Annotated in this window: 46 protein-coding genes and 2 pseudogenes (1 of these 48 cut by a window edge); 25 read left to right on the plus strand and 23 right to left on the minus strand. The window is 73.8% G+C overall.

Annotation, left to right across the window (positions count from 1 at the left end; genetic code table 11):
• Positions 1-100: 100 nt before the first annotated feature.
• Complete coding sequence (locus AB0E19_RS00515) at positions 101-1,297, plus strand: hypothetical protein (protein WP_362170835.1); 1,197 nt, start codon at positions 101-103, stop codon at positions 1,295-1,297.
• A 215-nt stretch (positions 1,298-1,512) separates the two neighbouring features.
• On the opposite strand, the gene AB0E19_RS00520 is transcribed toward AB0E19_RS00515, so the two are convergent.
• The 3 genes from AB0E19_RS00520 to AB0E19_RS00530 form a co-directional block, all read right to left on the minus strand.
• Complete coding sequence (locus AB0E19_RS00520) at positions 1,513-1,923, minus strand: Fur family transcriptional regulator (RefSeq protein WP_362170838.1); 411 nt, start codon at positions 1,921-1,923, stop codon at positions 1,513-1,515.
• A 105-nt stretch (positions 1,924-2,028) separates the two neighbouring features.
• Positions 2,029-2,940 carry a TIGR03943 family protein gene (locus AB0E19_RS00525; RefSeq protein ID WP_362170840.1) on the minus strand — a complete coding sequence of 304 codons (912 nt, stop codon included), beginning with the start codon at positions 2,938-2,940 and terminating at the stop codon, positions 2,029-2,031.
• On the minus strand, positions 2,937-4,019 hold the full coding sequence (locus AB0E19_RS00530; protein ID WP_362170843.1) for a permease: 1,083 nt from the start codon (positions 4,017-4,019) through the stop codon (positions 2,937-2,939). The genes AB0E19_RS00525 and AB0E19_RS00530 overlap by 4 nt, the downstream gene beginning before the upstream one ends.
• Before the next feature lie 217 nt (positions 4,020-4,236).
• Between AB0E19_RS00530 and AB0E19_RS00535 the strand changes: the two genes are divergently transcribed.
• Positions 4,237-5,115 (plus strand): alpha/beta hydrolase, encoded by an 879-nt coding sequence (locus AB0E19_RS00535; RefSeq protein WP_362170846.1) that lies wholly within the window; start codon positions 4,237-4,239, stop codon positions 5,113-5,115.
• Positions 5,116-5,204: 89 nt separating this feature from the next.
• Here the strand turns inward: AB0E19_RS00535 and AB0E19_RS00540 are convergent, their stop codons facing one another.
• Positions 5,205-6,026, minus strand: a complete 822-nt coding sequence (locus AB0E19_RS00540; protein WP_362170849.1) for an NmrA family NAD(P)-binding protein — start codon at positions 6,024-6,026, stop codon at positions 5,205-5,207.
• A gap of 87 nt (positions 6,027-6,113) precedes the next feature.
• Between AB0E19_RS00540 and AB0E19_RS00545 the strand changes: the two genes are divergently transcribed.
• On the plus strand, positions 6,114-6,533 hold the full coding sequence (locus tag AB0E19_RS00545; RefSeq protein ID WP_362170852.1) for a helix-turn-helix domain-containing protein: 420 nt from the start codon (positions 6,114-6,116) through the stop codon (positions 6,531-6,533).
• Between the two features lie 83 nt (positions 6,534-6,616).
• Here AB0E19_RS00545 and AB0E19_RS00550 read toward each other — a convergent pair whose 3' ends face one another.
• Together AB0E19_RS00550 and AB0E19_RS00555 are read right to left on the minus strand one after the other, a co-directional pair.
• Complete coding sequence (locus AB0E19_RS00550; RefSeq protein ID WP_362170855.1) at positions 6,617-7,141, minus strand: ATP-binding protein; 525 nt, start codon at positions 7,139-7,141, stop codon at positions 6,617-6,619.
• A 317-nt stretch (positions 7,142-7,458) separates the two neighbouring features.
• Positions 7,459-8,268, minus strand: coding sequence for a glutamate ABC transporter substrate-binding protein (locus tag AB0E19_RS00555; RefSeq protein WP_362172260.1), 810 nt, complete (start codon positions 8,266-8,268; stop codon positions 7,459-7,461).
• Positions 8,269-8,781: 513 nt separating this feature from the next.
• Here AB0E19_RS00555 and AB0E19_RS00560 point away from each other — a divergent pair.
• Entirely contained in the window at positions 8,782-9,387 is a 606-nt protein-coding gene (locus AB0E19_RS00560; protein ID WP_362170858.1) for a dihydrofolate reductase family protein, read from the plus strand.
• A gap of 135 nt (positions 9,388-9,522) precedes the next feature.
• Here AB0E19_RS00560 and AB0E19_RS00565 read toward each other — a convergent pair whose 3' ends face one another.
• Positions 9,523-13,317 (minus strand): hypothetical protein, encoded by a 3,795-nt coding sequence (locus AB0E19_RS00565; protein ID WP_362170861.1) that lies wholly within the window; start codon positions 13,315-13,317, stop codon positions 9,523-9,525.
• Positions 13,318-13,519: 202 nt separating this feature from the next.
• On the opposite strand from AB0E19_RS00565, the gene AB0E19_RS00570 reads away from it, so the two are divergent.
• On the plus strand, positions 13,520-14,038 hold the full coding sequence (locus AB0E19_RS00570; RefSeq protein WP_362170864.1) for a hypothetical protein: 519 nt from the start codon (positions 13,520-13,522) through the stop codon (positions 14,036-14,038).
• Here the strand turns inward: AB0E19_RS00570 and AB0E19_RS00575 are convergent.
• The gene (locus AB0E19_RS00575) at positions 14,013-14,696 is read right to left on the minus strand and encodes a TetR family transcriptional regulator (protein ID WP_362170867.1); all 684 of its coding nucleotides are present in this window, start codon (positions 14,694-14,696) and stop codon (positions 14,013-14,015) included. The two genes, AB0E19_RS00570 and AB0E19_RS00575, sit on opposite strands and share 26 nt — an antisense overlap.
• Before the next feature lie 101 nt (positions 14,697-14,797).
• Here AB0E19_RS00575 and AB0E19_RS00580 point away from each other — a divergent pair, with 101 nt between their 5' ends.
• Entirely contained in the window at positions 14,798-15,655 is an 858-nt protein-coding gene (locus AB0E19_RS00580) for a haloalkane dehalogenase (protein ID WP_362170870.1), read from the plus strand.
• Positions 15,656-15,770: 115 nt separating this feature from the next.
• On the opposite strand, the gene AB0E19_RS00585 is transcribed toward AB0E19_RS00580, so the two are convergent.
• Positions 15,771-16,595: a hypothetical protein gene (locus AB0E19_RS00585; protein WP_362170873.1), complete on the minus strand. Its 825-nt coding sequence runs from the start codon at positions 16,593-16,595 to the stop codon at positions 15,771-15,773.
• Positions 16,596-16,706: 111 nt separating this feature from the next.
• Here AB0E19_RS00585 and AB0E19_RS00590 point away from each other — a divergent pair, with 111 nt between their 5' ends.
• Positions 16,707-17,597 (plus strand): LLM class flavin-dependent oxidoreductase, encoded by an 891-nt coding sequence (locus AB0E19_RS00590; RefSeq protein WP_362170876.1) that lies wholly within the window; start codon positions 16,707-16,709, stop codon positions 17,595-17,597.
• Between the two features lie 115 nt (positions 17,598-17,712).
• On the opposite strand, the gene AB0E19_RS00595 is transcribed toward AB0E19_RS00590, so the two are convergent.
• Positions 17,713-18,798 (minus strand): ParB/Srx family N-terminal domain-containing protein, encoded by a 1,086-nt coding sequence (locus AB0E19_RS00595; protein ID WP_362170879.1) that lies wholly within the window; start codon positions 18,796-18,798, stop codon positions 17,713-17,715.
• Between the two features lie 183 nt (positions 18,799-18,981).
• Complete coding sequence (locus tag AB0E19_RS00600; protein ID WP_362170882.1) at positions 18,982-19,605, minus strand: LysE/ArgO family amino acid transporter; 624 nt, start codon at positions 19,603-19,605, stop codon at positions 18,982-18,984.
• Between the two features lie 70 nt (positions 19,606-19,675).
• Between AB0E19_RS00600 and AB0E19_RS00605 the strand changes: the two genes are divergently transcribed.
• Positions 19,676-20,599 carry a LysR family transcriptional regulator ArgP gene (locus tag AB0E19_RS00605; RefSeq protein ID WP_362170885.1) on the plus strand — a complete coding sequence of 308 codons (924 nt, stop codon included), beginning with the start codon at positions 19,676-19,678 and terminating at the stop codon, positions 20,597-20,599.
• 59 nt (positions 20,600-20,658) lie between these two features.
• On the opposite strand, the gene AB0E19_RS00610 is transcribed toward AB0E19_RS00605, so the two are convergent.
• Positions 20,659-21,039 carry a hypothetical protein gene (locus AB0E19_RS00610; RefSeq protein WP_362170888.1) on the minus strand — a complete coding sequence of 127 codons (381 nt, stop codon included), beginning with the start codon at positions 21,037-21,039 and terminating at the stop codon, positions 20,659-20,661.
• Positions 21,040-21,255: 216 nt separating this feature from the next.
• On the opposite strand from AB0E19_RS00610, the gene AB0E19_RS00615 reads away from it, so the two are divergent.
• Together AB0E19_RS00615 and AB0E19_RS00620 are read left to right on the plus strand one after the other, a co-directional pair.
• Positions 21,256-22,347 carry a glutamate--cysteine ligase gene (locus AB0E19_RS00615; RefSeq protein WP_362170890.1) on the plus strand — a complete coding sequence of 364 codons (1,092 nt, stop codon included), beginning with the start codon at positions 21,256-21,258 and terminating at the stop codon, positions 22,345-22,347.
• Between the two features lie 60 nt (positions 22,348-22,407).
• Positions 22,408-23,145 (plus strand): VOC family protein, encoded by a 738-nt coding sequence (locus AB0E19_RS00620; RefSeq protein ID WP_362170892.1) that lies wholly within the window; start codon positions 22,408-22,410, stop codon positions 23,143-23,145.
• A gap of 54 nt (positions 23,146-23,199) precedes the next feature.
• Here AB0E19_RS00620 and AB0E19_RS00625 read toward each other — a convergent pair whose 3' ends face one another.
• Both AB0E19_RS00625 and AB0E19_RS00630 read right to left on the minus strand, forming a co-directional pair.
• Positions 23,200-24,453: a helix-turn-helix domain-containing protein gene (locus AB0E19_RS00625; protein WP_362170895.1), complete on the minus strand. Its 1,254-nt coding sequence runs from the start codon at positions 24,451-24,453 to the stop codon at positions 23,200-23,202.
• Complete coding sequence (locus AB0E19_RS00630; RefSeq protein ID WP_169092054.1) at positions 24,450-24,602, minus strand: hypothetical protein; 153 nt, start codon at positions 24,600-24,602, stop codon at positions 24,450-24,452. Before AB0E19_RS00630 ends, AB0E19_RS00625 begins: the two co-directional genes overlap by 4 nt.
• Before the next feature lie 179 nt (positions 24,603-24,781).
• Here AB0E19_RS00630 and AB0E19_RS00635 point away from each other — a divergent pair, with 179 nt between their 5' ends.
• The 8 genes and pseudogenes from AB0E19_RS00635 to AB0E19_RS00670 all read left to right on the plus strand — a co-directional run bounded on the left by AB0E19_RS00635 (position 24,782) and on the right by AB0E19_RS00670 (position 35,655).
• Positions 24,782-25,735 (plus strand): DUF3068 domain-containing protein, encoded by a 954-nt coding sequence (locus AB0E19_RS00635; RefSeq protein WP_362170899.1) that lies wholly within the window; start codon positions 24,782-24,784, stop codon positions 25,733-25,735.
• A 346-nt stretch (positions 25,736-26,081) separates the two neighbouring features.
• Entirely contained in the window at positions 26,082-27,290 is a 1,209-nt protein-coding gene (locus AB0E19_RS00640; RefSeq protein ID WP_362170902.1) for a glycosyltransferase family 4 protein, read from the plus strand.
• Positions 27,287-28,063 carry a class I SAM-dependent methyltransferase gene (locus AB0E19_RS00645; RefSeq protein WP_362170905.1) on the plus strand — a complete coding sequence of 259 codons (777 nt, stop codon included), beginning with the start codon at positions 27,287-27,289 and terminating at the stop codon, positions 28,061-28,063. Before AB0E19_RS00640 ends, AB0E19_RS00645 begins: the two co-directional genes overlap by 4 nt.
• Positions 28,060-32,307, plus strand: a complete 4,248-nt coding sequence (locus AB0E19_RS00650; RefSeq protein ID WP_362172263.1) for an alpha-(1->3)-arabinofuranosyltransferase family protein — start codon at positions 28,060-28,062, stop codon at positions 32,305-32,307. The genes AB0E19_RS00645 and AB0E19_RS00650 overlap by 4 nt, the downstream gene beginning before the upstream one ends.
• Entirely contained in the window at positions 32,307-33,611 is a 1,305-nt protein-coding gene (locus AB0E19_RS00655) for a condensation protein (RefSeq protein WP_362170908.1), read from the plus strand. Before AB0E19_RS00650 ends, AB0E19_RS00655 begins: the two co-directional genes overlap by 1 nt.
• Positions 33,612-33,751: 140 nt before the next feature.
• Positions 33,752-34,447 (plus strand): class I SAM-dependent methyltransferase, encoded by a 696-nt coding sequence (locus AB0E19_RS00660; RefSeq protein ID WP_362172266.1) that lies wholly within the window; start codon positions 33,752-33,754, stop codon positions 34,445-34,447.
• Between the two features lie 4 nt (positions 34,448-34,451).
• Positions 34,452-35,339, plus strand: a pseudogene (locus AB0E19_RS00665) (hypothetical protein); the annotation flags it as partial.
• Positions 35,340-35,499: 160 nt separating this feature from the next.
• Positions 35,500-35,655, plus strand: a complete 156-nt coding sequence (locus AB0E19_RS00670) for a Trm112 family protein (RefSeq protein ID WP_362170911.1) — start codon at positions 35,500-35,502, stop codon at positions 35,653-35,655.
• Between the two features lie 50 nt (positions 35,656-35,705).
• Here the strand turns inward: AB0E19_RS00670 and AB0E19_RS00675 are convergent, their stop codons facing one another.
• Positions 35,706-37,973 carry a Dyp-type peroxidase gene (locus AB0E19_RS00675; protein ID WP_362170914.1) on the minus strand — a complete coding sequence of 756 codons (2,268 nt, stop codon included), beginning with the start codon at positions 37,971-37,973 and terminating at the stop codon, positions 35,706-35,708.
• 329 nt (positions 37,974-38,302) lie between these two features.
• Here AB0E19_RS00675 and AB0E19_RS00680 point away from each other — a divergent pair, with 329 nt between their 5' ends.
• Positions 38,303-40,300, plus strand: a complete 1,998-nt coding sequence (locus AB0E19_RS00680) for a galactose oxidase-like domain-containing protein (RefSeq protein WP_362170917.1) — start codon at positions 38,303-38,305, stop codon at positions 40,298-40,300.
• A gap of 108 nt (positions 40,301-40,408) precedes the next feature.
• Here the strand turns inward: AB0E19_RS00680 and AB0E19_RS00685 are convergent, their stop codons facing one another.
• Entirely contained in the window at positions 40,409-40,975 is a 567-nt protein-coding gene (locus AB0E19_RS00685; RefSeq protein ID WP_362170920.1) for a DNA-binding protein, read from the minus strand.
• A 97-nt stretch (positions 40,976-41,072) separates the two neighbouring features.
• Here AB0E19_RS00685 and AB0E19_RS00690 point away from each other — a divergent pair, with 97 nt between their 5' ends.
• Positions 41,073-41,534, plus strand: a complete 462-nt coding sequence (locus AB0E19_RS00690) for a hypothetical protein (RefSeq protein WP_362170923.1) — start codon at positions 41,073-41,075, stop codon at positions 41,532-41,534.
• A 74-nt stretch (positions 41,535-41,608) separates the two neighbouring features.
• Here AB0E19_RS00690 and AB0E19_RS00695 read toward each other — a convergent pair whose 3' ends face one another.
• The gene (locus AB0E19_RS00695) at positions 41,609-42,766 is read right to left on the minus strand and encodes a transposase (RefSeq protein ID WP_362170926.1); all 1,158 of its coding nucleotides are present in this window, start codon (positions 42,764-42,766) and stop codon (positions 41,609-41,611) included.
• A gap of 98 nt (positions 42,767-42,864) precedes the next feature.
• Here AB0E19_RS00695 and AB0E19_RS00700 point away from each other — a divergent pair, with 98 nt between their 5' ends.
• Positions 42,865-44,037 carry a serine/threonine-protein kinase gene (locus AB0E19_RS00700; protein WP_362170929.1) on the plus strand — a complete coding sequence of 391 codons (1,173 nt, stop codon included), beginning with the start codon at positions 42,865-42,867 and terminating at the stop codon, positions 44,035-44,037.
• 121 nt (positions 44,038-44,158) lie between these two features.
• Positions 44,159-46,162 carry a hypothetical protein gene (locus AB0E19_RS00705; RefSeq protein ID WP_362170932.1) on the plus strand — a complete coding sequence of 668 codons (2,004 nt, stop codon included), beginning with the start codon at positions 44,159-44,161 and terminating at the stop codon, positions 46,160-46,162.
• A gap of 6 nt (positions 46,163-46,168) precedes the next feature.
• Here the strand turns inward: AB0E19_RS00705 and AB0E19_RS00710 are convergent, their stop codons facing one another.
• From AB0E19_RS00710 to AB0E19_RS00720, 3 genes and pseudogenes are all read right to left on the minus strand, one after another.
• Positions 46,169-46,855: an alpha/beta fold hydrolase gene (locus AB0E19_RS00710; RefSeq protein ID WP_362170935.1), complete on the minus strand. Its 687-nt coding sequence runs from the start codon at positions 46,853-46,855 to the stop codon at positions 46,169-46,171.
• Between the two features lie 18 nt (positions 46,856-46,873).
• Positions 46,874-47,649 (minus strand): annotated as a pseudogene (locus AB0E19_RS00715) (class I SAM-dependent methyltransferase).
• An 80-nt stretch (positions 47,650-47,729) separates the two neighbouring features.
• The gene (locus AB0E19_RS00720) at positions 47,730-48,353 is read right to left on the minus strand and encodes an HAD-IA family hydrolase (RefSeq protein ID WP_362170938.1); all 624 of its coding nucleotides are present in this window, start codon (positions 48,351-48,353) and stop codon (positions 47,730-47,732) included.
• Between the two features lie 138 nt (positions 48,354-48,491).
• On the opposite strand from AB0E19_RS00720, the gene AB0E19_RS00725 reads away from it, so the two are divergent.
• A complete protein-coding gene (locus tag AB0E19_RS00725) occupies positions 48,492-48,977 on the plus strand; it encodes an SRPBCC family protein (RefSeq protein ID WP_362170941.1) in 486 nt (161 codons plus the stop codon).
• A 66-nt stretch (positions 48,978-49,043) separates the two neighbouring features.
• Here the strand turns inward: AB0E19_RS00725 and AB0E19_RS00730 are convergent, their stop codons facing one another.
• The 3 genes from AB0E19_RS00730 to AB0E19_RS00740 form a co-directional block, all read right to left on the minus strand.
• On the minus strand, positions 49,044-49,664 hold the full coding sequence (locus AB0E19_RS00730; protein WP_362170944.1) for a hypothetical protein: 621 nt from the start codon (positions 49,662-49,664) through the stop codon (positions 49,044-49,046).
• A gap of 54 nt (positions 49,665-49,718) precedes the next feature.
• Positions 49,719-51,737: an MFS transporter gene (locus AB0E19_RS00735; protein ID WP_362170947.1), complete on the minus strand. Its 2,019-nt coding sequence runs from the start codon at positions 51,735-51,737 to the stop codon at positions 49,719-49,721.
• Positions 51,738-52,003: 266 nt separating this feature from the next.
• A complete protein-coding gene (locus AB0E19_RS00740) occupies positions 52,004-53,506 on the minus strand; it encodes a hypothetical protein (protein WP_362170950.1) in 1,503 nt (500 codons plus the stop codon).
• Positions 53,507-53,600: 94 nt separating this feature from the next.
• Here AB0E19_RS00740 and AB0E19_RS00745 point away from each other — a divergent pair, with 94 nt between their 5' ends.
• Together AB0E19_RS00745 and AB0E19_RS00750 are read left to right on the plus strand one after the other, a co-directional pair.
• Positions 53,601-55,142 (plus strand): ABC transporter substrate-binding protein, encoded by a 1,542-nt coding sequence (locus AB0E19_RS00745; RefSeq protein WP_362170953.1) that lies wholly within the window; start codon positions 53,601-53,603, stop codon positions 55,140-55,142.
• Between the two features lie 62 nt (positions 55,143-55,204).
• On the plus strand, positions 55,205-56,851 hold the 5' portion of the coding sequence (locus AB0E19_RS00750; protein WP_362172269.1) for an ABC transporter permease subunit. Its footprint extends 150 nt past the window's final position; only the first 1,647 of its 1,797 coding nucleotides appear in the window; it begins with the start codon at positions 55,205-55,207; its stop codon lies off the right edge, out of view.

Here is a 56,851-nt window from a genome sequence, read left to right on the forward strand (position 1 = left end):
GCCCTCGCTTCTTTTCGGGTCTTGTCAGGATCGGGAAACGCACCGACCATACATGATAATCATTTTCATCATGCTTCAAGATGCCCACGGAGGACCCCTGATGACCGACGACCCCCTGCTCCTGGTCTCCGACCACGTCGACGGCGCCGTCCACCTGGTGACCGTGCGGGACGGCGCCGCGGTCGGACGGATGGCGGGACGCCACCTCTCCGAGCACGCCGGCTTCCTGCCCCTGCCGGGAGGCCTGGTGGCCTGCGTCGACGACCGGCGCGGGGAACTGCTCGTGCTCGACCCGTACGGCCGGGAGCCGGTGCGGTCCGCGATCCCCGTGGCCACGCCGGCGGAACACCTGGCGAGCGACCCCACCGGCCGGTGGGTGGCCGTCACGACCGGCCTCGGCAAGAACACCGCCCCGTGGTCCGACCTGCTCACCGTCGTGGACCTGGCGACGGGGGACGCGGCCCGGGTCCGCACCCGCCCGGGAGAGCCCGGCGTCACGGTGCTGGGCTCCGACGAACCGGTCGTCGTCCTGCGGCACCGCGAACCGGGAGCCCTCGCGGTCCACCGCTTCGCCGACCTCCTCGCCGCACCGCCCGGCTGCCCCCAGGTCACGCCGACCGCGTCCCACTCCCTCCCGGACGACGGACACGGCGACGCCCAGGACCCCTCGGCCCAGCGGGTGTTCGCCGCCACGGGCGAGGGCGTCCACCGGGCGCGGCGGAAGGGCGAGGACCTCGTCATGGAGGAGCCGATCCCGTGGGGGGCCGCCGCACGGGGCTGGTACCTGCGCCTGGATCCCCGCCGGCGCACCCTCTGGTCCACCCTGCGCGGCGGACCGGCCGACCCGCTGCGCTGGCCGGAGTGGACGAACCAGGCCTGGTGCCACCACCTGGACACCGGGACCACGACCCTGACGGAGCTCGGACCGGGCCTCGTCTTCCGTCTGGCCCTCGCCCGTACCGCCACCGCGTTCGCCCGCATCCACCCCGACGGTGACGAACTGCTCCTCCTGGACGGCGACTCGACGCTCCGTCAGGTGCCCCTTCCCGCGATGGAGGGGGCACCGGGGCGCGGCCACACGCCCTGGGAGGGCGTGCAGCGCCGCGCGGTGGCCGCCTCCCCGGACGCGGACACGGTGGCCGTGACCCGGGGCGGTCACGGCGAGGTCCACCTCGTCGACACGGAGACCGGCGAGGAGGCCCACCGGGTGAAGCTGGACACGCCCCTCCACCACGGAGGCCACGCGATCCTCCTCCCCCAGCCCGACGGCCCGGACCGCGACACCGTGGGCCGCTGAACCCGCCAGGCCCGGGGACCCGGCCCGGGCCACAACTCCCAGGCGGCGCACGGGCGATCGAGCGGCAGGACGGACCGGACGGACCGGACGGACGAGCCTGGTGGACCGGGCGGTCCGGACGGGCCCGGTGGACCGGACGGACCGGACGGGCCCGGTGGACCGGACGGACCGGACGGGCCCGGTGGACCGGACGCCTAGGCGATCGAGCCGGACACCTACGGGGACGCCGCCTGGAGGCGGCGGGCATGACAAGGACCGCAGACACCGACGAGCTCGACGGTGTGCTCCACCGCCGTGAAGCCCCGCTCGCCGGCCACCCGGACCGCCCACCGCTCGACGGAACGCGCGTCGACGGGCCGGCTGACGCGGCAGAACCGGCAGATGAGGTGATGCCGGTGCCCCTCCACCCCGCGCAACCTGAACAGCCGCTCCCCGCCCTGGACCTGGACGACGTCGACCCGCCCCGTGGCCTCCAGGTACCGGAGCACGCGGAAGACCGTCGTACGCCCCACTCCCGCCCCGGCCTCCGAGAGCACGCCGTACAGATGCCGGGCGGAGACGAACCTCAGGGACTCCGTCAAGGCGGCGACAACCGCCGCCCGCTGCCGTGTCGACCTCTCGGCCACCTCGTACCACTCCTTTCACACGTGACGGCACAGAGCGTATGTGCTCATGAAATTCATGTCCATGTTCGGTCCGTGACGCTCCTCGGCAGCGCGACGAGGTCCGGCTCACTCGCCCGAGGGCGGTACGTCCTGATAGGGGTTGCGGGGCTTGGCGACGGGCTCGACGGCGCCGACGTCCACGGTCGGGACCGGCCGGTCGGAGGAGACGTCGGCGACGCGCCAGACACCGGTGACCTCGACCCAGGTGTCCACCCCGGGCGCCCGCGCTCCGCGCATCTCCACGCGGAGGGTCCGGGCGTCACCCGCGCAGCAGCCGACCTTCAGGCGGTTGAGGTACCACGTGTCCGGGCTCTCGCCCGCGGTGACGAACCCGAAGAGTCGGATCTTGCGCCCGCGCAGGCCCATCGGGTCGTACACGGAGCGTCCGATGAACTCCTCCAGCGCCATGGGCGTGGTCGGCCCGTCCGCCAACTCCTCGTAGGCGGAGCGTTCGACGCGGGCCCCCGCGCCGTCCCGAGAGGCCGTGAAGGAACCGAGCGCGGGAGGGGCGACGAAGAGGAGGGTGAGGGCGGGCACGGCGAGGAGCCAGGCGACGCGCGGCGCACGACCGTGGTCGTGCCCGTGCGCCTCGCCCCGCGTCTCCTCCTGCCCCGGTCCGCCTCCGTCTTCTTGCCCGTTCCCGTGACCGTGCCCACGCCCGTGGTCGTGCCCGGGGTGTGTCTCCGCGTGGTCGTCGGACGGGTCGTGCCAGTACCCGCGACCGGAGGCGTCCCGCCTCAGGACGGGCTGGCGGAGGCGACGCGCCACCTCGGCGCCGGTGCCGGCGAGGCCCAGCAGGACGAGCAGGACGCCGGACGCGACGAGGTAGGGCCACAGCCCCTCCTTGACGTACCGGAGGTACAGGTCGCTGCCGACGGTGGCGCGCAGCAGGGCCGCGCCGGTGAGTACCAGCAGGACGGGCAGGGCGAGTTCGCCCAGGGGACGCGGGGGTCGCGTGGGGGTGGGTCGTCCGCTCACAGGAACAGGCCTCCGACGAGTACGCAGCACAGGACCGCCACGACGAACGTGGCGGCGCAGAAGCGCACCGCGAACGCCCGCCCGAAGGCTCCCGACTGCAGGGCGATGAGCTTCATGTCGACCATCGGCCCCACGACCATGAACGCGAGGCGGGCGGTGGGCGAGAAGCCGGCGAAGGAGGCGGCGACGAACGCGTCCGCCTCCGAGCACACCGACAGGAGGACGGCGAGCACCGCCGCCACGAGGACGCCCAGCCAGGGCGATCCCGAGAAGACCTCCAGTACGGAGGGCGGCACGAGCACGTTGAACGTCGCCGCCGCCATGGCGCCGACCACCAGGAATCCGCCCGCGTGCAGGAAGTCGTGCTGCAGCCCGCGCCGGAATACCCTCAGCCGGCTCGCGCCCGGAGCGGGGTCCTTCTCCCCCGTCGGCAGCCGCAGCCACTCCTCGCGTCCCAGCCTGAGCCACAGCCAGCCCATGGCGACCGCGGTGACGAGCGAGGCGCCGAACCGTGCGGCCACCATCTCCGGGCTGCCGGGGAAGGCGATGGCCGTCGAGACGAGGACCACCGGGTTCACGGCGGGCGCGGCGAGCAGGAAGGTCAGCGCGGCGGCGGGGGTCACGCCGCGCCGCATCAGACTCCCCGCGACGGGAACCGAGGCGCATTCGCACCCGGGGAGCACCACCCCGGCGGCCCCGGCGACCGGAACCGCGAGGGCGGGGTTGCGGGGCAGCACCTTGGAGAAGACCCGGGCGGGGACGAAGGCGCCGATGGCCGCCGAGACGACGGTCCCGAGAAGGAGAAACGGTACGCCTTGGACGACGATGGCGACGAGCAGCGTCCGCCAGGCACCGATCGCCGCGATCCCGAACAGCCTCTCCAGCCAGGGCCCCGCGAGCACCGCGCCCACCGTCACCGCAACCAGCACCGCACCCGCCGCGCGCTTGCGCGGGCGCGTCTCCGCCACGGCCCGAACCCGGCCCGGAGGCCCGAGGCGCCCCGGCGGCGCCGGCTCCGTCACCGTCGCCGCCGCCGCCGTCGCCGCCTTCGCCTTCGCCTGCGCCGAGACCTCGGCCATCGCGCCCCCTCGCTCCTGTCCGCCGTGGTCAGGCGGAACGATCGAGCCCGTTCCGGAGGTCACCCGGCGCGAGCGGGCACACACTAGCGGATGATAATCATCTTCATCTAGATCCGGCGGGCCGCCGGTCCTCGTCGAATCCACCGCGCGGGCCGACGCGTTCCGCGCAGGACGGTGACCCGATCCGCGCCCTCCGGGCCGGACCTACGATGGCGCCGTGACGATCTCCGAGCGGCAGCCGCTGATACGTGTCCTCCACGACGAGTCCCGCAGCGACCTGCGGGAGCCGGCCCGTCCGCGACCGGTCCGTATCCACCTGTGGGAACCGGACCGGCCACCGGCTCGGCCCGCTCCGCTGGTGGTCGTCTCGCACGGCACCGGAGGTTCCGGCAGCCGTATGGGGTGGTTGGCGGGACCGCTCCGCGAGGCGGGTTTCCGCGTCGTGGCGCTGGACCACCACGGCAACAACTTCGTCGACGGGTACGAGCCGGAAGGCTTCCTCCACGTGTGGGAACGGCCTCGCGACGTCTCCTTCGTCCTCGACGTGCTCGCCCGCGAACAGCCCCTCGGGCCGGTCGGTGCGGCGGGGTTCTCCCTCGGCGGCTACACGGCGGCGGCGCTCGCCGGAGTCCGTGTCGATCCGCGGATTCTGTGGGCGGTGATGGCCGGGGAGGTCCCCTTGCCGGAGATCCCCGAGTTCCCCGGCGCGTTGGAGGCGCTGCGGAAGAAGTACCCGCTGGACGAGTCCCTGCGGCAGGCGCTGAACGACGCCGGGGCGGACCTCTCCGACCACCGGGTCCGGGCGGTCTTCCAGGTGGCTCCCGGAGTCGGCGGTCTCGTGACCCGCGAGAGCCTGGCGAACGTACGGGTGCCGGTGGGCATCCGCTGGGGCGGCGCGGACACGGTCAGCCCCTACGAGGTCGACACCCGCCCGTACCTGGACCACATCCCCGGGGCGAGCGGCTGCTCGGCCGGCCCCGACGTGCGCCACGAGGACTTCTTCATGCCGGAACCCTCCCGCACCGCCGTCCGTGACCGGGTGGGCGGGGAAGCCGCCGCCTTCTTCCGGCAGCACCTTTCCCGAACGGCACCCTGACGCGTCTCACCGGCCCGTTCCGGTGAGCGTCCATGGTCATGGTCACCACGTACGGGCGGTCGTCGCCGAGCACGGGTCGCAGCCGACCGTCACACGCTCGCTTCCGGCCTGCCGGCGGACGCGGCCGCCACGGCCGCGGCCAGGGGATCGCGGGGTGCGCGGCCGAGGAGGTCGGCGAGGTCGGGTGCGGTGCCGTCGAGGAAGCCGTGCCGGATGCCGGTGGCGATCGAGGCGAGCATCGGGGGCTGGAACGGCAGCAGCCCCGGCGTCTCTTCGAGGAGCCTGCGACGGTACTCGCCCAGGCTGATCGCTCCATGCGCGACGCCGAGTTCGTCGGCCACCTGCCGTGCCGTGACCGGCGTGCCGACGAGGTCGTAGACCCGCCCACGGTGAGGTGCCGCGTCCGCAGCCACGATCGCCGCTGCCTCGGCCAGGTCCTCTCGTGCGACCGCGGCCAGGGCGCCGTCCCCGAACGCGGACTCCACACCGTCACCGGTCCACATGAGCAGACCGCCGAAGAGCTCGGCATAGAGGCCGTTGCGCAGGATCGTCCACGGCACCCCGCTCTCCCGCACCAGGCGTTCGGTCGCACGGTGGGCAAGCGCGAAGCCGAGGTGGTCGCCGGCCGTGGTCAGGCTCGTGTAGACGACGTGGCGGACGCCGTCGCGGACGGCGGCGTCCAGGACGGCCGCGTGCCGCGCGACGACCTGGTCGTCTTCGGCGTAGCCGGCGGAGACCAGCACCAGAGTCGACACACCGACGAGGTCGACGCCCGCGTGGTCGTCGAAGTCGAGACCCCGCATCCCCTCACCCGGCGTACGGCTGCCGCCCATCGCCACGGCACCACGGGCCCGCAGCGCCGCAAGCGTGGCCGAGCCGAGGTTCCCGTTCGCTCCGGTCACCAGAATCATGATCAATCAGTTCTTCCGTCGTGGTTCTCATCGGTAACTACGCTTGATCCTCGACCGCACGCCCACCGGCCACAAGAAGGCAGTTCGATGTCACTCACGCACACCGGGGTAACCACCCCCGCCGAACTCGACCCCTGCGGACGCGAGGACCACCCCGACTGCGGCATCCGCGACGTCCTGGACCGCATCGGGGACAAGTGGTCGGTCCTCGTGATCGTCGAGCTCGCCGGCGGACCCCGCCGCTTCCGCGAGCTCCAACGCGCCATCGACGGCATCTCCCAGCGCATGCTCACCCTCACCGTGCGCAGGCTCGAACGCGACGGCCTCGTGCTCCGCACCGTATACGCGACCGTGCCGGCCCAGGTCGACTACCGCCTGACGGAGACCGGGGCAGGCCTGACCCACCTGGTCAAGGCGCTCGCCGACTGGTCCCTCGTCCACCGCCCCGTCATCGCCGAGGCGCGGCACGCGTACGACCGCGCCCACCCCGACCACGACATCCGCTAGCAGACGACGCCCCGATGTCGTGACCGACGGCGGCGGGATCTCCGGACCTGGACGGCCCGTGTCCGGCTGCCGATGGGCGGCGGTCAAGCGAACGACGGCCACCGAACGGCGGCCCACTCCCGCCAGTCCTCCCAGCCGGGCGGCGGGCCGCCGGCCCCGCGGCCCTCCAGCTCCGCCGCGTCGGGCTCCTCGAAGTGCGCCCGCCCGTACAGGATGTCCGCCTCGGACATCGGCAACGTCTGCTCCGGGGCGGTCGCCCGGCGATGAGCGATACGGGCCCGTTGGGTCTCGTCGTCCACCGGCAGGTAGACCATGCGGAAACACGCCCCCTCGGCCTCCGCCAGCCGGCGGATCGCGGTCCGTTCGTCCCGCGACCAACAGCCGTAGTCCACGACGACATCGGTGCCGAGCCTCACCGCCTCCAAGGCGAGCCAGAGCAGGCGCCCCTCCAGCACGTCGCGCTTCCCGTCCGCCTCCGCCTCGCCGAACAGGGGCATCATCCAGTCGTCGGGAGTCAGGCGCAGCGCGCCGTGCTCCGCGGCGAGCTGTCGAGCCCGCGTCGTCTTCCCGGCCCCCGGCAGGCCGACCATCAGGAACAACGTCGTCACACCCGGATCGTGACAGGGAGACCGGTCGGCCGGCCACCGCCTTTCCCCGCCGACCGGGGGCGCCCGACAGGGCCAAGGAATCGGCAACCGCCGTCCGTGCGGGTATCACCTGAGACCTCGGGCACCGGCGGCGGCCGACGGACAGAGCGCCGCTCCCGCGTGGGGCAGCCGTGCGGGGAGGACGGTGGGCTCGTCCTGAGACGCCCCCCGCGTGCGGGGGGAGCGGCGATGCTCGGGGGTCTCGGCGGGCCGGTGGGGCGCACCGCGCTCACGAGCGACCGGGGCCGGAGGGCTTGCGGCCGCTCGTGGGAGGGGCATCAGTTCGGAATGGCCGGCGGGGGCTCGCTCTCGTAGCCCGACAGGCTGAAGTGCTTCCGAACGAGCTTCCGCCAGGTGCCGTCGGCCACCATCTCCTCCAGGGCCTTGTTGATCTTGCCCTTGAGCTCGGTGTCGCCCTTCTTGATGCCGATGCCGTAGTTCTCGTCGCTCAGGGACAAGCCCACGAGCTTGAACTTGCCCCAGTGCTGCTGCTGCGAGGCGTAGCCGGCCAGGATGGCGGCGTCCGTCGTCAGAGCGTCGACCTTCTTCTCCTCCAGGCCCTTCAGGCACTCGGAGTAGCCGCCGAGCTGCTGGAGCCCGGCCTTCGGGGCCAGCTTCTCCTTGACGTTCTGCGCGGAGGTCGAGCCGGTGACCGAGCAGAGCTTCCTGGAGTTGAGGTCCTCGACCTTGGTGATCGAGACCTCGTCGCCGCGGACCAGCAGGTCCTGGTGGGTCAGGAAGTACGGGCCGGCGAAGTCGACCTCCTTCAGGCGCTTCTCGTTGATCGAGTAGGTCGCCACGACGAACGTGACGTCACCACTCTTGATCAGGTTCTCGCGCTGCGCCGACGGGGCTTCCGTCCAGACGATGTCGTCCGCGGAGTAGCCCAGCTTCTTGGCGACGTACGTGGCGACGTCGACGTCGAAGCCGGTGTAGCCGTCCGCCGTTTTCAGCCCCAGGCCCGGCTGGTCGAACTTGATGCCGATGGCGATCTTCTCGTTCTCGCCCCCGAGGTCCGACCCGAGGCCGCACCCGCTCGCGGTCAGAGCGAGGACGACGGCACCCGCGACGGCGCCGGCCGGGCGCATGCCGCGGAGTTTCCCGAGGGTGGCGACGGCTTCACCGCGGCCGATCGTGAGGCGGATGTCCTGCAGCAGATGCAGGGCGCCGAGGCGCCTTCTCACTCCGGACAGTGCGACCGGCTCCTCCTGGGCCGGGGAGGACTCCCCGTACTCCTCGGTCACTGCCACTGCGCTCATGTGCCTCTTGCTCCGTCCTCATCGATGGAGTGGACACTAGAGACACATCCGGAGGATCGTCATCACATCTGAGCGGAAATTGAGGTGGCCACATCACCGCACCCACACACCGCACCCCCAAAACGGGGCATCCGCCCCAGGACCACCGACGTACGGACGAGCGCGCCGCCCCTCCCCGTGCCGCGTGACCTCGCGACCCGTCGACCTCGTCGACCTCGTCGACCTCGTCGACCTCGTCGACTGCGGCGTCGTGGGTTTCCTCGCCGCTTCCCAGCGTGGCCGATGAGTCTGTGGCTCCCGGCCGGTCCAAGCTTGTGACAACCCCTGAGGAAGGACACCGCCATGTCGGAGCTTCTCGTCGACTTCATCACCTCCCTCGACGGCCACGCGTCGGGAGAGGGCTGGCCCGGGTTCTGGGGCCTCGAAGGCCCGGAGTACCTCGCGTGGCTCGGCGAGCAGCCCAAGGTCACCTACCTGATGGGGGCGAACACCTACCGCCTGATGTCGGGCTTCGCCGCCGGCCAGGTCCCGAGTGGCCAGGACGAGTTCAGGCCCGAGGAGGAGGCGTCCGTCGACGAGCTCACGCAAGCCACCAAGGTGGTGTTCTCCTCCTCGCTCGGGGAGCCGCTGACCTGGGCCAACTGCACGCTCGTCCGCGACGATGCCGTCGAGGCGGTCCGCGCCATGAAGGCGAGCGGGTCCGGGCTCCTCAGCACCATCGGCAGCCTCAGCCTGTCCCGGTCCCTGCTCCGGGCCGGGCTCGTCGACCGCTTCCGGGTCGTGATGTTCCCGGTGATCACCGGTGCCACGGGCGAGGAACGCATCTACGACGGCTACCCGGACGTCGCCCTCGAGATGACCGACCACCGCACCTTCGACGGCCGCATCCAGCTGGTCGAGTACAAGCCGCGCGTGCTCGACCACCCGCCGCTCGCCACACCTGCCTGACGTCGCCCCGTCGGCGCCGGTCGGGGCGGCCGTGCGTACCCGCCCTGCACCGGAGGACGGGAGAGGACGGGAACCGCCCCCACGCCACCTCGTGGTGCGGGCGCCGCCGTCCGGCCGCGGGTGTGGGGGGGGCGGTCAGCAGGTGGGTCGGTAGGGCAGGCCGTTCACGAGGGTGCGCCATTCCTCCCGGTCGAGACCGCCCGCCGCGCGTCGGCACGCGTCGGCCGCTGCGGCGGCCGGGGTGACGTCGATCCGCTGGAGCCGTGTGTGCGCCCCGGCCACGTGGAGGGTCGCTCCGTCGGAGGAGAAGGCCAGGTCGTGCACGCGGTCGCTGCCGGTGGAGATCGGGGAGCCGACGGGCAGGTGGGAGTCGAGGTCCCAGAGCTGGATGACGTCGTCGAGATAGGCGGCCGCCAGCGTGCGGCCGTCCGGAGAGAAGGCGAGCGCCGTGACGTGCACCTCGCCCACGGCGGCACGGGTCAGTCCGCCGAGGCTTCGTTCGAGGCCGCCGTCCCACAGGGTCACCCGCCCCGACCGATCCCCGACCGCGAGGAGCCGGCTGTCCGCGCTGAACTCCAGCGACGAGATCCCCGCGCCAGGGCTCTGCGCCCGGGGAGCCGCCGTCAGGTCCGGCAGCTCGACGGCCTCGCCCGCGAAGGAGACGACCAGGCGGCCGTCCGGGCGGACCGCGTAGGAGCGGCCCTTGAGGCCGGTGACCTTCCCGGTCGCCAGCCCCCGTGCAGGGTCCCAGAGCTCGATGCCCGACGGGCGGCCCCACAGGACCAGACGGCCGTCCGGTGCGAGGGCGATGTCCGTCCAGCGGGTCGCCGGCCGACCGCGCGGGGCGACCGGGCGCCGCCGCCCGACGTCCCAGAGGCCGACGCTCAGGTCCTGCCCCGGACCTTTGGTGGAGTAGGAGAGCATCCTCCCGTCGGGGCGGAAGGACAGCGACACCTCACAGGGTGGACCTGCCTGCTCCTCCGGTTCACCGGGGATCGGCCGGGAACGGCAGGGCAGCCCCGGAAGTTCGGCGATCGACGCTCCGGTCCTCCCGTCGGCGAGCCCGAAACGGGCCTGCCCGTCCGGGCCGGGGGGTTCCGCGGCGACGAGCAGGCTTCCGTCCGGGCTGAATCTCGCGTTCGCCGAGGCGGCCGGCTTCCAGTCGGCCCGCACCGCACGGCTGACGTCCAGCGTGTGGACCGCGCGCTCCGCGCCCGGCTCCGGTCCGGCGAGGAAGCGCAGTCGGGCGGTCCTCGGGTCCACCCGGGGTTCGGCGGGGTACCCTCCGCCGGCCCGATGGATCACGACCGGCCAGTCCGGGGTGTCCAGGCGCCAGAGCAGCACGTCCGTGCTGGTGTGCGCGACGAGGTAGCCGTCGTCCGTGCTGACCCCGAGCCGCACCACCCTCCGGTACTCCAGCAGCGGCTGTTCGGTGCCGTCGACGACGTCACGGAGCCGGATGTTCCCCTCGTGGACCTGGGCCAGCAGCCGTCCGCCGGCGACGAACTGGTACCTCTCCTCGTGGCAGTCCCGGCCGGAGTTCCACCCGATGGCCGACTTCTTCCGCCGGGCGACGTCCCAGATTTCGAGCGGTCGACCGGGAACGCAGAAGGCCAGCATCCGGCCGTCCGGGCTGAGGGCCACGTCCGGGCTGTCCGGCGCGGACGGGCGGCGTTCCCTCGAACGCCGCTCCGACACCCCGATGGTGAACGCCATGCCCGTCGGGTCCGCCTCCGGGTCCCTGGGCGCCCGCAACTCCATGAGTACCCGCCCGGTGAGCGCGTCCCACAGCGTGACCGCGTACTCGGTGGCCGTCTGGTCGTATCCGATCACCTGTCGCCCGCTCGGGCTCATCTCCGCCCCGCCCGCCGCCCGGCCGAGCACGAGGTCCGGCCGACGGCCCGACAGGTCGCGGACCGCGACCGCGACCGCTCCGGAGTCCTCACCCGCTCCCGCGTGCGGGAAGTAGGTCACCAGGTCCCCGTCCCCGCGCTTCCATCCGACCCTTTCCAGGTCCGCGCCGAGCCCGTCGAAAGAGCGGAGGACCGTGCCGGTCTCCACGTCGCGGACGGTGACGCGGTCGGGGCCGATGCTGGTGAGCGTGCGGCCGTCGGAGCCGAGCGAGCGGGTCGTGCGCGGATCGCCGTCGGGGGCGGTGAACACGTCCAGTTCTTCCTGGGTCATGCCGCTCAGCACGGCGGACCGGGTCTCCGGCAGATCGGCGAGGCGCCAGGACGCCAGCCCGAGCCGCATCGCGGTGCGCGGGTCGGACAGCCGCAGGCTGCTCGCGACTCCGGCCATCCGCCGGGCCTCCGCCTCGACCCGGCGCCGCTCGCCGACCCGGTTCTGCTGCCAGGCGAGCAGTCCGGCCGTCAGGGCGAGGACAAGAACGGCGCAGACCACCCCCGTGAGGGACCGCCGGCGGCGACGCTCCCGGTGGTGCGCCGCGGTGCTCGTGGTGAGGAACTCCCGCTCCACGGGGGTGAGGTCGTCCGGAGCGTCCCCTCCGGCCGGAAAGCTCTCCGCCGCCGTGGTGAGCCGCACGCCCCGGTACAGCGCGCCGCCGTCCCGGCCGAGGGTGACCCAGGCGTCGGCGGCCTCGGTGAGCCGGCGCTGGGTGTGCAGGCGCTCGCGGTCCTCGTCGATCCAGCCGCGCAGCCGGGGCCACGCGGTGAGCAGCGCCTCGTGCGCGAGGTCGACGGTCGGGCCGGTGAGGGTGATCAGCCGGGCACGGGCCAGCATCTCGATGACGAGCGCGGTGTCCGGCCCGGTGGTCGCGAACTCCGTGCGTTCGGCGGGGCGTCGGGTGTCCTGTGTTCCCCGGCCCGGCGCGACCAGCCTCAGCAGGACCCGGCGGGCGGTGACGGCCTGCGCGGCGGTGAGTCCGGCGTGGAACTCCTCGGCGGTACGGGCGAGCGCACCCTGCAGCCCGCCGGCCGCCTCGTAGGCGCTCTCGGCGAGGGTACGACCGTGCCGGCGGCGCCAGGTCTCCCGCAGCGCGTGCGACAGCAGCGGCAGGCCGCCCGGTTCGTCGGCGAGGTCGCGGACGATGCGGGCGGTGAGCGAGCGCTCGACGACCAGGCCGCGGACGGCCGCGGGCCGTACGACGACCTCGCGCAGCTCGTCCGGGCTCATCGGGGTGACCAGTTGGGTGGAGTCCCGGATGGCCTCCGCGAGCGGACCGTGGGCGGCGCAGTGACCGAAGAAGTCGGCCCGCACCGCGATCACGACCCGGGCGCCGCGCCCGGCGGCGGCGAGCAACCGGTCGATGAAGCGGGTGCGCTCGCCGGCGTCGGCGCAGAGCGTGAACGCCTCCTCTAACTGGTCGACGAGCAGCACCGCGCCCCGGCCGACGCGTTCCCGCGTGAGCAGGTCGGTGTGGGTGCGGGCGGGGTGCGGACCGGGGGTGAGGAGGTGGATCCCGGTGGGCCGATGGGTGCCCGTCGCCTCGCGCAGGACGGGCACCAGTCCGGCCCTCAGCAGCGAGGACTTGCCGCTGCCGGACGGCCCGACGAGCGCGACGACGCGCCCTTCGCGTACCAGCGGCACGAGCCGGGCGAGCAGGCGCTCGCGGCCGAAGAACAACTCCCGGTCCTCGGCCTCGAACCGGGCCAGGCCGAGGTAGGGCGCCTCGGCCGGGTCGTCGGCCGCCGCCGCCCGCTCGGTCAGTTCACGGCTCGCCTGCCGCCAGCGCTCGGCCCACTCGTCCACGTCGCCGCCGCACGCGCCGACGTAGGCGAGCGCCACCGGCAGGGTCGCCAGCCGGTCGCCCGAGGCGGCCTGGGCGAGGGCGGCGGCCGAGTAGTGCGCGCGGGCCGCCATCACCCGGTAGGTGAGGCCGCCGGCCTTCTGCCGGAGCAGGCGCAACTCGTGCGCGAACTGCTCCACGGGCCCGTCCGCCGGATCCAGCGGCCGCTCACGACGTCCCACCCGACTCCCCCGTCCCCCGATGGCGGTCCCGGCCACGCTAGGCCCGTGATCCCGGGCACGACAAGGGCGCCCGACGCTCCGGCGGCGCGTTGTCCACACTGGTCGGAGGGGTCTGCTGGACAATGCCGCGGCGGCGAAAACTGAGGTCACGGCGACAGTCGCCGACCGGATCGAGCCGATCCGCGGACCGAGGGGAACCCACATGAACGCACGCAGGAAGACCGCATTCGCGCTGACGTCGGCGGCCGCCGTGGCCGGCATCCTGTTCGGGACGGCGGCGCCGGCCCAGGCGTACGGGACGCTGGACATCCGCTACGCCCGGGTGGACACGGACGACTGCACCAGGCTCGCCGGAACCCTCACGGTCACGCCGGCCGGCGGCGGGTGCTACCTGTACGACTCCGTGGACGACACGTACTTCGTGAAGGACGCGGGCGGCGAGGCCCTCAAGGTCGAGCTGCGGAACGGGGGCACGCTCGTCTCGAAGGTGGAGTTCCACCCGAACGGCGAGACGCTCTACGCCTACGACACCGCCGCCGACGGCGACACCGTCTACGTGCAGCTCTGGACGGCGACCCACGGTTCGTCGGACCGCTTCCGCGCCGTGGGCAGCCCGAGCCCCATCGACTTCGGCTTCGCGGAGGGCGAGAACGTCCTGGTCAAGATCTACGACGACGCCGGCGGCACCGACCTGATCACGAGCTACTGGGCTCGCGCCTGACCCCGGCCACGTGGCCGGCTCGGGGGCGGTGCTCCCGAGCCGGCCGCTCACCTGTCGAGGCGGTGGCCGTGCCCCGCAGGTACGCGGCGAGAACGGGCCGGGGCGACGCGGTCGGGTCGAGCACGGTCCGGTGGAACAGCAGCGAGTCGGTGAGGGCGATCAGGTCCTCGACGTGCGTGTCCGAACCGGGCAGTCCCGCGCTGGTGAGGGCCGTCGCCGCCACCCGCCGGCTCAGGGCGTGCACGTCGGAGTCCGCCGTCAGCTTCGCTCGGACGCGTGGCTCGTCGTGGAGTTCGAGGAGGAGGGCGTAACGGGCTCTCATGTCGTCGCGGCGCGACGCGAGAGCCTCCACGAATCCTGCGATCAGCGCGGCGAGCGCGTCGGCGTCGAGGGTGGGTCCGGGTTCGGACCCCGCGTCCAGAGCCGCCGCGAGCCGTTCGGCGTCGGCCTTCGACCGGGCGGCGAGCGCGTCGACGATGAGTTCCACGAGCGCGAGCCGTGTCTTCGCGTGGTAGGAGGTCGATCCCTGCGGGATTCCCGCCTCACGGTCGACGGCTCGATGGGTCAGGGCGCGGACGCCGTCACGAGCGATGATCCGGATCCCGCTGTCGGCGATCGCCGACCGCCGTCCACTGCCGTTCGTCGTAGATGAGGACACGCTTCGATGCTACAGGTGTAGAGTACCGACCACTCTACACCTGTAGTGGACGTGGTGTGTCGCACCGTCGGGTGCGGTGGCAGAACAGGAGAAGAGCGTTGATGGTCGACTTCGTTCCCGATCCGAGCCTGTACCCCTTCGACTCGCGGTGGTTCGACTCGTCCGCCGGCCGGGTCCACTACGTCGACGAGGGGGCGGGACCGCCGATCGTGTTCTGCCACGGCTCGCCCACCTGGAGTTTCCTCTACCGCACCATCGTGAAGGAGCTGCGCGGCCGCTACCGTTGCATCGCCGTCGACCACCTCGGCTTCGGCCTGTCGGAGCGCCCGGCGGGCTACGGCTACACGATCGCGGAGCACACGGCGGTCCTGGGCGAACTGATCGACCATCTGCGGCTCGACGACTTCGTCCTGATGGGACAGGACTGGGGTGGTCCCATCGGTCTCGGCGCGGCGGTCCCGCGCGCGGATCGTGTCAGGGGGATCGTGTTGGGCAACACGGCGTTCTGGCCGATCGAGCAGCCGGCGAACAGGGCGTTCAGCGTGGTCATGAGCAGCCGCCCCATGCAGCGGCGCATCCTCGAACGGAACCTCCTGGTCGAGCGGTTCCTGCTCGGGAGGAGCGGCCCCGCCCTGACCCCGGCCGAAGCCGATCACTACCGCATGGCGCAGCCCACCAAGGAGGCCCGGCGCGGACTCGCCACCATGCCCGGGGAGATCCGCGCCGCTCGTCCGCTGCTGGAAGGACTCGTCCGCGACGTGCCGGCCCGCCTCGGCGCCAAACCCGCCCTGGCGATATGGGGCATGCGGGACATGGTGTTCCGGCCGAAGGCCTGTCTCCCGCGGGTGAGCTCCGCGTTCACCCGGCTCGACGTCGTCGAACTCCGCCACGCGAAGCACTTCATCCAGGAGGACGCGCCCGGCGCGATCGCGGAGGCGATCGCCGATCGATTCCGCTGACGCCCGGCCACCGCCGTTCCCCGATCCGGACGGCCCGGGCGATGGCGGACCCTTCCCCGGCTCACGGCGTTCCCGCTCCGACCGGATCGACCACGGACCGGCGCCGGCGAGGCGGTCAGTCGCGGTCGAGCCTCGGAAGCGACGCGCAGAGCCGGTCCGGCAGCTCCGGGAGGACCTTGTGGATGCCGGCGCAGCCCGCGTCGCCGTTCATGGCCACCGGCCGCCAGCCCTCGGTCTCGGCCCGGTAGAACCAGCGTTGGGAGACCGACGAGGACGAGCAACCGGCGTCGGCTTCGCCACACACCGGCCCCATGCGGGTCGACAGGTCGAGCACCAGCCACGTGTCGTCGCAGCCGCGGTACTCCCAGCTCGTGTGCCGGGGGATGTCCGTGTCGTCGACCGCCTGCCGATAGGAGGACGAGGTGCACCGCGGGGGTGTGGGGTCGCAGCCGTTCTCGTCACACGGCCGCAGGGCGGGCGGGGTGGCGCCGGCGGGGGTGTAGACGTTCCGGCTGTTCACCATGACCCTGCGGGTCCCCAGGGGATCCCCCAGCTTCACCGTCGCTTCGACCCGCCGCGTCCCGGTGCAGCCGGAGTCCCGGTCCAGGGCCGGCGTCTCGTACGTGACCTGCACGTACAGGGTGCCGTTCTCGACGGATTCGAGTGCACCGCGCAGGTCGCGTACGCACTCGCCCGCGCCGTCGGGCACGTCGGCGACGACCTGAAGCGACCGGCCCCCGTCGGCGGTACGGACGCCGGCGATGCTGATCGGAGCGGCGCGCGTCCAGGACGGGGCCGTGGCCGTGGCCGTTCCCCTTGCCGTGGGCGCGCCTGGCACCTCCCCGGTGGCACCGGCCTGCTCGGCCGCCCTGGAGCCGCAGCCGGCCAGGACCACCAGGGCCGCACCGAGGACGGCCGTCCGTATCTTCCGCTGCCGCATTCCATTCCCCCCATGACCGAGGATCGGCAGCCTAGCCTGCCCCCGGGGCCTTGCTCCGGCTCCTCGACGCGGTGTTGATCACTCGCCGGGAGCGGGCCTACGGTGCATCGCATGACGACGGTTCGAATCGGCGTGATGTACGACCGTGACTGGGCACCGGAGGGCCTGCCGGCCTTCGCGCGGGATGCCGAGGCACTCGGGGTGGACGATCTGTGGGTGGTCGAGGATCTCGGGTGGAACGGTGGCGTGTCGGCCGCCGCGGTGGCCCTGGCGTCGACGGAGCGGCTGCGGGTGGGTATCGGGATCACACCGGCGCCCCTGCGCAGTCCGGCCCTGCTGGCGATGGAACTGGCCACGCTGGCAAGGGTGTTCCCGGGGCGGCTGACGGCCGGGATCGGGCACGGGGTGGCCGAGTGGATGGCGTCCGTCGGTGTCGCGCCGAAGTCACCGCTGGCGCTGCTGGAGGAGACGATCCGGTCCGTACGGGCGCTGTTGCGCGGCGAACGGGTCGAACTGGACGGTCGCGAGGTCCGGTTGGACGGCGTCCGGCTGGTGCACCCGCCGCTGGAGCCGCCGCCGGTGGTCGCCGGCGTGGTGCGTCCTCGTTCGCTCGAGCTGTCGGGCCGGATCGCGGACGGGACGCTGATCGCCGAGGGGCACGGGCCGCGGGATCTCGAACGGGTACGCGAACTGACCGCGCGGGGCGGCGCCGGGGCGGACCACGACCTGATCGTGCTGGCCTTCTGCTCCGTCGGCGAGGACCGCGAGCGGGTGGCGCGAACGCTGCGGCCCAGCGTCGAGGGGCACGGGGCCTGGCTGGGCCGCCCGCCGGAGCAGGTGTTCACCGTCTCGGGGCGTGTCGAGGACGCCGCGGAACGCGTGGGCGAGCTCGCCGCGGCCGGGGCGGGGACGGTGGTGCTGCGGATCGTGGGCGACGAGCCGCTGAAGCAGCTCGGAGCCGTACTGGAGACGCTGGCGTCGGCCGGCCTCCGTACCGGCTGAGCGGCGCGGCGGGCGGCCACGGCGGGCGGCTGTCCGCGGGTGCCGCCCGCCGCCCTTCGCGGCGGCGCGCCGTCCCCGCGCGGGTGGGCGCGGGGACCGGGCCGGGAGCCGGTCGTCAGCGGTCGGTCAGCCGGGCCTTGTAGGCGAGGGCGTAGGCGAGCTTTCCGGGCTTGGCGTCGTCGTACGGCTTGGCCAGCTTGCCGAACTCGCCCTTGTCCCTGGCCTTGCCGTCGTTCCACGCCGCGAGGACGCCGAGTTCCCCGGCCGTCCTTCCGCTGTCGACGACGCTGTCCGGGGACAGCGCCGTCTGCGCCTTCGTCAGGCTCTCGACGGCGCCGAGGTAGCCGGCGAGGTCGTCCGTGTTCCAGTGGTCGAGGCCGGCGGGGCGGGTGTCGCGCACCCAGGCGCCCCAGTAGAACTCCTGGAACGGGATCGTCCCCGCCTCGTAGCCGATGTCACGGCCGAAGTAGAGGAGGCTGCGGTAGGGGTCGTCACCGAAGTTGTCGAGTCCGACGTTCCTGGGCAGCTTGTCGACCTCGACGGCGTCGCCCTGGGCGTCGCGCAGCCACACCCACTTCTCGGCCTTCATGCGGTCCCAGAACCTCGGCCGGGGCAACTGGCTGAGGTTGGCCACGACCCGGAGCCGTATCCGCAGGTCCGCCCCGCCGTCGGGGAGTTCGTACAGGGAGGTGAGGGTGTGGTGGCCGTCGGTGAGGTACAGGCTGCCGCCGGGCCCGATGACCACGGTCTTCATGGCCGCGACGCTCTCGGGCGTCTCCTCGCCGACGGGCAGTGCGCAGGTGAAGGAGGTCGGGTCGTCGAGTCGCGCGTCCGGAGCGGCGCTCGCCGCCTCGGCCTGGCCGTTCGTCTCGCACCACTCGTCGAACTTCTTGTTGATCTCGTCCTTGCCCAGCGTGAAGCGGCCGAGCTTGTAGTAGACCTCGTCGTGTCCGAGCGACGGCTGGGTCGGGCGTACGTCCCCGATCCTGACCTCGACGAGGTCCCCGGCCTTGGCGCAGAGGTACTCCTGCGGGGTCGGCCGCTGGTCGTGGCCGCAGAGCGAGGGGCGGAGGCCCGGCTCTCCGGGCGCGGCCGTGGCGGGTCCCGCGGACGAGAGGGCGGTGCCGCCGGCGAGGGCGGTGACGGCGAAGGCGGCGAGCGTGCCCGTCAGGGGACGACGGGTGGGCTTCGGGGCGGACATCGGTGACGGTTCCTCAGGGGATCGCGGAGCGTGGGAGCGGGGCTGCGTGGGAGGCGCGCCCACGGTCCTGACCCCACGCGACGCGCGGGGAGCCGCCGTCCGTCGTCACGGTGAACGTCCGCCCAACGTCGGCCGCGCCGCCCCGCGCCCGGGGCCGCGGCCCCCCTCGCCCGCGGGGCCGGGTCAGACCGTACGGGCCAGCAGCATGGCGCCCATCGCGAGCATGGTCGTGGCCACGAGGGCGTCCAGGACGCGCCAGGCGGCGGGGCGGGAGAGGATGCCGCCGAGGAGGCGGGCGCCGTAGCCGAGGCCGGCGAACCACGCCAGGCTGGCGAGCATCGCGCCGAGGCCGAAGACCCAGCGCAGGGAACCGCGTTCGGCGGCGACGGAGCCGAGCAGCAGCACGGTGTCCAGGTAGACGTGCGGATTGAGCCAGGTCATGGCCAGGCAGGTGAGCACGGCGGCGCGTACGGAGCCCGCCGGGGCCCCCTTCGTCGCGAGCGCCTCCCCCGCGGGCCGCAGCACGCGGCGCGCGGCCAGGAGGCCGTATCCGATCAGGAAGGCGCCGCCGGCGAGGCCGATCGCGGTCAGTCCGGCGGGCCAGGCGGTGACGACGGCCCCGAGTCCGGCGACACCGAGGGCGATCAGAAGGGCGTCGGACACCGCGCAGATGCCGACCACGGCGAGTACCGCGTGCCGGCGCGCACCCTGACGCAGGACGAAGGCGTTCTGCGCGCCGATGGCGACGATGAGGGAGAGGCCGGTGCCGAATCCGGCGGCGGCCGCCGGGAGGATGCTGCTGGTCATGGCCACGACGCTACGATCGGCGACCACCTTCAGTACAGCTAAAGATTCTTATCCACCTTAAGCTGGTCTTATGGACGAGCTGCCCATCGACCAGATCCGCACGCTCCTCGCCGTCATCGACGAGGGCACCTTCGACGCGGCCGCCGCCGCCCTGCACGTCACGCCCTCCGCCGTCAGTCAGCGCGTGAAGACGCTGGAACAGCGCACCGGGCGGGTCCTCCTCACCCGTACGAAACCGGTCCGCGCGACGGATTCCGGTCAGGTGGTGGTGCGGTTCGCGCGCCGGCTGGCCGCGCTGGAACGGGACGCGCTGACGGATCTGGGCATCGCGGGTGGCTCGGGTCCGGCGCGCCTGGCCATCGCGGTCAACGCGGATTCCCTGGCCACCTGGTTCCTGCCGGCGCTGACCCGGGTACCGCAGGACCCGCCGATCTGTTTCGAACTCCACCAGGAGGACGAGGCGCACACCGCGACGCTGCTGCGCGACGGACAGGTGATGGCGGCGGTGACGTCCTCGTCGGAACCCGTCGCGGGCTGCACCGTGAGCCCCTTGGGCGCGGCGCGGTATCTGCCGGTGGCGAGCCCGTCGTTCGCGTCCCGCCATCTCTCGGGCGGACCGCTGGAGTTCGTCCTGCCGGACGCGCCGGTGATCGTCTTCAACCGGCGCGACGAACTGCAGGACCGGTTCGTCGGCGCCCTCGCCCCCGGCGCCCCGGGTGCGAGCCGGCTCCGGCACCACGTGCCCACCTCGGAGGGCTTCGCCGGAGCCATCACCGCCGGCCTCGGCTGGGGCCTGGTCCCCAAGCCCCAGGCCGAACCCCTGCTCCGCTCCGGCGCCCTCGCCGAACTGGCCCCGGGCCGCTTTCTGGACGTGCCCCTCTACTGGCAGCAGTGGAAACTCGACGTGCCCGCCCTGGCGCTCGTGGCGCGGACCGTCGCCGCGGCGGCGGCCGAGTCCCTGCACGTCCTGGACCGCCCCCGCCCGCAGGCCTGAACGGCGCGCGGCCCGAAACGGGGCTCGGCGCCGGGCGGGCCCGGCGGTTTCCGCGACGGTCAGCCGCCGGACGGCCCGGTCCGGCGGACACGCAGCGCCCACAGCACCAGCGGCACCTGGAGGGGGAGCCGGGCCAGGGCCGCCGCCTTGGCGGGGGCCGGACGGTGGCGCCAGTCGTACGCCATCTTCACGTTCGCCGGGAACACGGCGGTGAACAGACCGGCCGCGGCCAGCGCGCCCGCGCGCCGCGAGGCCGGATGCGCGACCGCCGCGCCGACGGCGACCTCGGCGAGCCCGCTCAGCCGCGTCCAGGTGCGCGGCGAACCGGGGAGGCTCCGGGGCACGATCGCGTCGAACTGCCGTGGAACCACGAAGTGGGCCACACCGGCCCCCACGAGCAAACCGCTGAGCAGGCGAGCAGAGGTCGCGGAGCCGGGCATGCGCGGTCCCTTTCGTGTCGTGTCGGCCGTGTCCTGCGGAGACGGCCACAAGTTACCCAACAGTAGCGTCCGGGGCGTGTCGAGGGAACCCACTGCCCCTCGGCGGCCTGCCCCGCACGGGCCGCGCGTGCCAGCATGGCCACCATGACGAGTACAGGGCAGACACCGGACGTCACCCCGTTACCCCGTTCCGGCCGGGGGTTTCCGCTTCTCACCGTGGGCGTCGAGGAGGAGTTCCTGCTGGTCGACCCGGTCTCGCGCGCCCTGCGAGCGGACGCCGAGAAGGTGGTGGCCGAGGCCGTGGGCGAACTCGGCGGGCGGGTGGGCCCGGAGCTCACCCGCTACCAGGTCGAGACCCGTACCGACCCCCACACCAGCCTGGCCGACCTCGCCGACCAGATCCGCGCCACCCGCCGCACGCTGGCCCGCGCCGCCGCACGCCGGGGTGTACGCGTCGTCTCCAGCGGCACGCCCGTCACCGCCCCGGCCGGGCCGCCGCCGCTGACCGACGACCCCCGCTACGCGCGCAGCGCCGCCCTGTTCCGGGCCCTGGACGACGAACAGATCGCCTGCGCCTGCCACATCCACGTCGGCGTCCCCGACCTCGCCACCGCCCTCGGGGTCAGCAACCACCTGCGCCCCTGGATCCCCGCGCTCATCGCCCTCTCGGCCAACTCGCCCTTCTGGGCGGGCCGGGACACCGGCTACGCCAGCTGGCGGACGACCACCTGGGGACGCTGGCCGGTCGCCGGCCCGCCGCCGTACTTCGAGTCGACCGCCCACTTCGAGGACCTCGTCGGCGGCTTCCTCGGCACCGGGGCCGTCATGGACCCCGGCGGCCTGTACTGGGACGTCCGGCCCTCCCACCACCTGCCCACACTCGAGTTCCGGGCCGCCGACGCCACGGGCACCGCCGACGACACCGTGCTGATCGCCGGGCTCGTCCGGGCTCTGGCCGCCACCGCCCTGCGGGCCGTCGAGGCGCACGAGCCGGCTCCCCGGCCCGCTCCCGAACTGCTGCGGGCCGCCTGCTGGCGCGCCGCCCGCGACGGACTGGCCGGCGAGCTCGTCGACCCGGTCACCGGCCGGCTGACCCCGGCCCTCCCGTACGTCGACGGGCTCCTGGCCCACGTGGGACCCGCGCTCGGCCGGGGCGGCGACGCCGACCTCGTCCACGGGGCCTGGGCGCACCTGCGCCGTCACGGCGGCCGCGCCGACGCCCAGCGCGCCGCGTACCGTCGGCGCGGCAACCCGGACGACGTCGTCGACCATCTCATCGACCTCACCGCCCTGCCCGACGTCCCGTGATCACTCGTGAGGGCCGTCGCGTCGCCGTCGGCCCCCACCAGGACTTCTAGGATCGGCGGCATGACGACACGACTCGTACAGATCAACATGAAGGCCCGGGACGACTCCGCGCTCGGCCGGTTCTGGGCGGAGGCACTCGGTTGGGGTGTCGACAGCGAGGGGCCCGGCGTGACCAACCTCGAACCCGTGGGATTCGCGTACCCCGACCCCGCGGCCCTCTGCATCGACCTGGTCGCCCGTCCGGAACCCAAGACGTCGAAGAACCGCGTCCACCTCGATCTGGCCACGACGTCGGCCGTCCATCAGGCCGAGCTGGTCGAGCGTCTGCAGGCTCTCGGCGCGACACTCGCCGACGTGGGTCAGGGCGACGTCCCCTGGACGGTCATGGCCGACCCGGAAGGCAACGAGTTCTGCGTCCTGGAGCCCCGTCCGCTCTACCGGGACACCGGGCCGATCGCCGCGGTGGTGGTCGACTGCGCCGATCCGAGGGAGCTGGCCCGGTTCTGGGACGAGGCCATGGACTGGACGCTCCACGAGGTCGCCGACGACCACGCGAGGATGCGGTCCGCCAAGGGAGTCGGCCCCTACCTGGAGTTCGTCCGCACGCCCGACACCAAGAGCGGGTGGAACCGCGTCCACCTCGACGTCCGGCCCTACCCCGGTGACGACCCGGCCGCGGAGGCGGACCGGCTGCGCGCCCTCGGCGCCACCGACCCCGGCATGGACCGGTCCGCCGTCCACTGGACGGTGCTGGCGGACCCGGAGGGCAACGAGTTCTGCCTCCTCGCCCCTCGCTGACCGCACGCCGATCCCACCCACGGGCACCGCCCCCGCCGGGCCGGACCGGCTTCGTCACCGAGGGGGCGCCACCGCCCGCGCCGTCGGGCCTTGGTAGGCGGCGTCCGCGGGCGGCGTGGTGCGGAGGCGCCGGGAGCGGAGGACCAGGAGCAGTTCGAAGCGGCGGTCGGGGTCGTCGAGGGCGTCGCCCCACAGCTCCCGGATCTGGCGGAGGCGGTAGCGGGCGGTCTGGGGGTGGATGCCGAGGCGGTGGGCGACCTCGGGGGCGCCGCCGGAGGTCTCGATCCAGGCCAGGAGGGTGTCGGCGAGGCGCCGCGCCTGGGCGGGGGCGACGTCGTCCAGGGGCGTGAGGCACCGCGCGGCCGCGGCGTCGACGAGGTCGCGGGAGGGGAGCAGGAGCAGTTCCTCCACGCGGTCGGTGCAGTGCTGCACCTCGCCGTGCGGCAGGAGGCCCTCCTCGGTCAGGGTGACGGCGGTCTCCGCCCAGCGCAGGGAGGCCACGGCGGCGGCGAGGGGCACGGTCGGGCCGATGGCCCCCGACCAGCCGGCGGTGGCGTGGCGGACGTGGTCGACGCGGCCGGCGGTGTCCGGGTCGGGGATGACCAGGCGCGGCTGTTCGCTCTCCATGTCGAGGAGGATCCCCCGGCCGAGGGCGGGGGCGACGGCCTCCCGCGCGGGCCGGATCAGGAGCCCGACGGCGACGGTGGCCGGGAGCTCCCACCCGATCCGCGCGGCGCGCTCCCCGAGGGCCTGGGCCGGGTCGGCGTGCGGGCCGGACAGGAGCCGGTCGATCAGCCTGCGCTGCAGGCGCAGACGTTCGCCCTCCTGGCGGGCCGCCGCCTCGGCGTAGCCGCGTACCGACTGTTCCACCAGGCCGTCCAGGTACTTGAAGCCGGATTCGGCGAGTTCGTACATGGCGGGCGCGGCGATGTCGACCTGCTGGCCGATCTCGGCGAACCGGCGCCAGGCCAGGCGTACGCCGAGGCGGTAGACGGCCTGGAGGGAGTCCAGGCTGCGTCCGTTCAGGCCCTCCCCCCGGCCGAACTCCTGGAAGACCTCGGACGGCACGCGCGGGTCGGCGGCTCCGGCGCCGGACGCGAGGTGGTGGACGAAGCCCTCGATGGCCCGCCGGATCCCGACGAGGGCCTTGGGCTCGCCGGACTCCCCCTCCACGAGGCGCAGTTCGGGGAACTCCTGACGGATGGCGCGGAGGATCTCGTGGGCCAGGGCGGACGATTCGGCCAGTGCGACGTCGGCGAACCGGTCCATCTGCGGTCGGGGAACCTCACTCCAGGCGAGTCGGGTCATCGGCTCGCCGGGGTGGTCTCGTAGGTGACCAGGGGGACGTTGGGCTGCTCCGGAACGCTGTCGAGCAGGGACACGATCCCGAAGGAGGCGCCCACGGCGCACATCGCGGCGATCACGACGGTTCCTGTTGCTGCGATCAGTCTGCGCATGGTGTCGGGTCAGCTCCTCGTTGGAGTCGTCCCCCTCCCGGCGCCCCCACGCCGACCGACAGTGTTGACAGTACATTGACAGCGCGTCAAGTGCTGCCTAGCGTCTTCGGCCACAAGGACCTCGACCGGGTCCTGGGGTCCGTGCGTCTCCGCGAGAGTTCTCGAACCAGGAGTCCCGGATGCGCCGTACCGCTTCACCCTTGTCCCTGATCCTGCTGGGAGCAGGGGTCTTTCTGCTGGTCCTCGCGCCGCTGCTGAGGACGCACGTCCTGCCGGAGGCGAAACGCACTCCGCTCGACGTCGACACGACGACCGTCTTCACGGGTACCGGCAGCCACTTCGACACCTCCCTGCTCACGACCGTGGACGACCGGCGGATCACCATCACCCGGCAGGTCCGCGGCGACGTCGCCGACGGCGTGCGGAGCGGGAAGGCCGTGTGGGACGTGTCGACGTCGGTGGACACCGACGCCACGCTGCCCGCCTCCGACACCCGTGACGCGCTCCAGTGGTCCCTGGAGCGCTGGGTGACGGACCGGCGGACCAACGAGCCGGCGCACTGCTGCGGCGAGACGCCCGTCTTCGACGGCGAGGCCTACCTGAAGTTCCCCTTCGACGTCGAACGGCGCGACCACCGCTGGTGGGACGGCACGCTCGGCGGCGTCGTCCTCCTCCGCCACACGGGTCCCGGCACCGTGCAGGGGCATCGGGGACTGCGTTTCACCGGCACCGTTCCCGCCACCCGTACGGGAGTGCGCCAGGTCCCGGGCAAGCTCGTCGGCCTGCCGGAGCGGCCGCAGGTCCTCGCCGAGGAGTGGTACGAGAACACCGGCATCGAGCTGGTGGTGGACCAGCCCACCGGCCGCATCCTGTACGCGGCCATCGGGCCCCGGAAGACGCTGCGCGCCCCGGAGGCGGACGAGGACGCCGTCGTCCTGCTCTCCAGCGACAAGATCGCGTTCACCGAGGAGACCCAGCGCCGGCAGGTGGAGCTGGCGGCCTCGGACGGCAGGCGGCTGAAACTGCTCGGGAGCGTCGTCCCGGCGGTGGCCGGGCTGCTCGGGGCGCTGCTCGCGCCGGCCGGCGCGATCCTGGTGGCGCGCGGGCGCGTCCGGCCGATCGTGCGCGCCTGATGCTCACTTGTCGACACATCCCCGCGCCTGAGCGGTCGCCAAGTTGTCATACCGGTGAGTAGCCCCGGGGTGATCGCCTGGCCAAGACTGGCGTTCCCCATCAAGCACGGCCCCACCCCGGTCGCCCCTGTCCGCTTCCGTCCCCGCCCGTTCCACCGTCCCCGTCCCGGTCCCCGACCCGCCCCTGTCCCCGACCCCTTCCGTCGGGACCGGCCTCCCCCGGCCGGTCCGCCGGTACCCGTTCCGTCCCCTTCCGGCCTCCCCCGGCCGCACCGACTCCCTTCCCGTCGGTCCCCCGCCCCTCTCTCCCCGCCGCTTCCCCGCGCCCGCACGAGTTGGAGCACGCATGCCCCAGCACGTCCCACCCCCGCAGCTCACTCCCGCCCCGCCGCCCCCGCTTCCCCAAGCCCTGACGGGACGCGTCCAGAGCCGCGCCCGCCGGAGCGAACCACCGCGGCGTGTCGTCTTCCTCGCCCACCGTGGCGTCGGGAACCCCGCCGCGGGCGGCTCGGAACTCCTCATCGACCAGATCGCCACCGGGCTCACCGAGTTCGGCCACGACGTCACGCTGCTGTGCGGCGGGACGGCGGCACCACGCCCGTACCGCGTCGTGTCGGCCGGAGGCCCGTTCGGGCACTTCGTCACCGCGCGGTCCGCCTTCCGGCGGCACATCGGGTCGTGCGACCTGCTCGTCGAGGTGTGCAACGGCATGCCGTACCTCTCGCCGCTGTGGCACCGCGGCCCGACGGTGTGCCTCGTCAACCACGTCCACACGGACCTGTGGGGGATGCGGTTCCCCCGGCCCGTGGCCCGCACGGGCCGGCTGCTCGAACACTGGGCGCTCGCCCGGGCCCACCGGGGCAACCTGCTGATCGCGGTCTCCCCCTCCACGGAAGCGGCGCTGCACGCCATCGGGGTGCCCCCGGAGCGGATCCGCGTGGTGCACAACGGCGTTCACGATCCGGCGCCGCGCACGGCGCGGTCGCCTGAGCCGGTGTTCCTCGTCCTCGGGCGGCTGGTCGACTACAAGCGCGTCGACCTGCTGCTGCGCCTGTGGGAACGCGTCCGGCCGGTGACCGGCGGCCGGCTGGTCGTCGTCGGCGACGGCCCCGAACGCGAGCGGCTGCGGCGGCTCGCGGGCGACGGCGTCGAGTTCACCGGCCACGTGTCCGAGGAGGAGAAGCACCGTCTGCTGTGCGAGGCGTGGCTCCTGCTGCACCCCGCGGCCGTCGAGGGCTGGGGCCTCGTGGTCACCGAGGCGGGTGCCCGCGGCACGCCGACGCTCGGATTCGACGTGCCCGGTCTCCGGGACTCCGTACGGGACGGCGTCACGGGCGTCCTGGCCCGCGGGGAGTCGTCGTTCGCCGCCGCGTGGTGCGCCCTGGCACTGGACACCGGCCGGCGCGAGGCGATGGGCGAGGCCGCGGCCCGGCTCGCCGCGGAGTTCCGGTGGAGCCGTACCGTACGACGGTTCCGCGCCATCGCGTCGGAGGCCGTCGAGACGGCCGGGCCGCCTCCGGGCCGGGGCGTGCGCGCGGAAGGCACGCGCCGATGAGGGACCCGTCCTTCGGCCGTTCCCTGGCGCTGTTCCGGGCCTTCCTCCGCGAGCAGGACGACCCCCGGGCGGCGTACGAGCTCCTCGCGCGGGACGCGGCCGACCAGGTCGAGCGGCTGGTGCCGCTGAAGGACCGGGTCGTCGTGGACGTCGGCGGCGGGAGCGGTTACTTCACCCGGGAGTTCCGCCGCCGGGGCGCGCACGGCTACCTGTTCGAGCCCGACCCGGCCGAGCTCGCGCCGACCGGGTCCCGGGAGGCGCTCCGTTCCGCGGGGGCGGCCGGCTCCGACGGGACGCCGCGTCCCCAGGGGACGGCCGTCGTCGCGGACGGCTATCTCCTGCCGCTCGCCGACGGCGTCGCGGACGTCTGCTTCTCGTCCAACGTCCTGGAGCACGTGCGGGACCCCGGCACCTTCCTGAGCGAGCTGGTGCGGGTGACCCGGCCGGGCGGCCTGATCTACGTCTCGTTCACCAACTGGCTCTCTCCGTGGGGCGGTCACGAGTGGGCGCCCTGGCACTACCTGGGCGCCGAGCGGGCTCGGGCCCGCTACGAACGGCGTACCGGCCGGGCGGCCAAGCACCGGCTCGGCGAGAACCTGTTCGCGCTCGGCGTCGGCCCCACCCTGCGTCACGTGAGGGGGCGCGACGACGTCGAGATCCTCTCCGCGCGCTCGCGCTACTGGCCGGTGCTGCCCGGCGTCGTCACCCGGATCCCGGTGGTCCGCGAGTTCGCGACCTGGAACCTTCTCCTTCTCCTTCGGCGGTGTCCATGACCAGCCTCGTACCTGTCCGCCCACCGGTCCCGCCCGGTCCCGGTCCGGGGACCGGCCCCGGGACCGGGACCGCCGCGCCGAGCCCCGGGCGCGCGTCCCGGCGGTGGCTGTTCGGTTTCTGGGCCGCGGTGTTCGCGGCCTTCCTGGCGGTCTCGCCCGGCCGGATGACGTTCGACACGAAGCTGGGCGTCGTCACCGATCCGTGGAAGTTCCTCGCGGACCTGGGCCAGTTGTGGCACGACCGGGCCGGATTCGGGGGGATCGCCGACCAGTACGTCGGCTACGTGATCCCGATGCTGCCGTTCCACGCGGCGGCCGACCTCGTACGGCTGCCGGTCTGGCTGGCCGAGCGGCTCTGGCTGTCGGTCGTGGTCACGACCGCGTTCTGGGGCGCCCTGCGGCTGGCGGAACGGTTCCGCGTCGGGTCGTCGGCGTCGCGGGCGGCCGGCGCGGCCGTCTACGCGCTGTGGCCGACGTACACGATCGTCGTCGGCTCCACCTCGGCCGCCGCGCTGCCCGGCGCGCTGCTGCCGTGGGTGCTGCTGCCGCTGACGCACCCGGGCACGAGCCCGCGGCTCGCCGCGGCCCGCTCGGCGCTGCTGATCCCGCTGATGGGCGGGGTGAACGCCGCCTCCACCCTGGCCTCGCTGCTGCCCGTGGGCCTGTATCTGCTGTCCCGGCCGGCCGGTCCGCGCAAGCGGGCGCTGATCGCCTGGTGGACGCCGGGCGTGATCCTGGCGACGGCGTGGTGGATCGTGCCGCTGCTGCTCCTCGGGGCGTACGGCGAGAACTTCATGCCGTACGTGGAAACCTCCCGTACGACCACGGCGACCATGTCGGCGACCGAGGTGCTGCGCGGCGCGGGGAACTGGGTGGGCTACCTCCACTTCGGCGAGGCGTGGCTGCCCGCCGGCTGGACGGTCGCGACCTCGGCCGTCGTGGTGGCCGGTTCGGCGCTGGCCGCGGCCCTCGGTCTGGCCGGGATCGCCCGCCGGGACGTGCCGGAGCGGCGGTGGCTGGTGCTGACCGTGTCCGTCACCGCGCTGATCACGCTGGCCGGGTACGGGGGCGCCCTCGGCGGCCCCTTCCACACGACGGTGCGGGAGTGGCTGGACGGGCCGCTCGTGCCGTTCCGGAACATCTACAAGTTCCAGACCGGGGTGGCGCTCGCGCTGGCCCTCGGGCTGGCCCACCTGCTCGCCGTGGCGCTCCCCCGGGCCGTGCCGGTCCGGGTCCGGCGTCTGGCGCCCGCCGTGGCCGCCGTACTCGTCCTGCCGGGGCTGGCCTGGCCGTACCTCAACGGCACGATCCTCCAGCCCGGCGCGTTCCGGAAGCTTCCCTCGCACTGGGAGGCGACTGCGGACTGGCTGGCGGAGCACGCCCCCGAGGACCGTGCCCTCGTCGTGCCGGCGACCGCCCACGGCATCTACACCTGGGGTTCGCCGATCGACCAGCCCCTGGACGTGCTGGCCCGGTCCCCCTGGGCGCAGCGCGACTACGTGCCGTTCGGCACGCCCGGCAACCGGCGCGTCCTGGACGCCGTGGAGCAGGCGCTGGCGTCCGGCGGCGAGGTCCCCGGCCTCGCGGCGTACCTCGCGCGGGCGGGCCTGTACCACGTGGTCGTCCGCAACGACCTCGACCCGGACCAGGTCGGGCACGTGCCCACGGCGACGGTGAAGCGGAGCCTGGAGGCGTCCGGCTATCGCCGGGTGACCGGCTTCGGTCCGCTGCTGACCGACGGCCGCATCCCGGACGGCACGCCGTTGCAGGTCGAGGGGCTGTACCCGCGTCAGCGCGCGGTCGAGATCTACGCTCCGCCGGCCGGCACCCCGCGTCCGGGACCGGTGCGGATGTCGCCGGCGGCGGACACGGCGGTGGTCAGCGGCGGGCCCGAGTCGCTGCTGCCCCTGTCGGCGTCGGGCGCCGTGACCGGACGGCCGACGGTCCTGGCCGGTGACGCCCACCCGGGGGTGGACGCGCCGTCGCTGTACGCGGCCGGTGACGGGCTGCGCCGGGCGGACACCCGGTTCGGTCTCGTGAACGCCGGAACGTCCCACACGTACACCGCCGAAGAGCGCAACGCGCCCGAAGCGGTGCAGGACCCGGGTGCGGAGCCGCGCCAGATCCTGCCGACGTCCGACCCCGCCCGCCAGACCACCGCGGTCCTGCGCGGAGCTCGGTCCGTGACCGCGTCCTCGGTCGGCAACTGGCTGTTCCACCTGCCCCAGTACGATCCGGTCAACGCCTTCGACGGAAACCCCGACACCGCCTGGGCCGAAGGCTCCCCCGGGGCGCCCCGGGGCGAATGGCTGCGGATCGCCTTCGACACCCCGGCCACCCTCCCCGCGACGCTGGACCTCACCCCGCTGCCGAGCGGCGAGGTGCGTGCCGCGCCCACCCTGGTGAAGGTCGAGACCGACCGCGGCAGCGCGGTCAGCCCGCTGCGGCCCGACGGCAGCACCCAGCGGGTCGCCGCGCCCCAGGGCGAGGCGACCTGGCTGAAGCTGACGATCCTCGACTCCCAGCAGGGCCGTCCGGGGCTCACCGGCGCCGGGTTCGCCGAGGTCGCGGTGCCGGGCGTGCAGGTGACCCGGATGCTGCGGCTGCCGGCCGACGCCCCGCCCGGGATCGCCGGGCCGGTGGCGTACACGCTGAACCGCGGCAGCGACCCCGGCGGCCTGTCCGCCGTGCCCGCCGAGGTGGGGCTGCACCGGCAGTTCACCGCCGCCCGCTCCGGCGACTACACCCTGCGGGCCACCGCCCTGCCCGTACCGGGCAAGGAACTCGACGACCTGCTGTTCGCCCTCACCGGGCGGCGGGAGCAGATCGTCGTGAGCGCGGACTCGACCGCGCGGCTCGGCACGAACCTGAGCCCGCGCAACCTCACCGACGGCGACCTGACCACGGCGTGGGTGGCCGGCGACCGGCCCGTGCTCCGGCTTTCCTGGCCGGAGAAGACGGCGGTCGGCGAGATCGTGCTCGCCTCGTCCGGCGGCCTCGCGACCCGCCCCGAGCAGCTGCGGATCAGCTCGCCGGACGGCGCCGCCATCGCGTCCGTGGACGACAACGGGGTGGCGCGGTTCGCCGCCATCACCACCGACCGGATGGACATCACCATCTCCAGGGCCGCGCCGCTGACCCTGCACAATCCGGTCGCCGACCGGCAGCTGCAGCTGCCGGTGGGGCTGAGCGAGCTGCACATCCCGGCCCTTGAGAAGTACCGGGCGCCGCAGCCCGACCCCGCGCGGCGCTTCACCCTGCCCTGCGGGAAGGGCCCGGTCGTCTCGGTCGACGGCCGGTTCCTGGAGACCCGGGCCGAGGGCCGGATCCGGGACCTCACCGAGCGGCGTCCCATCGCCGTCTCCCTCTGCACCGACGGCGGCAGGGTCTCGCTCGCCCGCAGCACCCACACCGTCGAGGCCGGGGACACCGGCCCCCTCGCGGTCACCCGGGTCGACCTGACGAGCGGTGCGCCTCGGGCCGCCGCGCCCGCACCGCGCGCGGTGGAGGCCGTCTCCGGCGGCGGCGACCGGCGCACCGTGCGGGTCGGCGCGGGCGAGGCCTCGTACCTCCAGCTCCACGAGAACCACAACGCGGGCTGGACGGCCGTGCTCGACGGACGGGAGCTCGAACCCCTGCGCGTCGACGGCTGGCAGCAGGCGTGGCTGGTCCCGGCCGGCGCGGGCGGGACCGTGACACTCGTCTACGAGCCGTCCCGCCTGTACTCCGCCGGGCTGACCGTCGCCACGGTGTCGCTGCTGGTCCTCGCCGGGCTCGCGCTGTTCCGCGCCCGGCGCCGGGCGGTCGGGGGCGAAGGCCCCGGGAGCGGGCGCGGGAGGGGAACCGAGGACGCTCTCGGCGCCGGGACCGAGCCGCCCGCACCCGGGCTGCTGCTCGGCACCGTGGTCCTGACCCTCGTCGGCGTGGTGATCGCGGGACCGGTGGCGGCGCTCGTCCCCGTGCTCGCGGTGATCGCCTGGCTCCGTCCGGCCCTGCTCGCACCGCTCGCCTTCGCGGCGATGACGGGCGCGGGGGTGGCCGCCCTGACCGGTGGCGCGGCCGTCATGGACGAGGGCGCGTACGGGGCGACGGCCCAACTCCTCGCCCTGACGGCCCTGTTCGCGGCGCTCGTGACGGTACGCCGAGGGTACGGCTCCGGGACCGGCGCCCATCGTGCCGGGTCGGCCGGTCCACGCGCCCTGTCGTACGGACCGGGGCCCCGGCCCGGAGAGGAGCAGGACTGATGGCCACCGACCAGCGGACGCGCGCCGCGGTACCGCCCGCACGGGAGCCGCTCCCCCGGGTGCCGTTCACCGTCGCGGACGAGATCGCCCGGCACTGCGCCGACGCCCGCGAGCCGAACACGGTGCACATCGAGCTCCACCTGCCGGGCCGCGTGGCGCGGGACCGGCTGTGCGCGGCGTTCGACCAGGCGCTGGCCCGGCACCCCCGGGTGCTGATGCGGGAGCGGCGGCGTGGGCCGTTCGCCCGGCGCTACGAATGGGAGCTGACCGACCGCGCCCGCCCGGACGTGGTGGTCTTCCCGCCGTGCGAGCCCGGCGCGCTCGCGCGGGCCCGGCACCGGGCCCTCGCCGAGCCCCCGTCGCTGGCGGACCCTCCACCGCTGCGTCTGGAGGTCGTCGAGGAACCGGACGCGAAGGGCTGCGTCCTGCTGCTCGCCCTGCACCACACGGCACTCGACGGGCCCGCCGGTCTGCGGATCGTCGCGACGGCCGCCGAGCTCTACGGCGGACGGACCGCCCCGCCGGCCGCCCCGCCGGACCGTCCCCCGGCCGGAGCGGCGCCCCGGCCCGGGGGCCGGGGGGCTCCGGTCGCCCGCGTCGCGGCCGGAAGCCCCGGGCCGACTCCCGGCAACGCGCTGCTGGTCACCGAACTGCCGGTGCCACGCCGCCCGTCCGGCGCCGCGCACACCGTGAACGACCAGCTGATGGTCGCCACGGCACTGACCGTCGCCGACTGGAACCGCCGCCAGGGGGCGCCCGAACGGCCCCTGCGCATCACGATGCCCGTCGACGACCGCGACCGGGGGCCCGAGATGCCGATCGGCAACGGCACCCGGCTCGTCGAGGTCGCCTACGACCCCGCCGAGGTCCGGCCGGGCAGCGACATCGGCGCCCTGCTCCGGGCCACGGCCGGTCGCACCCGCGCGCTCAAGGCCCTGGACCGGCCGCCCCTGGGGCGTACCGCCGAACTGCTCACGTCCCCGGTCGTTCCGGCCGCCGCCCGCGCGGTCCTGGCCCGGGGCGCACGCCGGCTCGGGGCACCGTGGATCTCCACCACGCTGCTCAGCAACCTCGGCCGGATCCCCTACCCGATGGACTTCGGCGACGCGGGCCGGGCCTCCGCCGTGTGGGTGTCGGCGCCGGCCGCCATGCCGCGCGGCCTGACCTTCACGACCGCCTCGACCGGCGGCCGGCTGCACCTGGCGGTGCGGTGGTCCCGGACCCTGCTGGGTGACGGGGACGGCCGCCGGATCACCGAGACCTTCGCCGACCGGCTGGCGGCGACCGATGCGGAGGCACTGTGAACCCGGACCGGGGCGAAACCGCGACGACCGGCGGTGCGGGGGCGGCGACGGCCCCGGTGGACACCGCCCCGGCGGACGGCGGGGCGGGGCAGGACACGGGGGCGCACGCGGACGCTCCCGGCTCCGGCCCCCCGGCCGGGCTGCGCGACTTCTACGAGAACCCGGCCGTGCCCGTCGCGTCCGGAGACGCCCGGAGCCTGCGCCAGGCGCGGCTGCTGGCCCGGGCGCTCGACCGGCCCGGGGCGCTGGTGCTCGACGTCGGCTGCGGCGACGGCACCGCGGCGGCGACGGCGGGCCCGGTCCTCGCCGGGCACCGGATCGTCGGCGTCGACTGGTCCCAGGACGCGCTGCGCCGCGCCCGGCCCCGGATGAGCGCCGTCGTCCGGGGCGAACTGGACGACGGCAGACTGCCGTTCGCAGACGGCTGCGCGGACGCGGTGCTGTTCAGCGAGGTCGTCGAGCACCTGGTCGACCCGGACAGCGCGCTCGACGAGCTGCGGCGCGTGCTGCGCCCGGGCGGCCATCTGATGCTCTCCACCCCCAACCTCGCCGCCTGGTACAACCGGGCGTTCCTGCTGGCCGGCCGGCAGCCGGTGTTCTCGGAGGTGAGTCTGCGCGGCATCCACGGGCGGCCCGGCACCGAAGTGGTCGGTCACCTGCGGCTGTTCACGGCGCGGGCGCTCCGCTCGTTCCTGCGGTCGGCCGGGTTCGAGGACGTCCGGATCTCCGGTGCGCCGTTCCACGGCGTCCCGCGCGGGCTGCGCCTGGTCGACCGGGCGGCGTGCGCGGTGCCGTCCGCGGCGTCCATCCTGCTGGCGCACGCCCGGCGGAGGTGACGCCGTGTGGTGGGGGGTGGCGGCGGCGCTGACGGCCAACGTGCTCTACAGCGTCGGCTTCGTCCTGGAGAAGCGGGCGCTCGGGGCGCTGCCGGCCCTCTCGGCGGGCCGGCCGCTGCGCGCCGTCGCCGCGCTGCTCACCAGCCCGCTGTGGACGGCGGGCGCGCTGGCGCTGGCCGCCGGGTTCGCCGCCCAGCTGTTCGTGTACCGGGCGCTGCCGATCGCCGCGGCCCAGGGCATCTTCGTCTCCGGCCTCGTCCTGCTGCTCCTGCTGTCGTCCTCGGTGCTGGGCGAGCGCCCGTCGGGCCGGGAGCGCCAGGCGGTCGGCGTGGTGCTGGTGGCCCTGCTGATGGTCGTGGCCTCGGTACGCGAGGACGACGAGGTCGCGAGCGGGGACGCGCCCTGGGCCGTGGCGCTCCTGGTGTCCGTCCCGACGCTCGCGGCCGGCGTGGCCCTGTACGGCCAGGTGGAGCGCCGGGCGCGCCGGCGCCACCGCGTCCCGACCAACGGCATCGGGTACGGCGTCGCCGTCGGCCTCCTGTACGGCGTCAGTTCGCTCGCCATCAAGGGCGTCTCGGGGCGGCTCAGCGCCGGGGGCGTGCCCGAGGCGGCGAAGGCGCTGCTCGGTTCGCCGTACCCGTACCTGCTCCTGTTCACCGCGGGCGCCGGGCTCGTCATGTCCCAGACGGCGCTCCAGCGTTGCCGTGCCACCTTGATCGTGCCCGTGTGCACCACGGTGACGTGCCTGTTCACCGCCGTGGTGGGGACGCTGGCCTTCGGCGAACGGCTGCCGGACGACCCGCTCCTGCTGTGCCTGCGCACCGCGGGCACGGCCCTGGCCCTGGCCGTCCTGCTCCTGCTGCCCCGCCACGACCCGTCGCCCGCCCGGGCGCCGGCTCCCCCGCCGCCCGACCGGCGCCGCCGAGGGCGGCGCCGTCACTCACCGAACAGCGAGGAACCCCATGTCTCCCCTCTCTCCCACGACGCCGACTCCTCCTCCTACTCCTCCCACTCCGTCCACTCCGTCCGACCCTCCCCCGGCGCTCGACGCCATGCTGCTCCGCATCCTGGCCTGCCCGCTCGACAAGGGACCGCTCACGCTGACGGCCGACCGGGACGCGCTCTATAACCCCCGGCTGCGGCTCCGCTACCCGATCGTGGACGGCATCCCCCAGCTCCTGCCGTCGTCCGGGCAGCGGGCTTCCTGACCGGCGCCCACCGCCGCGGGCCGCGACGGTGGGCGCCGGCCGATCGGCCGTCAGCCCGTCAGGGACGTCCACAGGGTCAGGGGGCGGTCCTCGACCGTGATCTGGTCCTCGTGGCCGCGGCCGTCGCGGATCACGATGATCCGGTACTTGTCCTGGTGGAAGACCCAGAAGAGGCTCAGGCCGTTGATCCGCTGCATGTCGGGGACGGCCAGGAACTCGTCGACCCGGGCGATCCCGGTCAGCGAGCGCCACAGGTCGAGCCCGCGATCACCACGCTCGACGGCGTCCTGGTGTCCCCGGCCGTCGGCGACCGAGACGAGGCGGTAGACCTGGGCGCCCATCAGGGTGTGGAACACCCAGTAGTAGCTCTTGCCGCCGGTCCGCTGCATGTCGGGGACCGGCAGGAAGGCGTCGACCTGCTCGACCCCGTTGAGCGAGACCCACGCGGAGAGGGAGCGGTCCCCGCGGTCGATCCGGGCGGCCTGCTCGGGCGGGAGCCCGCTCTCGGCCCTGTCGGCGATCGAGATCAGCCGGTAGACCTGCCGGCCCTCGACCGTGTGGAAGAGCCAGAAGCGGCTGCGGCCGTCGACCCGCTGCTCGTCCGGAACGGGCAGGATCGCGTCGACCTTCGTCACCCCGGCGTAGCAGGGCCAGGTGGTCAGGGGCCGGTCCGGGCGTTCCCGGACGTCCGTGTGGTCGTCGCCGTCGGCGATGGAGAGGGTCCGGCAGACGGGGGTGCCGTCGCCGCCCGTCCCGTACGCCCAGTACCAGCTCTTGCCGCCGGTCCGCTGGAGGTCGGGGACGGGCAGGAAGGCGTCGGTCGTGCGGACGACGGCGGGCGGCTTGTCGGTGAGCCGGCCGTCGCCCAGGAGTCGTAGCAGGCGAAGGGACGGCACGAAGGCGTACACGGACCCTTCGGTGACAACGAATTGACTGAGCGTCAACTTCGTGGTCCTGCCCGGCGTCTCGAAACTGAGCGTGCCGGCGGCGCCGACCATTCCGTCGGGACCCGGCTTCTCGGTCCGGTTCGGCGGGAAGTTCGGACTGTCGATCCATGCCTTCTGGATGAACTCGAACTGCTGGACGAGGTCCGACTGGTAGCAGACGAAGAGCAGGCCGCGCTTCTCGTCGGGCCCGCCGGGCCCCTCCGAAGCGGGGTCGAAGGGCGCGCCGTAGGGGGCGCCACGGCGGATGATCCGGCGGCGGTCCATGACCGGGTTCTCGTCGAACGGCCGGTCCCCCGGCCGCTCCTGGAGACCGTCGCGGGGGTTGGTCTTGCGCAGGTGCGAGAAGAGCGGGGTGCGGAAGCCCTCGGGGTCGTCGCGGTAGCCGAAGTCGTTGTCCTCGCCGGCCAGCGCGTTGGAGGGGCGGTCGGCGTTGGGGCAGGTGGCGACGGGGGTGCCGGAGCGCCACCGGCCGACGAGGCGGGCGGCCAGCCATTCGGTGGTGGCCTCGGGCGGTACCACCTTCGCGTTCTTGAGCACCTTCAACTGCCCGGCCACCTGCGACCAGAAGCCCGGGACGTCCTGGCCGAGCCGGCGCACCACCTGGAAGGTGCCGTTGTCGGTCCACTCCGGCGTCTGGCGCGGCTCGCTGTCGACCCGGTCGAGACCGACGACGAATTCGCCGGGCGGGATCAGCCGGGTGCCGTGGTGGCCCTTGACGTACTCGGGCTTGACCGGGTCCGGTTCGTCGAAGCCGATCACGCCGGGTTCGCTGACGCCGTCCTTGAAGCCGAAGTGCTCCTTGCCCCTGCGGGTGCCGGGCAGCGTCGAGGCGTCCTGCTGGAAGACGATCACGATCTTCGCCCCCGCGCAGGCCTCGCGCTGCTGCCGGACCGCCGTCTGCAGGTCCTGGAGCGTGTCGGAGGCGACGGTGAGGACGGCGTGGACGGACTCGCCCTTGCCGTTGCCGAACAGCCACATCTCGGGCGAGCTGTCGCCCGTGTCGCCCAGGGCCCGCTTGTCCGAACCCTGCTTGAAGGCCTCCAGGCCGCTGCCGGCCGCGACGGACGGCAACGGGTCCTTCCCGGTCAGCTCGCGCAGCCCCTCGTAGGTGAAGCTCACGTTCATCCACGTGGCCCGCAGCGTCTTCGGATCGTCGCCCGCCGACGCCTTGCGGGCCATGCTGAACGCGGCGTTGAAGGTCGCCACCTGCCGCGTCGTGGAGATCTGCGGTTCCAGCGCCTTGACCCAGGCGCGCGCCCTCGCCGGATCCTCGAATTTGAGGAAGAGCAGGGTCATCTGGTCCTTCTTGAATCCGGCGAGCACATCGCCCTGGATGTCGTCGCTCTCACGCAGCCTGAGATCGTCCGCCATGGTCCCTCCAGAAGATCGACACCTCCACGCCGTCGTTGCGCAGAGTGATCTTCAACGTATGCGAGCTCTGAAGGCCGACGGGCCGCCGAACGCACCCTTCACTCGTTCACCGCCGACAAACGGGCTGGTCAGGGGGCGCACGGGGCGCATCACGGCGCTTTCGGCGCTCGGATCACCCACCTGCGTCGGCCAGGGCGACAGCCCGCCGACGCGCCGGAACACTGAGTCGCGTCACTGTCCGTGAACACACGGCAGTCCTGTCACCGGCGTTCCCCGACGTGTCCCCGTCGCCGGAACCGCCGCGCCGTCCCCACCCGACAAGGAGCCCCATGCCCCCCGGAACCCCACCGCCGTCCGCCCGCCGCGGACCGGCCGCGGCGATCTCCCTCTGCGTGGCCACCGCGATGGCCGCCTCCATGGCCGTGATGTCGGCCGGACCCGTCGTGGCCCACACCGGTCACGGAGACGCGGACCACGGCGAGGCCTTCCCGTACGCCCCCGCCTCCCGGGCGGCGAAGGCCCCCGTGGCCGTCGACCCGGCCGAGGCCGCGACGCTCGGCGAGGAGCACGCCCAGGAACACGCCCGCACCCGCAAGGCGATGGCCGACGTCGGCGAGTACCCGCAGACGACCCGGACGGCGCGGCTCGGCGCACTGACCGCCTCGCAGGAGAAGGCCAACGCCTCCTTCGACGCCTCGGAGTTCGGCCGCTTCCGCGAGTACTTCCAGTCCCCGGACTTCGCGGCCCACATCGCGCTGCTGCCCACCGGCAAGGTCCTGCTGTTCTCCTTCGAGCGGATCGAGGTCAACCCGCAGAAGGAACCGGCCCCCACCGACACGATCGGCAAGCCGAACGCCGGCCGCGCCTGGATCTGGGACCCCGCCAGGGGGACCGGCGCCGACGCGTTCACCGAGAAGAAGCCGCCGGTCGTCAACATGCCCGACGGCAAGAACGAGCCCCGCCCCGCCCCGTTCTTCTGCGCCGGTCACTCCTACCTGCCCAACGGCATGCTCGGGGTCTTCGGCGGCAACCTCGGCGGCAACGGCGGGTCCGGCGCCAAGCTGTCGCTGGTGTTCGACCCCTGGGCGGAGGAGTGGTACCTGAACAAGGACATGTCCGTCGGCCGGTGGTACCCCAGCGTCGTCACCGGCGCGGACGGGCGTCAGGTCATCATGTCCGGGCAGTCGGAGCTCGGCTGGGGCACCCCCACCCCGGTGGTCGAGCGCTTCCCCGCCGCGAACCAGTCCGTGCCCTTCGACAAGGCGGTCAAGCCGATCGGCTGGCCGGTGGACAAGCTCAAGACCGAGGCCCCGTTCAAGTGGGACTACCCCCACCTGTTCTCCCTGCGGGACGGCAAGATCTACGGCCTCGGCCGCTCCGTGGACCAGCAGTGGGTCTTCGACACCGCCGCCGACACCAGGTCCGACCTGCCGAACCGTCCGGACGTCAACAAGAACATGCCCGGCCCCGACGGCGGGGAATGGCGGCGCAACTACGGCTCCGCGGTCCCCCTCCCGGCCGGCTTCCGGGGCCCCGACTCGGTCCTGGTCCTGGGCGGCGACCGCAACGACCCGAACACGTACCGCCTGGCCGGCGGCAAGTGGAACACCGAGAAGCCCCGCGCCTTCGGCCGCACCCAGGACGACACCCTGCTCCTGCCCGACGGCAACCTGCTCACCGTCAACGGCGCCTTCGACATCCGCGACTACGGCAACGGCCCGTACAACCCCAACGCCGACCTCAAGTACCGCCAGGTCGAACTGCGCGACGAGAACGGCGACTGGAAGCTCGGCCCCGTCCAGCGGCTCCCGCGCGGCTACCACTCCAACGCCGTGGTCCTCCCGGACGGCCGCGTCATGATCACCGGCGACGAGCTCCAGCAGCTCGCCAACGACCCCGACATCACCGACAACAACAACGGAAGCATCGAGATCTACGAGCCGGCCTACCTCCACCAGGGCAGCCGCCCCCAGCTCGGTCTCGTCTTCAACCCCACCGTCGGCTACAACGAGAAGATCACGGTGAGCACCAGCACGCCGGGCGACGTCACCCGCGCCGTGCTGCTCGCCCCGACCACCGCGACGCACTCGGTCAACACCAGCCAGCGCCACCTCGAACTGCGCATCAAGAGCCGCGGCGGCAACTTCCTGGAGCTCCAGGCCCCGCCGAACGCGGCCGCGGCCCCGCCCGGCCACTACATGCTCTTCCTCCTGAACGAGGAGGGCGCCCCGAGCAAGGCCGGCTGGGTCCAGCTCAAGCCGCCGACGACGGCCACCGCCAAGGCCGCGGCTTCCGCCGCCGCCAAGACCAAGGCATCCGGGGACTGACCCCCACCCCCGCGATTCCAGGCCCCCAGCCTCGTCCCGGTGCTGGGGGCCCCGCGCGTGTCGCCGCAGGCTTCGGTGCGCCGGACCGATCGGCGTACGTTCAGCCGGTCAGCCCGTCAGCCGGCGCACCAGGGCCACCGCGTCGTCCGTACGGCCCGCTCCGCACGTGCGCAGGATCTCGGCGAGTCCGGGGTGGCGGGCCGCGACGAGGTCGGCGGCGTCCAGGAGGTCGACCGCCCCCGAGGCCGAGGTGAGGAGTTCGCGCAGCCTCCGGACGAACCGCAGGTCGGCGTCGGGGCCGGGCCCGGTGGTCGCCTCGGCGGGCGGGGCCGCGGGCACGACGGCGGCACCCAGGGAGTCCTGTCCGGGCGTACGGCTGGACCGCACCTCCGCGAGCCGCCCCGCCACGGCGTCGGGGGGCACGGAGCCGGCCCGGACCTCGTGGGCGAGGTGAAGCGCGGCGGAGAGCCGGGCCGCGGCGTCCGGGTTGGCGATGCGGGCGCGCTGGCCGCGCATCACGAGGCTGAGCATGGCGGGCGAGATCCCGAGGACGTCGGCGAGACCGGACTGGGTCACTCCGAACAGGGCGCACAGGTCCCGGCAGAGCTCCCCGAGAGGGGCGCCGTACCACTGACGCTGGAGTTCCAGATTGCGTGCTGTCGTGGTCTGGTCCATCCCGACACGCTAGGAGCAACGATTGACACTTGTCAAAGAGAGTTTTCATATGTCAATCTCTCGGGCGAAGGACACATCCAACTGATTGGTCGTCACCATGCCCTGGAAGCGCACCTCTTCGGCCCTCACCGCCGCTCTCGTCCTGGGTCTCGGGCTCACCGCCTGCGGAGGCGGCGGTTCCGACACCAAGGACGACGCCGCCCCCTCGACCAAGCCCCCGGCCACCTCCGCGCCCGAGGACCCGACCGCCTCGGATCCCTCGGCCTCGGCGTCGGACGCCCCCGCCGGAGGCACGTCGCTCCCGCAGGACCTGCCGCAGGGGCTGCCGCTGCCGAACGGCCGGCTCACCTCGGTCACCGGAGGGAAGGGCGCGTACGTCCTGACCTACACCACCTACGACCAGGCCTCGGCCGTGGACTCGTACCGCAAGGCCCTGGAGGGCCAGGGTTACACCGTCATGGAGGTCGCCGGCACGGTGACCGCCACCAAGGGCACGGACGCCGTCTCGGTCGTCGCCACCGGCACGACGCTGGTGGTCACCGTCTCTTCGTCAGCTTGACCTGGTCCTGAAGGACCGGGCTTGGAGGTAGGGCGCGGCCGGCTGCCGCGTGGCCTCCTCCGTCCAGACACCCCTTATGGGGTGGCAGGGACGCGTGACTCACGCCCCGCGGCCCACAAGGTCTCGCCCTTGCGGCCGATATTGCGGGACGCGTTGTCGTCCGCGTGCATGAGGGCCCCGCATGCCCGGCACGCGAACGTCGCTTGATCGACACGGTTGCGTCGGTCGATGTGGCCACACTCGGAGCACTGCCGACTGGTGTACGCCGGATCGACGTACACCAGCGGCACCCCGGCCCGCTTGGCCTTGTACTCGATGCACCGGCCGAGCTGGTGGAAGCTCCACGAGTGCAGGCTGTTCCGCTGGTCCTTGCGGAGCCGTACCCGGCTTCGGATGCCCGTGAGGTCTTCCAGGGCGATACCGGAGCCGGTGCGTTCAGCGGCGGTGACGATGGTCTTGGAGATGACGTGGTTGACGTCGGCGATATGCCGGGCTTCCTTGCGTGAGCGCTTCTTGAGCAGACGCTTCGCCGACTTGGTCCCCTTGGCCTGCAACTTCTTCCGCAGATCGAGCTGCCTTTTCCGGTGCCGGTTCAGGCCGCGCCCGGCGGCCCGGTAACCGGTGGACGTGGTGGCGATGTTGACGATGCCGAGGTCGACGCCGATGAACCCAGAAGGCTCGTACACCTCTGGCTCGGGGATGTCACAGACGGCGATCAAGTAGAACACGCCGTCGCGTTCGATCAGGTCGGACTCGCCCTTGCGGTGCTCGCGCAGCGTCTTGAGCGCGTCCGGCGAGCACGCGAAGCGGACGTTCCTGAGGCGTCCGGCGACGGACCAGACGGACACGGTCTGCTGGTCGTACTGCCAGGACAGACACCGGTCGTCGTACGGCTGAGCCGCTTCGGGCCGGAACGTGATCGGCTTCGACTCCGCCTTGGTCCGGCGCTTCGACCCCGGCTTGCCAAGGTTCCCGGCCTTGATGTTCGCCTTCAACGCGGTATAGGCGTCACGGGTCTTCTTGATGACGTGCTGTGCGGCCTGCGCCCCCAGCCCCCACGCCTTCAACTCGGTGTAGGTGTGCTTGCGCAGTTCGTACTCACGTGGAACGCCTCGCTCGAACGCCACCGCCGACACCCAGTTCGCGGCTTCATTGGCCGTGCGCAAGGTGGAGCGCAGCGCCGCGGCCTGGCCGGCCTCCGGCATCAGCTTCACCCGCGTCACGATCTTCACAACCGTGATCGTAGCGTTGACCCACGTCACCACGCTGGCGGCCAAACCCCAAGATCATGCTGAACACCCGTCTCCCGCGCCGGAGTACGCTGCGGCGCATGGAGGCAGGGGGGATGCTCGCCGATCGGTACCGGCTCGTCGCGCCGATCGCGCGCGGGGCGCAGGGGGCGGTCTGGCGGGCGGTCGACACGCGGGCAGCCGGGGGTTCGGGAACCGGGGAAGTGGCCGTCAAGGTGTCGGGGGACGCCGGGGTCGAGTCGCTGCTCAGGCTGGTCTGCGAACAATCTGTCCGGATGGGGCACCCGCATGCGCTCAGCCCGCTCGACTGGTTCGTCCGCGCGGACGAGGCGTGGCTGGTGCTCCCGCTCGTCCGGGGCGGAACCGTGGCGAGCCTGCTCGCCGACTACGGCGAACTCCCTCCTCCAGTAGGCCTGTTGATCGCGGAGCAGCTCCTCGACGCGTTGACGGCCGTACACGCCTCCGGTCTCGTGCACCGCGACGTGAAGCCGTCGAACGTCCTGCTCGCCGCGACGGACGTGGGCCGCCCGCACGCCTATCTGGGCGACTTCGGCGTCGCCCGCGTCCTCCCGCACGTCCACCTCACCTCCCCCGGCTTCGTGACGGGCACGGCCGACTACCTCGCACCGGAAGTCCTGGCGGGCGGGGCGAGTTCACCCGCGCAGGACGTGTACGCGGCGGGCCTGGTGCTCCGCGAGCTCGGCGCCCCGCCCGCGCTCGTCACCGCGATGACCGCCGCCCGACCGGAGGCCCGCCCTACGGCGGCCGCAGCCCGCGACGCCCTCGCGCGGGCGAGGCGCGAGCTGGGCCCGGAACGCTGGCCGGTGACGTGGGCGGGCGAAGCCTTCACCATCCCCGACCAGTTTCCGGACGAGGCACCGGACCCCGCCCTCGGTGTCCCCGTCCTGCACACCACCGCACCGGGCGCCACGACGTCGAGCGCGGCCCGGCGCCGCCCGCGCGCCCGGCGGGCGGTCGTGGCGGCGGTCGGAGCCGGGGCACTCGCCGTAGCCGCCGCCCTGGCGTTCGCCCTGACGGCAGGGCCCGACGGCGGCTCCGAGAACTCCACTCCCCCACCGACCCCGATCCCCGGCGACGCCGCCCGGGGCCTCCCGGACCCCGACGGCCCGACGCCGTTCACCCCGTGCGGGGCGGACGAGGCCCTCGCCGTCGGATTCAGCCCGGAAGGCTACGCCCTTCTGTGCACCCACCTCCCCGGGACCCGCACGTACGAGTGGCGGCCCGCCCCCTGACGGTTCATCACCCGGACGCCGACCGGTCCGCCGGTCGCATGCTGTGCAGCCCAAGTCCTGTGCATCACGGCAGAGTTGGGGGGTGGCGCAGCCCGCCCCCGATTGGGCAGGATCTCGGGTCATGGGGGTGCGACGAGTGTTCCGGCGTCGCCTGCTGTGGTCGGTGGCAGGTGCCGTCGCGGTGTGGCTGCTGGTGTTGGGGTTCTGGGGCGGCTGGGACGTCGCGGATCCCGTGGCCAGCGTCGTGGGTGCGCTGGCCGGTATGGCGGGGCTGGTGTACGCCCTGGTCGCCCCGCTGGACGGAGAACAGCTGGCAGAGCTGCTGGCGCGCGAAGTCGTACGACGGGAGCAGGGCGAGTACGCGCGATGGCTGGACGGGCGTACCGGCGGGCGCATCGACCTCGCGTACACCGTGCTGGTCCACGGCCAGGTCGAGGGGGCACCGGCGCAGGGGCGGCTGAGCGAACTGACCGTGCTGTACGGCCGGCTCTCGCCCCCACGGATGGTCATCACCGGTGCCGAGGTGACGGACGACGCCGGGACCGGGAAGTCCCTGGCGGCCCTGTCGATGGTGCTCGACCTCGCGCGGGACCGACAGCCCGGGCAGGCCGTCGCCCTGCGTCTGGCGGCCACCTCGTGGACCGGACAGGACCTGGAGGAGTGGCTGGTCCGGCATGTGGTGGACGTGTTCGGGGTGGGCCGTGGCACGGCGCGACGGCTGGTGGAGGCACGCCTCGTGCTGCCCGTCGTCGACGGCGTCGACGAGCTGGACCCGCCGGGCACGGCCCCGTACTCCAGTCGGGCCGCGGCGCTCGTGCGCCTGCTCAACGACTGGCAGCACGGCACGCAGCCGGCCGCCGTGGTCGTGACCTGCCGCCGGGGTGTCCACGACGGCCTCGTCGGCGCGGAGGCGCACCTGCGGGCCGCGGCGGTGGTGCGGCTGGCGCCGGTCGACGCGGAGCAGGGCCGCGGCTTCCTTCGTACGACCGTGGCGGACACCGAGGCGGGGCTGAGCCGCTGGCAGCCGGTGCTCGACGCGCTGGCGGGCTCCTCGGGGGGAGCGCGGACTCCGCAGGCGCCGGCGGAGGCGGCCGCCCGCTTGCGGGACGTCCTGGCCACCCCCTGGCGTCTGTCGCTCGCCACGGCGGTCTACCAGGAGCGGGCCCCGGACGGCCGCTATCGCCGCGACCCGGCCGAGCTCCTCCCGCTCGCCGCGTCCGGCACGCTCCGCCACCACCTCCTCGACCTCTACGTCCCCGCGGCGCTGACCGCGCGCGGGGACGGGGCCGTCGATCCCCACGGCCCGGCGCGGAGCCGGCTGGCCGTGCTGGCGTCCTACCTGGACGACAACCGCGGTGGCCGGCAGGCGGAAGGGCGCACGCTCTCCGCGACGGACCTCGTGCTGCCCGAGCTGTGGCCGATGGTCGGGGCGCGACGCACCAAGCGCGCCATCCGTGGGGCCTGCCTGGCCTGGGCCGCCGCGGTCGAAGTCGTGGTGGTGATCCGGGCAGCCGTCACCTCATGGGACCAACTGGGCCTGTCCTTCCTCCCGTTGTTCGCTGTCCTGTTCGCCTTCGTGCCGGACCTGTGGGAGGGCGAGGACCGCATGCTCCTGCGGCCGCGCCGCTTCGCGCTGGGGTGCGCGTTGGGTTCCGTCCCCGTCGTACTCATCGGACTGCTCGTACCCACGATGGGTTCGACCGCCGACTGGGTGGTGCCCGCGGCGGCCTTCGGGCTGATGACCGGCGGCGCCCTGGGCATCGCGGTGGTGCCCGACGAGCGCCGCGACGGACCACGCGCGCTGATCCGGTCCGACGTGGTCACCTGGCTGCTGTTCCTCGGCGACCTCATGGCGGTCTTCGGCCTGCTGGGATACGGCGCCGCCGGTGGGCGCGGCGTCCTGTTGGCCCTGCCACCCCTCGCCGTCTTCGGCCCGCTCGTCTTCCACACCCTGTCGTTCCGCTACCTGGTCTTCCTCGTGATGGCGCGCGACGTACTGCCGTGGCGCCTCGGCCGCTTCCTGCACGCCTGCCACCAGGCCGGAATCCTCCGCACGGCCGGGGCCGCCTACCAGTTCCGCCACCATGAGCTCCAGGACCACCTGGCGGGTCGACGCCCTCGCTGACCCCCGTCAGTCATGGGCTTCGCCGGTCAGGATGTCGGCCGGCTCCCGCGGGCGGCTGAGCGCGACGCAGTGGCCCGCGGCGATCTCCCGAGGGGCCGGTCCGAGCCGCTTCCGCACCACGCCACGCAGGAATTCGGGAGGGAAGAGGCGGTCCTGGGTACACAGCACGAAGGTGGTCGGCACGGCCGGCCAGGCGTCGAGCGGCCACGGCTGGGCCGACGCGGCCGTCGACGGATGCGGACGCTCCCTCCTCAACGCCTCCTCGGCGAGCGCACGGGGTACGTCGTGGTAGTAGGCGACGTACGGATCGCTGCTTCCGGTCAGGCCCCCGTCCCGGGCCGCCTGGCGGCGCACGGCGTCGGCGTAGCCGGTGTCGCTCCACCAGTCGTCCGGCGACTCCCCCGGCCTGGGCACCATCCCCGCGACGAGCACGAGCGCGTCGACCGGGCGGCGCGCGGCGACCAGGGGCGCGGTGAAGGCGCCGAACGACTGCCCCACGACCACGAGACGGCCACGGCGGTCACCCACCGCCTCGACGACGGCGTCGGCGTAGTCGTCGAGCGTCAGCGCGTCGTCCCCGCCCGGAAGGTCCACCGCCACCACCCCGTGACCGCGTGCCCTGAGCTCCGCCTCGACGAGGTGCCAGTACCACCCGACATCACCCGCACCATGGATCAGCGCGAACGTACTCATCACGCGGTCCTCGTCCCTCTACTCTCCGGCGCGGGCTACGAGCAGCGGCTGGAAGAAGCCCGTCTCCTGCGGCGTCCGCCACCTGATGTCCGTGAACAAGGCCTCGGTCGCGAGGCCGGACAGCCGGTCGCGGCCGAGTGCCCAGTAGGTGCTCCGGCGGACCCGGACGCGGAACTCCCCCTCTTCCGGGAGGAGCTGGAAGTGTTCCAGGTCGTAGCGTTCGCCGTCGTCGTGCCAGTGCCAGAGCTGGAAGGTGACGGTTCGTTCCTGGGTGCCGGCGTGGTCGGTCGTCAGGTGGACCTGGGGAGGCGTCGACGTCGGCCGGTCGCGGAGCAGTCGTCGTAGGGGCGTGTGCTGATCAGGAGGCGGCCGCCCGGGCGGAGTACACGGCGCATCTCGGCCAGGGCCGCTGTCACCTCCTGTTCCGTCAGCAGGTGAGGCAGGGAGTTGTCGGCGCAGACGACCGCGTCGAACCGAGCGTCCGTGAAGGGGAGTCGACGCATATCGGCGGCGGCGGTGCGCAGCTCCACGCCGCGCCGCGCTCCCTCGCGGGCAGCTCGGGCGGCGGCCCGGGCGCTGAGGTCGGTTCCGGTGACACGGTGTCCGCGCAGCGCCAGGCCGATCGCCTGGGTGCCGATGCCGCAGGAGCAGTCGAGCACGGCCGCACGATCGTGGCCGATCAGGGCGTCCAGCGCCCGCCCCTGCCGGCGCATGCTCGCGTCCCAGTCCGAGTAGATCAGGTGGTAGTCGTCGGCCAGCTCGTCGTAGAACCGCGCCACCGGGGTGTCTCGCATCGCGCGAGGCTACCGTGCCGCACGGGCACGAGGCCGAGAACCCGCGCCGGTCCCGCCCCCGGCAGCCGGACCGAGACCGGTCAGGCCCCTGGGCGGGAGCCGGCGTCGAGGTGGGCCGCGATGCGCGTGATGGTCCGGGCGTTGTCCTCGTACAGATGCGCCTGCATGCCCGTCGCCCGCGCCGCCTCGACGTGGACCGCGGCGTCGTCGATGAACAGGCAGTCCTCCGCCCGCGCGCCCATGGCGCCGCACGCGGCGTCGAAGGCACGGGGGTCGGGCTTCTCGATGCCGATCTCGTGTGAGTAGACGAGCTGCTCCGCCCACTCGTCGAAGTGGTACAGCGCCGCCTCCCGCTCCCGGGCGCCGACGAAGCTGTTGCTCAGGATGCCCAGCCTGCACCGTCCGCGCAGCCCTCGGAGGTAGGCGATGAGCTCCTCGTTCGGTGTCCCCAGGTACTCCGCCCAGAGGTCGGCCATGAAGGCGTCGACCTGCGGGGCGTCGAGCCCCAGACGGAGCGCCACCTGCTCGTGCACGTCCTGCTCGCCGACACTCCCGACGCTGCCCGCCCGCCATATGTCGTGCATCCGCGCGTGCACCGTACCGAGCGGCAACTCCAGCCGCTCCTCCCAGCGTTGCACCCATCCCGTGTCCGGCGTGAACTCCAGCACGCCGCCGATGTCGAGAATGACGCAGGTCCCGGTCATGTGGATCTCCTCTTCGCCAAGAGCGGATTTCGAACGGACGAACGGCGATGATCCGGAGACAGGCGGCCGCCGCACCCACTACCGTACCCGCGAGTAGGAATCAGGCGACGGTGTCGCGCGGTACGGAGGGAGCGGGCCATGGACCGGCAGTGGAGCCTGGAGGAGAGCGTGGTGGTCGACGCGCCCCCCGCGGTCGTCTACGGGCTGGTGTCCGACCTCCGGAACATGGGGCGCTGGAGCCCGGAGTGCCGGTCCGTGTGGGTGCTGCGGCCTCCGGCGCGCACCGGTTCCCGGTTCGTCGGGTTCAACCGGCGCGGGCCGTTCCTCTGGCCGACCGTCGGGCGCGTGACCCGGGCCCGCACGGACAGCGAGTTCGTCTTCGACATCAGCGCCTTCGGGCTGCCGATCGCGCGCTGGGGCTACCGGTTCGAGCCGGAGGGCTCGGGCACGCGGGTCACCGAGTTCTGGCAGGACCTGCGGACCGAGGGGTTCGGCGCCCGCGTCGCCGAACTCCTCGGAACGGTCTTCGCCGGTTCCAACCCGGCCCGCCGCGTGGCACTCAACCGGGCCGGCATGCGCACCACCCTCGCCCGCATCGCGCAGACGGCCGCCGCCGGAGCCTGAGAGCCGGTACCCGCCTGCCTGGTCGTCACCGACGGTCCGGCCGGCGGCCGGCAGCCCCCGCAGGGCTCAGGAGCCGGCCGTCGGCAGGCTCAGGAACAGGTCGAAGTACGTTCCGACGGACAGCAACAGGCCGATCCCGCCGAGTACCGCGCCCGCGACGGCGATCGCGCGGACCCAGACGGGACGCCGGGGCAGGGTGAGCACGAGGACGGCGACGATCACGGCGAGGAGCGCGAAGACTCCGTTGACCAGCGCGGTGCTGTGCCAGGCGTCGCCGTAGATCTCGCTGATCTGCTGCGCGGGGGTGCCGGTGCCGGAGGTCTTGATCTGCCCGATGAGCGTCTCGCGCTCGGCGACGACCTTGGCGGTCCAGGTGCCGGTGAGGGCGACGACGGAGAGCGCGGCGGAGACGACGGCAGCGGCGGCGGCACCGACGCCGGCGCCGGTGGCCTCTTCCTCGTACCGCGCGTCCTCGTCCTCGTCATCGCCGTCGTGCTCGTCCTCGCGCGTCTCGTCGAGCAGATCCGCACCGTCGTCGTCGGCAGCGTGCCCGGTGGTCTCGCTGTCCGGGCCCGCCGCCGTCTCCTCGGTCGTCGCCGTCTTCTCGGTCGTCGCGGTCTTCTCGGTCGTCGCCGTCTTGTCGATCGTCTCGGTCGACTCGGTCGTCTTCGTGTCCATGCGGCGCACGCTAGGCGCCCCACATGAGAACTGCCTTAAACGATCGGTCCCCTGCGCAGTCGACTAGAAGTAGAACGCTTCGCCGCCCATGAGCAGGACGACGACGCCGACGCCGAGGTTGGTCAGGGCCGTCGCCAGGGCGTACCCCACGGGTGCGGGGGCGCGGGTCCCGGGCGGCGCGGCGAGGGTGCCGGCCGTCCTGGTCTGCCACCACGCGTAGGCCGCGAGCAGGAGGACGGCGGTCGGGAGCAGGACGACCTGACCCGTGAAGTGCGGTACGGCCCCGCTGACGCCGGTGACTCCGGCGGCGCCCAGCAGCACGCCCAGGCCGTCGAAGCGGAGGCCGATGCGCCCCGGACGGTCGCGCACCAGGGCCGCCGCCGCGATCGCGGCGGTCACCGCGAAGGGGATTCCGGCGAACAGGCACGCACGCCAGTCCAGGGCCATCGGGAGCCACCAGGCAGCCAGCAGACCGAGTGCCGGGCCGCCGGCGCCCGCGACGGCGACGTAGATCCCGAAGGCCTTCCGGCGCTCCTGCAGGTCGGTGAAGGACGTGGACACCAGGGGCAGTGCGGACGACGAGACCAGCGCGGCGAAGGCGCCCTGCAGGGCCCGGGCCGTGATCCAGACGCCGGACGACGGCGCGAGGCCGCCGAGCGCGGCGGCCGCCGCGAAGCCCGCCAGGCCGATCACCAGCATCCGCTTGCGCCCCACGAGGTCCGCGATCCTGGCGCCGCACAGCAGCACCGCGACGAAGGCAAGCGCGTAGGCGAGGGGCATCACGTCCAGGTAGACGGTGGACGACACCTTCCAGCCGTCACCGGGAAGCCCGAAGTCTCTGTCGACGCCCGCGTACATCATCGCCCTGTTGGAGAACACCGCGTCGAAGAGCACGACCGACTGGGCCAGCGCGAGCACGACCAGGGCCCACCAGCGCCGCGGCAGCGGGGCCTCCGGTTCCGGGAGGCGGGCCGGGGACGCCGGCGCGGCGCCCCAGGCTCCGGGTGACGGAGGCAGGGGGGCGCCGAAGCCGGGGGCGGCACCGGAGTGCGCGGAGTGCGCCGGGGCGGTCGGGACGTACGCCGGCTGAGCGGGCGGTGAGGGCACCGGCGTTCTGGCGGGTGGGACGCGGGGGGCCTGCGGCGCGGCCGCAGGGGCGTCGGCGGGTGGGGCGGGAGCTGCGGCGGGGGCGTAGTCCAGCAGATGAGCGGCGCGGCGGCCGAGCTGGGCGAGTACCGCCCCCGGCAGCCATTCCCCCTCCTGGCCGGTCGCCGTGCGCGCGGCCACCTCGTGCGGGGTGGGCCGCTTGGCCGGATCCTTGTCGAGGCAGGCGCGTACGAGAGCGACGAGCGCGTCCGGCACGCCGGTCAGGTCCGCCTCCTCCTCGGCGATCCGGAAGAGGTGGGCGTTGAGGCCGGTGTCCGTGGCGCCGAAGAGGAGCCGCCCGGTGGCCGCGTAGACGAGGAGCGCACCCAGGCAGAACACGTCGGAGGCGGGGGTGAGTTCGAGCCCGCGCACCTGCTCGGGCGACATGAAGCCGGGCGAGCCGATCAGCATGCCGGTGCGGGTGTGCAGGCTGTCGCCGGCCAGGCTGTCCCTCGCCCGGGCGATCCCGAAGTCGATGACGCGGGGGCCGTCGACGGTGACCAGGACGTTGGACGGTTTGAGATCACGGTGGATCAGGCCCGCCTCGTGCACGGCCTGGAGGGCGAGGGCGAGGCGGTTGGCGAGGATGCGGACCGAGTGCTCGGGCAGCGGCCCGAAGTCCTGGGCCACGACGGTGGTGAGGTCGGGCCCGGGGATGTACTGCGTGGCCACCCACGGCACGGCGGCGTCGGTGTCGGCGTCCAGGACGTCGGCGGTCCAGGCGCCCCCCACCCTGCGGGCCGCCGCCACCTCGCGGGAGAACCGTCTGCGGAACTCCGCGTGCTGGGCGTGTTCGGCCTGGACGACCTTGACGGCGACGGTACGCCCCAGGTCGGAGCGGCCCAGGTAGACGAGACCCATCCCGCCCGCGCCCAGGCGGGCGATCAGGCGGTACGGGCCGATGTGCGCGGGGTCCTCCCCCGTCAGCTGTTCCACGGCAGAGGTCAGCCCTTTCGGTGCCGGTCGTCCGGTCCGCGGGGTGCGGCGGGCGGGGCGGGGTCGATCGGTCGCGCCGAGCGGAGTGCGTCACGTCCCCTGTGTGGTGATTCCCCCGGTGGGTACGGAGATCTCAAGTTGGAACAGAATTCCAGAACGTGTCCCGCGGCGCCAACTTCCCGACCTTCGAAGTGTGTTGAAGACGACGTCGGGGTGGCTGAAACGGAACCCGTGCCGGCGCGGAGGCCGGGAGGTGCTCGGGGAGGTCAGCTCACGGACACGCGCCCACCGTCCGCGGTGGCGACGTGCAAGGCCCCTCGGTGCAGATCGAGACCGCAGGCCTCGGTCGGAGCTCCCACCCGGACGAGTGGGCCCGCGCCCTCGAACGCGGCGGTGCGGAGGCGGAAGGCTACCGGCTCTTCGAAGCCGGCCGTGCGAAGTCGCCAGCGCCCGGGCAGGGTCTCGTCGGGGCGGGGCGGCAGGGCGAGCTGGAGCTGCGCGGCAGTCGGGCGTTCCGTCCCGTAGGAGGTGTGCGCGGCCGTCCAGGAGGCCATGACGAGCACCGCCTGCGAAGGCGTACGCCCCTGGACGGATGAGCCGTCCGCCGGGGAGGGCGGCGTCCGGTCGGCGATCCGCGGCGTCTCGACGAGGCCCGTTCGGCCCGCCTCCGCCCTGAGGACACGGGCGAACCCGCCGGCGAGCCGTGGGCCGCCCTGGACGGCCCACCGTCGGATCACGTCGCGGAAGGCCGCCTCCCGGCGACGTGCGCCGGTCTGCGCCCCGGCGGCGACGATCGCCGCGCCCGCCCCCGAGAACGCCCGGCACAGCAGGAGCACGGGGACGCGATCCGCGCGCTCGGGGTAGCGCACCGAGCGGAGTTCCAGCATGGCGTGGCGCAGAAGCAGGGCGGCGGCGTGCGCGTCGGGCCCCAGATCTCCGCCGGGCGCCCGACGCGGACGCGCCTGCCGGCCGGTGCGCGGCGGGGTGACCGCGTCCGCGCGCCGCCCCGCGGCCGACAGGTGCCAGGAGCGGTCGTCCGGGCGGCACTCGCCACCGGCCGCGCGGAGCCTGCCGCCACCGCCCAGGGATATCGCGATCCCCCGCGATCCGGCGTCCAGGATCACTCCGCCCACGCCGGGGGAGACGAAGTCGGCGTCCGTGACGCCGTCCAGCCACACGTCCAGCACGGCGGCAGGCGGCACGGGCGCTTCGACGGCGAACCTGCGGTCGGCGACCACCCGTAGGAAGGCGGTCAGTCGACCGCCGGCACGCTCCACCCGCACGTGGCGCACGGTCGCCGTCGTCAGGTCGTAGTCGGCGGCCAACTCGTCCGCCTTCTCGCGCGTGAGCCGGTCCTGCGGTGCCATGACGTGCCCGAGGTAGTCACGGCCCGGCGCGCAGGGCCCGGCCGGCGCCGGCGGCAGGAGCGCTCCGAGGTCGTATCCGGCGACGGCCGCCTGCTCGGTCATCCATGCGCGCCGCCGCTCACCGAGACCGGCCATCCACTCCAGTACGGTCGACGCCCGGCGCTCCCGTTCGCCGGCGCTCGGCGCGCTCACGGCCCAGAAGAGCGGGAACAGGTTGTTGTCCCATACGTCCGCCGCCTCGCGGATCGCCTCCCGGTCGAAGACACGAACGTCCGCCGCGGCCTCGGCCATCCGTTCCATCGAGCGGTCGAGCAGCACCGCCAGCGCGGAGACGGCCGATCCGCCCGACACACCGGTGGAGAGTCCGGGCGAGCCCGGCACCCCGGACGGACCCCACCCCACGCCACTCCGCTTCACTCCACCCACCCCTTTAGTGAACATGATTTTCATTCTGTTAAGGTCTGGAACCTCACCACCGCACCTTGAGGATCCCCCCATGCCCCACCGCTCCCGCAACCCGCGCCGAACCCGTCGCAGCGTCACCGCCCTCCTCTCCGCCGCCACGGCCTCGGCCCTCCTGAGCGGCTGTTTCGCAAGCGGCGGCGGCGAGGCCGGCGGTGGGCCCGGGGGCGACGGCGGGCCCGGGGACGACGGCGGGCGCATACGGGTGGCGATGATGCAGCCGCCGCGTTCGGGACTCTCCCCGCTCTCCGACGACGCCTTCAAGCTGTCGCGATGGTCCACCGCGGAGACCCTGGTCCGCCTGGACCCCGCCGGCGACGCCCTCCCCTCCCTCGCGACGGGCTGGCGACAGCAGGGCAGGACCTGGACGTTCACCCTGCGCGAGGGCGTGACCTTCCACGACGGCAGCCCGCTCACCTCCTCGGACGTCGTCCGCTCCCTGTCCGCCGCCGCGACGGCCTCACCGAAGCCGCGGATCCTCGACGGCGTCGACCTCACCGTCCGGGCGGACGGCCCCCGTTCGGTGACCGTGACCACCACCCGTGCCGATCCCCTCGTACCGCAGCGGCTCAGCTCTCCCCAGCTGTCGATCCTGGCCGCCAGGGCGTACCGGGGCAGGGGCGTGAACCCCGTGGGCGCCGGCACCGGACCGTTCGTGCTCGTGCGTGCCGACGGCACCTCGTCGGCGACCCTCGACCGGTACGACCGCTACTGGGGCGGCCGGGCCAAGGCCCCGGGCATCGACGTGCGCTACGTCCCCGACGGGACCGCCCGGGCCGCGGCGCTGCGCAGCGGAGAGGCGGACATCGTCGAGGCGGTGCCGGTCTCGCAGGCCGGCCTGCTGGACCCGGCCCTCGTCACCGAGGTGCCGATGCCCCGGACCAACACCCTGTACCTGAACACCGAGCGCGGCGCCTTCCGCGATCCGGCGCTGCGGGCCGCCGCCCGTGAGGCCGTCGACGCCCGGAGCCTCGTCGCGGGTGTGTACGAGGGCCGGGCGGACCGCGCCGAAGGACTGCTGGGACCGGCGCTCCCCTGGGCGGCGAAGCTGCGTACCCCGCCGCGGCGCGCCGCGGCCGGGGACCCGAAGGGCGCCACGATCACCATCGGCACGTTCTCGGACCGGGCCGAGCTGCCCGAGGTCGCCCAGCTGCTCCAACAGCAGCTGCGCGAAGCGGGGTTCGAGGTCGAGCTGGACGTGCGGGAGTACGCGCACATCGAAGCCGACGCCCTGGCGGGGAAGTTCGACGCCTTCGTCCTGTCACGGGCCACCGTGCTCGACTCCGGTGATCCGGCGGCGTACCTGTACAGCGACTTCGCGGGCGACGGTTCCTTCAACATCTCCCAGCTCTCCGATGCCGCCGTCGACTCCGCGCTCTCCGTCGCCGCCGCGACGGGGACCGGCGAGGCCCGGCGGAAGGCGGTCGTCACGGCCGAGGCCGCCGTGCTCGCCACCGACGCGGCCGTGCCGCTGCTGCACGAACGGGTCATCCAGGGCGACGCCGAGAACGTGGTGGGCGCCGCACACGACCCCCGCGAGCGCGAGCTCGTCACCGTCGACACGTACGTGCGGTGAAGGCGCCTTCCCCCGCGGCCGTGCGGGCGGTCACCGCGCGGCTCGTCGCCCTGGCCGCCGTCATGACCGCGGTCGGACTGCTGCCCTGGCTCTCCGGCAGGGATCCGGCGCTCGCCCTGCTGCGTGCCCGCTCCGCCGAGCAGGCACCGACGCCCGAGGCGCTCGCCGCCATCCGTGCCGACCTCGGCCTGGACGCGGGCCCCACGGGGCTTCTCGGCGGCTGGCTGAACGGACTCCTCCACGGCGACCTGGGGGTGTCGTGGGTGTCGGGCACCGACGTGTCGGCGACGGTCCTGTCCGGGCTCGGGGTGTCGCTGACGCTCATGGGGGCGGCCCTGGCCGTCGCCCTCACGGTGGGGGCGCTGCTCGCCGCGCCCGCGCTCCTGCGGGGGCGGGCCACCGGCGGGACGCCGGCCGCGGTGCTCGCGGCGATTCCCGAGTTCCTGCTCGCCCTGGTCCTCCTGCTCACGGTCGGCGTAGGGCTGGGGTGGCTGCCCACGTCCGGCTGGGCGGGGCCGGCCCATCTGGTGCTGCCGGCCGTGGCGCTCGGCGTCCCGGCCGGCGCGCTTCTCGGCCGGTTGGTCGCCGAGGCGCTGCCGGCCGTGCTCGAAGAGCGGTGGGTGGAGTCGTGGCGCGGGGCGGGCATCGGCCGGTGGCGGATCACCGGTGCGGCGGTGCGGCGCGCGATGCCCGCGCTCGCCGCCCAGTTCGGCATGGTGGCCGTCGGTCTGACCGGCGGAGCGGTGGCCGTGGAGACGGTGTTCGCCGTACCCGGCATCGGGCGTACGGCGCTGGGCGCGGCGACGTCGCAGGACCTGCCGCTGCTCCAGGGGTGCGTTCTCGCGCTGCTCGGGCTCGGCCTGCTCGCGGGGGCCTCGGCCTCGCTGGTCCGGCGCCGTCTGCTCGGGCTCGCCCTGCGGGAGGCCGGGCTCGCGCTTCCCGTGCCGCGTCCCCGTCGGATCACGCTCGCCGTGCCGGTCGTGCTGGCGGTCGTTCTGGCGGGCGTGGTCGGGTGGGGGCTGCTGCGCGATCCGTACGCGGTGGACGTGGCGGCCCGGCTCGCCGGGCCGTCCCGCTCGCATCCGCTCGGAGCGGACGCGCTCGGCCGGGACGTGCTCGCCCGCCTGGGGCACGGCGCGGCGGCGACGGTGGGCACCGCCGCCGCCGTGACGGCGGCCGGCTGGCTGATCGCGCTCGCGCTCGGTTTCGTCCCGGGAGCGGCGGCCGGATTCTCGGACGTCGCCAACGCGCTGCCGCCGGTCCTCACCGGGATGCTGGTCGCGGCGGTCACCGGTCCGGGAGCCGGGACGGCCGCGCTGGCCGTGACGCTGACGTCCTGGCCGCCGCTGGCCGCCCACGCCGCCGCCCTGGTCCAGGAGATACGGGCCTCCCGGTTCCTGACGGCACAACGGGCCATCGGCGCCGGGCCCCTCTGGGTGTGGACGCGGCACGTCCTGCCGTCGGTGGCCGGTCCCGTCGCCCGGCACGCCGTGCTGCGCCTGCCCGGCGTCGCGCTCGCCCTGGCGTCGCTCGGCTTCCTGGGGCTCGGCGCCCGCCCCCCGTCGCCCGAGTGGGGACTGCTGCTCGACGAGTCGGCCGACTACGTCGAGCGGGCACCGGTCCCCGCCCTCGCCCCTGCTGTGGCCCTCGCGCTGCTCGCCGCGCTCGCGGTCTGCCTGTCGTCCCTCGGCACCGCCCGCCGCCCCGGC

The sequence above is a fragment of the Streptomyces sp. NPDC047974 genome (genome assembly GCF_040653375.1).
Lineage (GTDB): Bacteria > Actinomycetota > Actinomycetes > Streptomycetales > Streptomycetaceae > Streptomyces.

Excerpts from the sequence above, each read along its gene's own strand:
- AB0E19_RS00515 (WP_362170835.1), top strand. The coding sequence starts at position 101 with ATGACCGACGACCCCCTGCTCCTGGTCTCCGACCACGTCGACGGCGCC.
- AB0E19_RS00530 (WP_362170843.1), bottom strand. The coding sequence starts at position 4,019 with ATGGCCGAGGTCTCGGCGCAGGCGAAGGCGAAGGCGGCGACGGCGGCG.
- AB0E19_RS00540 (WP_362170849.1), bottom strand. The coding sequence starts at position 6,026 with ATGATTCTGGTGACCGGAGCGAACGGGAACCTCGGCTCGGCCACGCTT.
- AB0E19_RS00545 (WP_362170852.1), top strand. The coding sequence starts at position 6,114 with ATGTCACTCACGCACACCGGGGTAACCACCCCCGCCGAACTCGACCCC.
- AB0E19_RS00555 (WP_362172260.1), bottom strand. The coding sequence starts at position 8,268 with ATGCGCCCGGCCGGCGCCGTCGCGGGTGCCGTCGTCCTCGCTCTGACC.
- AB0E19_RS00560 (WP_362170858.1), top strand. The coding sequence starts at position 8,782 with ATGTCGGAGCTTCTCGTCGACTTCATCACCTCCCTCGACGGCCACGCG.
- AB0E19_RS00570 (WP_362170864.1), top strand. The coding sequence starts at position 13,520 with ATGAACGCACGCAGGAAGACCGCATTCGCGCTGACGTCGGCGGCCGCC.
- AB0E19_RS00580 (WP_362170870.1), top strand. The coding sequence starts at position 14,798 with ATGGTCGACTTCGTTCCCGATCCGAGCCTGTACCCCTTCGACTCGCGG.
- AB0E19_RS00585 (WP_362170873.1), bottom strand. The coding sequence starts at position 16,595 with ATGCGGCAGCGGAAGATACGGACGGCCGTCCTCGGTGCGGCCCTGGTG.
- AB0E19_RS00590 (WP_362170876.1), top strand. The coding sequence starts at position 16,707 with ATGACGACGGTTCGAATCGGCGTGATGTACGACCGTGACTGGGCACCG.
- AB0E19_RS00595 (WP_362170879.1), bottom strand. The coding sequence starts at position 18,798 with ATGTCCGCCCCGAAGCCCACCCGTCGTCCCCTGACGGGCACGCTCGCC.
- AB0E19_RS00600 (WP_362170882.1), bottom strand. The coding sequence starts at position 19,605 with ATGACCAGCAGCATCCTCCCGGCGGCCGCCGCCGGATTCGGCACCGGC.
- AB0E19_RS00605 (WP_362170885.1), top strand. The coding sequence starts at position 19,676 with ATGGACGAGCTGCCCATCGACCAGATCCGCACGCTCCTCGCCGTCATC.
- AB0E19_RS00610 (WP_362170888.1), bottom strand. The coding sequence starts at position 21,039 with ATGCCCGGCTCCGCGACCTCTGCTCGCCTGCTCAGCGGTTTGCTCGTG.
- AB0E19_RS00620 (WP_362170892.1), top strand. The coding sequence starts at position 22,408 with ATGACGACACGACTCGTACAGATCAACATGAAGGCCCGGGACGACTCC.
- AB0E19_RS00625 (WP_362170895.1), bottom strand. The coding sequence starts at position 24,453 with ATGACCCGACTCGCCTGGAGTGAGGTTCCCCGACCGCAGATGGACCGG.
- AB0E19_RS00630 (WP_169092054.1), bottom strand. The coding sequence starts at position 24,602 with ATGCGCAGACTGATCGCAGCAACAGGAACCGTCGTGATCGCCGCGATG.
- AB0E19_RS00635 (WP_362170899.1), top strand. The coding sequence starts at position 24,782 with ATGCGCCGTACCGCTTCACCCTTGTCCCTGATCCTGCTGGGAGCAGGG.
- AB0E19_RS00640 (WP_362170902.1), top strand. The coding sequence starts at position 26,082 with ATGCCCCAGCACGTCCCACCCCCGCAGCTCACTCCCGCCCCGCCGCCC.
- AB0E19_RS00645 (WP_362170905.1), top strand. The coding sequence starts at position 27,287 with ATGAGGGACCCGTCCTTCGGCCGTTCCCTGGCGCTGTTCCGGGCCTTC.
- AB0E19_RS00650 (WP_362172263.1), top strand. The coding sequence starts at position 28,060 with ATGACCAGCCTCGTACCTGTCCGCCCACCGGTCCCGCCCGGTCCCGGT.
- AB0E19_RS00655 (WP_362170908.1), top strand. The coding sequence starts at position 32,307 with ATGGCCACCGACCAGCGGACGCGCGCCGCGGTACCGCCCGCACGGGAG.
- AB0E19_RS00670 (WP_362170911.1), top strand. The coding sequence starts at position 35,500 with ATGCTGCTCCGCATCCTGGCCTGCCCGCTCGACAAGGGACCGCTCACG.
- AB0E19_RS00675 (WP_362170914.1), bottom strand. The coding sequence starts at position 37,973 with ATGGCGGACGATCTCAGGCTGCGTGAGAGCGACGACATCCAGGGCGAT.
- AB0E19_RS00680 (WP_362170917.1), top strand. The coding sequence starts at position 38,303 with ATGCCCCCCGGAACCCCACCGCCGTCCGCCCGCCGCGGACCGGCCGCG.
- AB0E19_RS00685 (WP_362170920.1), bottom strand. The coding sequence starts at position 40,975 with ATGGACCAGACCACGACAGCACGCAATCTGGAACTCCAGCGTCAGTGG.
- AB0E19_RS00690 (WP_362170923.1), top strand. The coding sequence starts at position 41,073 with ATGCCCTGGAAGCGCACCTCTTCGGCCCTCACCGCCGCTCTCGTCCTG.
- AB0E19_RS00700 (WP_362170929.1), top strand. The coding sequence starts at position 42,865 with ATGGAGGCAGGGGGGATGCTCGCCGATCGGTACCGGCTCGTCGCGCCG.
- AB0E19_RS00705 (WP_362170932.1), top strand. The coding sequence starts at position 44,159 with ATGGGGGTGCGACGAGTGTTCCGGCGTCGCCTGCTGTGGTCGGTGGCA.
- AB0E19_RS00710 (WP_362170935.1), bottom strand. The coding sequence starts at position 46,855 with ATGAGTACGTTCGCGCTGATCCATGGTGCGGGTGATGTCGGGTGGTAC.
- AB0E19_RS00720 (WP_362170938.1), bottom strand. The coding sequence starts at position 48,353 with ATGACCGGGACCTGCGTCATTCTCGACATCGGCGGCGTGCTGGAGTTC.
- AB0E19_RS00725 (WP_362170941.1), top strand. The coding sequence starts at position 48,492 with ATGGACCGGCAGTGGAGCCTGGAGGAGAGCGTGGTGGTCGACGCGCCC.
- AB0E19_RS00745 (WP_362170953.1), top strand. The coding sequence starts at position 53,601 with ATGCCCCACCGCTCCCGCAACCCGCGCCGAACCCGTCGCAGCGTCACC.